This is a genomic window from Candidatus Hydrogenedentota bacterium (assembly GCA_019637335.1).
In the GTDB taxonomy this organism is placed as follows: domain Bacteria; phylum Hydrogenedentota; class Hydrogenedentia; order Hydrogenedentales; family JAEUWI01; genus JAEUWI01.
Window position 1 is genome coordinate 57,672 of sequence record JAHBVV010000019.1, and the last position, 57,671, is coordinate 115,342.

Genomic DNA, 57,671 nt, shown 5'->3' on the forward strand with positions numbered 1-57,671 from the left:
CCATGAGGGCCTCTATCGCGTCTCCGGGAGAAAGCCCCTCGAAAAGCACCTGGCCGACGGCCTCGGCGAGCGGCATGTCCACGTTCATCCGGGCCGCCAGGGCGCGGGCGGATCGCGCGGTGCGAACGCCCTCCGCGACCATCGGGCTGCTGGCCAGAATTTCTTCCAGGGAGCGCCCTTGCGCGATGGCTTCCCCGACGCCGCGGTTGCGCGAGTGGCGGCTCGTGCACGTCGTGATGAGGTCGCCCATGCCGCTGAGCCCGGCGAAGGTGAGCGGGTCCGCGCCGCATGCGACCCCCAGCCGCGCCATTTCCGCAAGCCCCCGGGTGATCAGCGCGGATTTGGCGTTGTCGCCGAGGCCAAGCCCGTCGCATACGCCCGCCGCGATCGCAACCACGTTCTTGAGCGATCCCCCGAGCTCGACTCCAACGATATCCGGGCTGGTGTAAACCCGGAACGCGCGGCTGAAGAACGCCGCCTGGACCGCGTTGCGCGCGGGCTCGTCCGAAGAGGCGGCGACGACGGATGCGGGCAGGCCGCGGCCGACCTCTTCGGCGTGGCTGGGTCCCGAAAGCGCGACGATGGGGCCTCCTGGGACAACGGCGCCGAGCACTTCGCTCATGCGCAACAGGGAGTCGTTCTCGATGCCCTTGGCCACACTGACGCGAATCGGATTGCCCTGAAAACGAAATTGGGGCGCCACGGCGCGCATGGCGTGGGAAGGGACGGCGTAGACCACCATCTCCGCCCCGGCATCGACATCCGGGGAAACCACGACGTTGTCCGGCAGGAGCACGCCCGGGAGATAGCGCTTGCTTTCGCGCGTCTCCCGAAGGGTATCGGGATCGTCATCCGGGCGGCACCAGAGGGTCACCGCCTGGCCGTTCAGCGCCAGCAGGCGGGTCAGGGCAAGCCCCCAGCTTCCACCGCCAATCACTTGTATCTGCATCCGTAAAGGGTATCCCGGTAGGTTGTGGTCGCGCCGCGCCGCGCCGCGCGTAACGTAGCAGAGGGGCGCGCCATGCCGCAAGGCGCCCCGCGGTGAATAAAAACGCCCGCCGAGGGGGGCACCTCGACGGGCTGCGGCAGGTAGGCTCTATTTGTTTGGCAGGGGGCTTGCCAAATGAGGGAGCTGAGACTCCGAAGAGTCATTCAACTGAGCGAGCCTACGCCCGTAGTATGCACCAATTGGGGGGGGGATGTAAAGAAAAAAATTCGCCCGCCCTGGAATTTTCCGGATGCAAACGCCGGACCATCGTGATATACTGCTCGACCGCGTTTCGGGGACAAAAAAGGAAGCGCCCGCCGAGGGGGGCACCTCGGCGGGCTGCGGCAGGTAGGCTCTTTTGTTTGGCAGGGGGCTTGCCAAAGTGAGGGAGCTGTGACTCCGAGGAGTCATTCAACTGATCGAGCCTACAATCAATACAGTAGCAAAAAATTATGAAGAAAGTATAACAAAAAGTGCTCGATTATATGAAGAATTCCAACTTTGATACAGTTTTTGGTGTATTTCCGACGGAAGCTGCGTCATAATTGTCGAAAAACGGGATGCAATGGCATCCCGGAGCCCCAACCACGATTGCCCTGTGACCCGCGCACAGGCAGGGAGAGCCGGGGATGGCAAGAATCCTGGTAATTGATGATCACTATGCGATGCGCCAGACGATTCGGGAGATTCTGGAAGTCGAAGGGCACGAGGTGATCGAGGCGCCCGAAGGGGATTCGGGCATTCAGATGCAGCAGCGCACGCCGGCTGATCTGGTGATCACGGACATCTTCATGCCGCACAAAGAAGGCATGACGACCATCCGGGAGCTGCGCGCGGCGAATCCCGCGCTTCCTATCATCGCCATGTCGGGCGGAACGCGGGATCTGCATGCGCCCGAGGGATTCATCGATCTTGCGCGCCGCTTCGGGGCGACCGGCACGCTGACCAAACCGTTTCAGATTGCGGAGTTGCTGCTGGCGGTGGGCCAGGCGCTGGGAGCCGAACAAAAATTCCCGGCCTTGGAAGCCGAAGAATCACGCCCCGCGCTGACTACGGAAAAAGAAAGCCCGGCGCCATCATAACGGCGCCGGGAAATATTCCGGTAACTGAACGGGTGATTAGAATCCGTCGAAGAACCCAGTCGCGATTCCAAAGATGAAGAAGAGCGCGGCGCCCAGGGTGAAGAGGAAGCCCTGCGCGATGGTGTCAAAAATCTGCGTGAAAATCGTCATGTAAGGTCTCCTGTCGAGGACAAGCCAGCGTTGGGTGTTACGATTGGATGCCACAAACTAGCACGCGCGGCCAGCGGAAAACAACCTGCACTGTCTTCGTATGCCCCAAACGTTGGCCGGGCGCCGGATTCGCCCCCACGGGCGCCGTGAGCGGGGGCAGATCGCGGCGCGCGGCATGTGTGTGCATTGGTATTCATTCGTGGTTTCAAAAACGCCCCCGTTCAACCGCCCCAATCCATCCACACACAAGAATCACCCAGTGCGCTCTCCGCGTTCTCCGCGTTAGGAGCCTCTTCTCCGTTTCACTTCGCGCCCTTCGTGGCGATCGCTCTTCACGCTTTGGTTGCGGCCAGCGGCGGCCCCGCAGCTTCTTCGGTGGGGCCGCCCAAGGGTTTTCCCCGTCCTCTACCGAATCCGGTAGGTGATGATGCCGCCATCCGAATGGCGCAGTATCACGCGTTTGCGCCGCGGGTCGTAATCCCAGCGTTCGCGCGGCACGGGCGCGCCGTTCTGTTCAATTCGGCCGGGGGCTTCGTCCAGTCGCACGTAGAGGCGCGTGGGGCTGCGGTGGCCAGCAACGGTAATCCCGATACCGTCATCGGCAACGGTGACGGTTGCGTTGGCGGGGTGCGCGTCTTCGGTGTCGTACCACGTGAATTGTCCGGACGCGCCGGGATAGATGTTCAGCGTGAGATCGCCCGCCCAGGAGCGATCGCCGATGCCGGTGTAGTGCCGCTCGACGCGCATCGGGAGAATGGCGCCTTCGCGGACATAGACCGGGTATTCATCGAGCGGAAAATCGCGCGTGATGGTCGTGGGGCCTTCGATTAGCGCGGCGTCGTCAAACCAGTAGCGCCAGCGGCCTTCGGGCACGTGCACGGTATGCTGGTTTCCGGGCTGGTGGATCGGCGCAATCAATAGATCATCGCCGAAGCGATAGTGGTAGGGGCCGGTTTCCAGCGGCTGCATCAGCCGGGCGCCGCCCTCGTGCGCGGTGACGGCGTAGCGGTACATGTAGGGAACGAGTTCGTCGTGCAGCCAGGCGAACTTCCGAACGATCTCCAATTCCGCCGGCGACCGCATCCACATGCGCCGTTCCCCGTGGCCGCCGTTTAGGAAGAGGCCGCAGAACGTGGAAAACTGGGCCCATCGGATGTAGAGCTCCGCATCGATGGGTTCGTCGCCGTGGTAACCGGCAACGTCGGATCCGATGATGTTGTAGCCCATTTCCGCGCTCTTGAGCGCCAGGCGGATGGCGCGTTCGAGCCCCCGCGTTTCCTCGTCCCAGGTGTGCAGGTTGTCGCCGAGCCAGTTCACGGGGGAGGCGTCAATGGGCGCGAACCCCTCCGGATGGATCCACGGCATCACCGAATCCAGGGAACGCGACAGCGTGATGAACTCGAGGTTGTGCGCGAGTCCCCCGGCGTACTCATCGCGGTAGTAGTGATCCATGTAGGTGCGCGTGCTGATTGTCCCGGCGTGGGCCCGATGGTAGGGCCAGGGGAGGATGCCTTTCATGTCGAGCGCCAGGGTGGCGGCGCCGTCGAGCTTCCACCCGTCAACGCCCCAATCGAGGAGCGTCTTCTGCATGCCGCGCCACCAGGCGAGCGCGGCGGGATTGGTGTAGTCGATAAAGCCGCCCTCGCCCTTCCACCATCGCCGCTGGAAGTCGCCGCCCAGCAGATACCCGTTGTCGGCGGCCTCCTGATGCCAGCCGGAGGCGTCTTCAATCGCGGTGTCCTTGTTGCGGCTGTTGACCATGCACGTCATCCAGAGCACGGCGCGAATCCCGCGCTCCTCGAGGCCCCGGAAAAAGGCTTCCGGATCCGGGAAGCGGTCTTCGTCGACCTGAAAATCGTTGTAGCGCGTGGACCAGGGGCTGTCGATTAGCACGGTGCGCACGGGGAAATCATGGCGTAAGTGGCCGTTTACGAGTTCGAGGGTGGATTCGGCGGTGTTGGTGTCATCCTCCCAGACCCACAGCCCAAGGGCCCAGGCCGGCGTGAGCGGCGGGGCCCCGTGGCGATCTGAGTTCAGCGGAAAACCCCAGAACGGGTAGAGGAAGAGGGACCAGGCCAGCACCAGGAGGAGGAGCGCGGCGGCGGCCGAAATCCGAAGCAGGAGCCCCCAGTAGTTTCGTTTTTTCATCGTGATTGCGACTTTCGCGCGCCGGTTGCGTTTGGCGGCATCCCGCTCGACAGGTTATTGGCGCTGTGACGAATTATGGGCGCTCACGGGCCGATTTGCAATGGGGCATACTATGCCTGGGGAGCCGGTTCCGCCTTGCCAGGGCGCCGTGTTCAAGCGACGCTTCGCGCGGCGATCGATTGCTCGATCATCTGGAACAGGTGCGCGACCTCGAATGGTTTGCGAAGAATCTGGCGGGGGCCGGCGCCGGCGGCGAGATCGGGCGGCGAGGCGGCGCCGAGCAACAAGACCGCGGGCAGGGTGGGTTTGCGCCGCTGGATTTCGTCCACGAGCGCTTGCGGCGCGTTTACGCCGGGGACACCGCCATCGAGGATGACGAGGTCCACGCGGTTGGCGATAACCTCCGCAAGCGCCTCCAGGCCGTCGGCGGCGGTCGTCACCTGGTAGCCGCGTCCCCGGAGCGCCTCGGCGAGCACGTCGCGAAGTTCGGTATCCTGATCGACCAGCAGCAGGCTGCCCCGCGATTCGGCGGCGAATCGTGACGGCGGCTGAGAGGCCTCATTTCGCGCGCGGATGGCGGCTTCGACTTCCGGCGCCATGGGCGCCATGGGCGCCGTCGCGGCGGGGCGCTCCGGAGCGGTTTCGGGGGCCGCCGGCGCGGTGGGCCGGGGCGCGGCGTACCTGTCCGGACGGGGTTGCTCCGCCCGATCGGCATGGCCGCCGGCGGCTTCCGAGGGGGCAGTGGCCCGATCCGCCGACACAGGGAGCGTCAGGGTGCAGGTCGTCCCGGAGCCTTCCTGGCTGTGCAGGGTGATGGTGCCCCGATGCGCCTCGACAATGCCATGGCAGACCGCGAGGCCCATTCCGGTTCCTTCATTGCCCGGGCGCGTGGTGAAAAACGGCTCGAAGACCTTGTCCATGACGTCCGCTGCGATGCCCTGGCCGGTATCGATGATCTGGATGATGATCGCGGTGCGATCCTGGTTGGGCCGGACGCGGAGCGTGAGTTTGTCGCCCTGCTTGGTCATGGACTGCTCGGCGTTCTCCAGGATATTGCGGAAGACCTGGTCCATTTGCACGCGGTCCACGTGGACCAGGGGCAAATCGGGCGCGTAGTCCTCGATGAGCTGGATGCCTTCGTCCTCGAGGCGCTGGCGCACGCGGTCGGCGGCGCCGCGCAAAACGGCGTTGATCCGGCTCGGCATCAATTGCGGGGGATTGGGCCGGGCGAACTGGAGCAGATCGCGTAGGATGCCACTTGCGCGCTGGCTGTGCTCGACGATGAGTTCGAGCGCCCTGCGGTCTTCCGCGCGCTCGGCATTCGCCAGCAGCAATTGCGCCTTTCCGGAGATTACGGCGAGGGGATTGTTGATTTCGTGGGCCGCGCCGGCCGCGATCTTGCCGACGCTGACCAACCGTTCGGTCCGGCGATCGTTGCGGTGGCTCAGCTCCTGCTTCCAAACCGCCGCCGCGAGCGACTCGGCCTCCTCGCTCGCGCCGCGAACGGCGCTGCAGCGGGCGAGGGCCAGGCCCGCGGATCGCATGAAGCGCATGAGCGAGTTCAGGAAATTCTCCGAAAGCGCCGGAGCGCCCTGGCCCGCCTGAAAGATCAACTGGCCGACGCTGCGGTGGTTGTCGAGAATGGGCAGGGCCATGAAACCATGCCGGTGGACCGCGGCGCCCGGCGCGCCCGATCCGGGTGCGTCTTTCAGGGCCGCGATGAGCTCGTCCAGGGAGGCGGACGCGCCGCCGCCCTTAAGCGGTACGGCTTCGGGTTCGCTGTCCAACTGGAACCAGCGGAGCACCTCGGCGACTTCGCCGCCGGGTCCGGTGAGGTAGCACAGGCCGCTCGCGATACCGAACGCGGTCCGGAGGCCGTTAATAAGGACCGCAAGCTGCGCGCTGGAGGAGAGGCCGGGCTGCATGCCTTCGTGCACGGCGCAGAGGGCCGCGTAATAGTCGCGGTCCTGGCGTGTGCGGGAGAGATCATCCGAGGCGCCCGCGGGCGCCAGTTCGGGCGCGGGCGCGGGGGCGACCGGTGAATCCTCGCCCCGGGTTCCGCCGCTCCGCTCGCGCAGCATCTCGATGACGTCGATCCGGTTCAGGCCCAGGCGCAGCCAGCGCTGTTCATCCATCGCGGCGACCCGTTCCTGCGGGGCGGTTTCGAGTTCGTCGCCGTGAGCCAGGAAATTCGCGAGAGAAACAATCTCGATCAGTTCCACAGGGTATGGCGTGTTGTCGAGCGTGCCCGGCGGATGGTGGTGAAGCCAGATCGCCGAGACCAGCGGCGCGGGCAGGCCCCAGCTTTCGGCAAGCCACTTGCCGGCTACCGTGTGGTCCGCGCCCAGCTCGCGGCGCTCCGCTTCAAGCGCGTAGAGCCCCTGCTGCCGAACCAGATCCAGCGCGCGGGAGTAGCCGCCGGGAATGGCGGCGTCGAGCGCGGGTTTGCCGATGTCATGCAGGAGGCCGGCGGGGTAGGCCAGCAGGGCGTACGGGCTCTGGATCTTCCCGGCGATGGTTCGCGCGTACCGCGCCACGGCCAGGCTGTGCTTCCAGTGGGCTTCCAGGTTGAGGCCCGGATTGCGGGGTGTGTCGAAGAGGCGGGGCGCGACGTTTTCGAGCACGATCTCCGCAACGCGCGCCAAACCCAGCTTGATCAATTGCGCTTCGAGCGGCGCGTTGGCGGGCAGGCGTGTTTCATGCGCGGCGACCGCGCGAAGCGCGCCGGCGGCGGCTTCGTCGTACGCGGCAAGCGCCGCCAATTCCTCCCACAGGACCGTGCCGGCGTCCAGCGCGAGGAGTATTTCTCGCGCCAGATGCGGCAACGCCGGTAACCCTTGCAAGGAGGTGATCCGGTGTTTGACGTCTGAGTTGGTCATTCCCAAGTAGCGACAAACGGTATCGCTATTCCTGCACTTCGCACACGATGGTTCCAGACGAGCGCTTCGCACGCTACGAATTGCTGCGTCGGAAACCTGAAGCTACTATATCATGTATAGGCGAGAAACGCCAACACAATATATGAGCCTGTCGCGGGCCGCAGCCCACCCTCCCATTGAGATCCCAAGTACCGCGATTCCGGTTGCCCGGAAACGACGGTAGCGCCATGATAGCAGCAAATGGCGACAAAGTGTCAAATTTTTGCCGTGCGGGTTTCCTGCCGCCGCCGGTGTGCGCGTGACGCCGGATTTACACCACGATCCGCCAATCACTTGTTCTCCCGGCTATATGGACCAACCTGTTCTCATCGCCGTCGGGGATCCACAATCAACCCAAGCGTTCAACGTGCGCCAACGTTGGCTCAGTCTTCGAGGCTGAGGCAGCGCGAGCGGTGGGTTCGATCAGCGCATCAAGGCCACGAGCCCAGCCCGGGAATCCCAAGACGAATCAGCGATTTTTCATTCGTGGTAACACTATGGCGGGATGATGCGCCGACCGCCTTTAATGGTCAGCCTCGGCCACGGCGATCCTGTTGCGCCTTTCGGCGCTGAACACAGCCGGGACGCCCGCCTCCGGCGCGTCATGGAGCTGTGCCACTTTCTTTTCGAGGTGGTCTTGGTGGGGGGCAGGGGATTTTTTTGGAGGCGGGCTCGCGTTGCCGCGGACACGAATTTCCGCGATCCTTTGCGCCTTTCGGCGCTTTGGACAGGCGGGACGCCTATCCTACATTTGCGCCTTTCGGCGCTTTGGACAGGCGGGACGCCTATCCTACATTTGCGCCTTTCGGCGCTTTGGACAGGCGGGACGCCTATCCTACACTTGCGCCTTTCGGCGCTTTGGACAGGCGGGACGCCCGCCTCCGGCGCGTCATGGAGCTGTGCCACTTTCTTTTCGAGGTGGTTTTGGTGGGGTCAGGAGAACTCGTAGAAGCGGGCTCCCTTTGCCGCGCTCCCTCGCATGTTAACCGACCGTTCGCGCTATAGCCGCGCGTCACTGCTTCAGACGGCTATACCGTTTCCATTCGCGCAAATTCGTGTCCATTCGCGGTTCAGGTGTCTCGGATTGCGGCCCGAGGCGCTCCTGCGCGCGTTTGCGATGGCATGTCCGCGGGCCATCTTACAGCGCGATGGCTGCGATGAGCCCGTGAAACAGGCGGTGGGTGACGAACACGCAGGGCTTCAACAGCAGGCTCGCGAAAGCCCAGCACATCAAAAAGCCAATGGCGCCTTCCATGCGCACCGGAAAGTGGTTTGCGATGAGGAGCAGCTTGATCATCAGCGACACGAGCAGGGCCAGGCCCATGAGAATGCCCGCGACGGGTCCGAACACCATGCCGAAATAGTTGCCGGCGAAGTTGACGAAAAGGTTGAGGATCGTGAACACAACGCCGAGCCAGGCGAGCGTGGGTAGATCGTCGCGGAATCGTTCGCCATCCAGCGCGCCAATGAGGTGGAGCGCCAGATATAGTGCGGCGGCGTGAGCGCATACGCTGATGCCGAAATTCATCGTCCGGATGACCCATATCCAGGCGCGGGGGAGATCGGCCGCGTTCTCGGGGGCCGCCGAAAAGAACATGGCCACCCAGGTTTCAACCGGCAATACATTCACGAGAAGCAGGGTGATGGCCGCGATACCCACGAAGACGAGAATCTCGCGCTTTTTTCGGGCGCGGCTCTCGTCGCTGTCACCGGGACGTGGTTCGGGCGCCCGCGGGCGGGGCGGATCGGGCCGGTAGAGCGTGCGCCGCTCGTTTTCCGAAGGCGGCGCATAGGCGCGATCCGCCTGGGTCGCGCAGATGTGGCACAGGTCCCCGCCGGGCCGTTGGTTGACGTCCCACGCGCCCCGGAAGGGCCGCTGGCAGCGGGCGCAACATCCTGCCGGGCCGGGGCGCGCCGCGTGTTCGCGGATCCCATCCTGCCAGGCGCGCGAAACCGCGGGGGATTCGGGTTCGCTTTCCACCGGCGCGCCCGGGCTCTCAAAGGAGCGGGATGGTTCCTCTGTTGGCGGCGGCGATTCGAATTCTCCCGTGGCCGGGGAGAAGGGATCCGCCGGATAGGCCGCCTCGGGGAACAGGCTGGAGGCGATCGCCGGATCGCCGCCGGTTTCCGATAGCCGGCGCCCGCAGGCGACGCAGTACCTTGGTTCCCCGTAGACATAGGCGTCGATCCGGTTCAATTGTCCGCAGCCGCACGTGATGTCGCGCCCCATGAAACTCCTCCCTCTTGAATTGGTCTTCCGGGTATGTGTCTACGCCGATCGCCCGCCTTGTGGCAAACGGCGAGGAGTGCGCATACTTAGTGTACGCCATGGGGCGGGCAATTATTCGGCCCGCAACAGGGATCCGTAACATGACAGGCACGCTGGAAGAGCTGGGATACACGGCGTCGCTGCGGGAGCACTATAATTCCGTCGCGGCGGAGGGACAATGCCCCGGGCGCGTTGTGGAAGCATTTCAGGAGTTGTACACGGTGAGCACCGGCGGCCGGGCGCTTCGGTGCACGCTGTCGGGCCGATTGCGCTCGCGGCTGGCCGATCGCGCGGCGTATCCCACGACGGGCGACTGGGTCATCCTGGCCCCGGCCGACGCGACTTCGGGGGTCATCCACGATCTGATGCCCCGGCGCGGCGTGTTGTTACGGCGAGCGGCGGGGGAACGTTCCGCCGCCCAGGCGATCGCCTCCCACATCGACGTCGCCGTGATCGTGCAGTCCGCCGACCGCGATTTCAGCGTGAACCGCATCGACCGGTACATTTCAATTGCGCGCGCCGCCGATATAAGGCCGATCGCGGTGATCAACAAGGCGGACCTGGTTTCTCCCGAGGCCATCGGGGAACTGTGCGCCGCGATTTCGTCCCGCCATCCCGGCCTGCATGTCGTGACGAGCAGCGTCGTGGAAACCGGTGGGCTGGAGGGCTTGCGCGCCGAACTGCTTCCGGGCGAGACGTGTTGTTTTCTGGGCTCGTCCGGGGTGGGTAAGTCCACGCTGATCAATGCGCTGATGGGACACGAATGCGCGGCGACCGGCGCGGTTTCCGAGGCGACGCAGCGCGGCCGCCACACGACGACCAGCCGGACGCTGTTCGCGTTGCCCGGCGGCGCGCTGGTGATCGATACGCCGGGGATGCGCGAACTGGGGCTTGCCGATTCCGGCGCCGGGGTGGAGGATAGTTTTGCCGAAATCCGCGACCTGGCGCGGGCGTGCCGCTTTTCCGATTGCAGCCATCAGGAAGAGCCGGGCTGTGCGGTGCGGGCGGCGATCGACGAGGGATCGTTGGCGCCCGCGGCGCTGGACAGCTACCTCCGGTTGCGCCGGGAAGCGCGACGATTTGAGCAGTCCGCGGCGGAGCTCCGGCGGACGGAGCGCAAGCACGGGAAGATGATCAAGCAGATTCTTCGGGAAAAGCGCGATCGCTGGTAGCGCGCGACTATTCGGATTCCCCGGATGGTTCCTCGAAGCCGTAGAGCGCGAGCAGCTCGGCGTGGCGTTTCAGGGCGGCCCGGGGGCCGCCGCCATCACGTCGACCGATACACTGCGCGACGGGGGCGCCCGCCCAGATTTCATTGGGGCCCACGTCCTTTTTCACCATGCTTCGCGGAAGGATAACCGCGCCGTCGCCGATGGTCACGCCAGGTAGGATATAGGTGTGCGGGCCGATGTAGCAGTTCTTGCCGATGATGATGGGCGCAGTCTGGTGCGGGGTCAGGCGCCAGTGCACATCCGTGCCGTGAAAGGTGTGGTTCATGTCCCGCAGCACGGCGTAGGGCTCGATGCGGGTTCCGGCGCCGATTTCCACGCGATCATTGCTCGCGATCATGACATGCACGCCCAGCTCCACCTCGTCGCCGACGAGGATCCGTCCCTGGCCGTGCGTCCGCAGGAGGACATTGTTTTCCACCACGCAGCGCGCCCCCAGCTCCACGTGACCCTTGATCTCCAGGTAATCGCAATCGAATCGGCAGCCAGGGCCAACCTTTTTGAATTTTTTCTGGAATCGGCGCGCGCGCCAGGCATCAAAGAAGCTCATTGGGTTTATCCTTCGGGCGGTATTGTACTTGCGGAGCCGCGGGCGCACAACCCGCGCGGGGTGCGCGTCGAATTTGTGCATGCTCCGGAGAGTGTAAGGGCGCGGAAGCTGACCACAATATGTAGTGCCACTGAACAAATCGCAGTTTTTTCCGGAATCGTGAATTGGAATTCTGTAGGTCGCTATTCGATTCAAATAGAAAGACTTAGCGTTTTCGTGATGTGTACGTTTTTCGGAAATTTTATTGTACAATTTTGTACTTGCACATATATTGTGTACGTGATACCATGGAGCCCGGCATCGAGGATTGGGAACGGATCCTGCCCTGTATCGATGATCCAGCTGGTGTGAAATGGCGCCAATGCGGGCCGGGGAAGGCGAGTAGGTTACATGGGAACCCGAATACACCTGTATGCCCTGCCGGGGCTGCCGATCCGTCTTGAGGATCTGACGCCCCAACCCCTGCTGGCCCGTTGCGCGGGGGCCTTATCGGCGCGGGGCCACGTCGCGCGCATCTACGACGCGGGGTCGCTGGCTTGCCTGGATCAACCGGAGACGCGTGCGCTCGCGCATATGATCGCGGAGAGCGGGGCGGGGCCCTGGCCGCGCCATTTTCCGGGGGGATTGGGCCGCATCGCCCGTGCGCTCCGCCAGCACCGTGCGGCTCGGGTGCGGCGCGTGGTGGCGGAGGAATGCGAACGCCCGTGCCCGGCCGTGATCGTGATTCAGATCGGGCGCCAGAAGGACGTTCCGGAGGCCCGGGCGCTTGCGGCGGCCTTGCGCGAGCGCCGTCCACAATCCGTGATCGTGGTGGTGGGCGCCTTCGTAAACGCCTTTGCGCGGCCATTGCTGGCCGCCGCGGGCGAATTCGACGCCGCTTGCACCGGGCCGGCGGAGTCGGTGCTGGCGGGCCTGGTCCGGTCGCGCCGGGATCGTTCCAGCTGGGACCGAATTCCGGGGCTCGTGTATCGGCGCGGTGCGTCGGTCGCCGCTGGATCGGCGCGCATGCGGCCGCTGGAGCCGGACTTCGCGCCAGCCGCCTACCATCCGCGGGTGTATCCCGCGCTCCTGCACGCGGGCAAGATCAAGCTGTTTACACTGCAGCACAGCACCGGCTTGCGCCATGCGGGCCACTATCGCGGCGAATGGGCGCGGCGGCCGGTGCACGTGCGCGAGGCGCGGCAGTTGCGCGCCGAGATGCTCTACCTCTTTGAACTGTACGGCGCGCGCGCCTTTCACATCGCCGGCCCCCATACACCGCGCGAGGCCGCCCTCGAACTGGCGCACGAGTGCGCCACGCTTCCCTTCGAACTCGTGTACGCCCGTGACGGCCACGTTCTGGAGACGGATGGCGAGCTGCTCCGCGCGCTCGTCCGCTCGGGGTGCCGTGTAATTCGATTCGGCTTGTTGACGGGAAGCCAGCGCCTTTTGTCGGATTACTACGGGGAGGACTGGACCGTCAGCGAGGTCGAGGCCTGCATGCGTATGTGCCGGGCGCACGGAATGCGCCGCCACGTCTCGTTTGTATACCCGTGCCCGGAAGACGACCGCCACACCGCCGCGGAGACGATCCGGATGATTCAACGCTGCCAGCCCGACAGCGCGTGCTTCTCGCTGCCCGAGCTCGCGCCCGGCAGCGTCTGGTTTCAGCATGCGCGGGCCTGCGGCTTCGGCATGCCCGGGGGGCGCCTGGCTCGTTGGGTGGGGGGGCATGGCGTTGCCGCGGAAGTGGCGGGCCGGCCGCCGGTTCGCCCCTTCACGATGCGGGGCCTCTGGGGACGCGCCCTGGCGCAGCAGATTCGGTCGTTGTCCTCGGAAATTGAACGCCGCGGAATCCCCATCGAATCGGGTGGCGCGTCGTGTCTGCTGTCGGAAGTCGACCCGGGCGCAAGCGGCCTGGGCGGCCTGCTCGCGCGGCTTGACCTGGACCCGCTCCATGCTACTATTGACTCCTACAACGGCCGGGCCACGGCCTCCATCGACACACTGGATCTTTCCCCGCCGGCACGGATGCGGGAAGCGGTAGGGAACTGAGCGCGCCATGGAAGTAAACGCAGTCGTTATCACGGGGATGGGGGTCCTGTCCTGCAATGGCATAGGCCGGGAAGCGTACTGGGATGCGATTGCGTCCGGACAATCGGGGATCCGGCGGATAAAGCGCTTTGACGCCTCGGACTTGCCCTGCCAGATCGCGGGGGAGCTGTGGGACTTCAATCCCGAAGATTTCATGAAAAAGAACGTGGTCCGCAACTGGAACCGGCACGTGCACCAGGCGATTGCCTCTTCGAGGCTGGCGGTACAGGACGCGAACCTCAAGGGCGCGGGCTACGATCCGGAACGGATCGCCGTGGCGATGGGGACGAGTATCGGGTCGCCCGACGAGGCGTACCGCGGGCACATGGAGGCGATGGAGAGCGCGGGGTACAAGAAGATCAACAAACTCGCCTCCTCGGCGTTTTCCGGACACTCGGCCACGGTGCACGTCTCCATTGATATTGGCGTCCGCGGCCCCGCGATTACCATTGCGAGCGGCTGCGCGACGGGGCTGGACGTGTTGAACTGGGGATACAACCAGATCCGGCTGGGCCAGGTGGACGCGGCGGTCGTGGGCGCGACGGAATCCCCCATTTTTCCGCTATCGCTGGCGTCCGCGTGCTCGCTGGGCATACTGTCGAAGCGCAACGATGATCCGGCGGGCGCCATGCGCCCCTTCGACCGGCACCGCGACGGGATCGTGTTGAGCGAGGGCGCCTGCACGCTGGTGCTCGAGCGCGCGGACCGGGCCCGGGCGCGCGGCGCGCACATTTTCGCGGAAGTTGCCGGCACGGGGTCGGCGGCGGAGGGCCAGAATCCGCTGATGCTGGAGGCCGAGGGGAAGACGCTGGCGCGGGCGATCGAGACCGCGATTTCCAGCGCGGGGATCAACCGCTACGACATAGGCTGCATACAGGCCCACGGGGTGTCGCTGGACATGTACGACCGCTGCGAGACCAACGCGTACAAGCGGGTCTTCGGCGAGCAGGCGTACCGGATACCCGTAAGCGCGGTGAAATCGATGATCGGCCAGTCCTATTCCACGGGCGGGCTGATGGGCGTGGGGGCGGCGCTCCTGACCCTGGAGCGCGGGATTCTCTCGCCGACGTTGAACCTCGAGGACCCCGATCCCCTGTGCGACCTGGACTTCGTCCCCAACCGCGCCCGCCTCAACGACATCGACACGGCGCTCGTGGTTTCCATCAGTTTCGGGGGCACGCACTGCGCCTCCGTCCTGCGTAAGGTTGCCTGAACGTGCCCGCGCATTCCTTCATCATAACCTCCTCCCTGCTGGTGCTGGCGGCGCTTTCGAGCTGCCTGATGGGGCTGGTGGTCTTGATGCGGAATCCCGAGCGCATAACGCACCGCGTCTTCGCGCTGCTCGCGTTCAACCTGAGCGTGTGGTCGATGGGCGTGTTCCTCATTGTCCACTCCCAGAGCGAAGAGACCGCGCGGCTGTGGATCATGGCGACGTTCGCGGTGGCCAGTTTTCTTCCCGCGACCTTTTACCATTTTATTGGCTATTTCCCGGACCAACGATTCCGCGGGATGGCGTGGTACCTCTACCTGCTCTACGGGATGGCCTTTGGCCTGACCGCGCTCGTCAACACGCGCTGGTACATTAAATCCCTCACCTTCGTTCCGGGAGATGTTCCCAAGGCGACCTACGGGATCGTATTTGAAGTGTACGGCGTCATGCTGGTGGCGACGATGGTGTTGATGTTCGCCAACCTGTTCCGGAAGCTCCGGAAATCCGAGGGCATACAGCGGCGGCAAATCGAACACGTCCTGGCGTCCATATTCGCGGGCGTGGGCCTCGCCTCGGCCACGAACGTCATCGCGCCCGCGGTCTTCGATATCGACAACACGCAACTCTACGGCCCGTGCTTCATGGTGCTGATGATGGCGGGGCTGGCCTACACCATGGTCCGCTACCACCTGCTGGATATCTGGCTTGTCATCTCGCGCACCACGGCCCACGTGGTGGTGACCTGCATCATCTTCCTGATGTATTTCTCCGTGGTGACGCTGACGCACGCCGCATTCATCCAGGCGGGCCCGGAGTACACCATTCTCAGCATCGCGCTGACGTCCATGCTGGTGGCGGTGGTCATCCAGCCGCTGCGCGAGCGGGCGCAACTCGTGCTCGATCGGGTGATCCGGCACCGCCGCTACGACGCGGAGGCGCTGACCCAGCGGATCGTCCGCGTATCGAATAAGTACGTCCAGCTCGACCAGATTATGGATCGCGTATCGGTCGATCTGCGCCAGACCATGGGCGTGACCGGGTTCCGGCTGCTCCTGGCGGACCGGGATCGCGGCCCGGAGTTGCACACGGCGTTCGTCTCCGGGGCGGTGAGCGGGGAAATCGAACAGCCCCTGGATTTCGTGCTGGAGTATGTCGGCGCGCATCACGAGCCCCTGCTCCTCGAAGAACTCGAGCACCGCGCGCCAAACCCGCATACCGTCCTGCTCGCGCGGCAGCTGCGGGAGCTTGGCGCCCTGGTGCTGATGCCGCTGGTGACGCAATCGGGCGTGCTCGGGATGGCCCTGCTTGCCGAGAAAGACACCAGAGAGCCCTATACCCTGGAGGACTGGCGGGTCTTCAACACGATCGCCGGGTCGCTCGCGGCGGCGGTGGAAAACGCGCGGCTGTATACCGAGCTCGAAGAGCTGAACGGCCACCTCGAGCTCATTCTCCGCAACATGCGCGGCAGCGTCATCGCGGTCGACAACAAGGGCGTGATCAACACGATCAACCAGGAAGGCCGGTCCATGCTGGGGCCGGTGGTCCCCGGGATGACCCTGGATGTGCTGGACACAAAGGTCGCCCGGCTGCTCCAGATGACGCTGGACAACAAGCGCGATATCCTCGACGTGGAGACGACGATTATCAATGGCGTGGGCGAGGAGATGCCCGTGGCCATGTCTACTTCCTGCCTGGAACTGCCGGGCCAAGGGATGAAGGGGGCGATGGTGCTGATCCACAACATGACGCAGATCAAGCGCCTGGAATCGAACGTGCAGCGCGCGGACCGGCTGACGTCGATCGGCACCATGGCGTCCGGGATGGCGCACGAGATCAAGAATCCGCTCCAGTCGATTAAGACGTTTACGCAGCTCCTGCTCGACCGCTTCGACGACGCGGACTTCCGGAAAACCTTTGCGGAGGTGGTCCCGCCGGAGGTGGACCGGATAGACAGTATTGTGACTCGGCTGCTTCATTTTGCGCGCCCCAAGCCCGTCTCCTTCCAGCTTCACGACCTGCGCGGCATTATCAAGAACGTATTTGCGCTGGTGCGGAATCAGCTCCGAAAGGAGGGCATTCACCCCGATCTGGATCTTCCAGAGGACAACGTGGATGTGATGGCGGACGACCAGCAATTGCATCAGGTGTTCCTGAACCTGGTGTTGAACGCGATCGAGGCGTTGTCCGACGCCCATAATCCGGTGATTGAGGTTCGCGTGTGGACGGGGCACGGGCGGCTGCAGCAGCGGGGTACGGGCCTGCGCCACGAAGTGCCCTGCGTGCGGGCCACAATCCGGGACAACGGGTGCGGGATTACGCGCGACCACATGAAACAGCTCTTTACTCCGTTCTTCACCACGAAAAGCGACGGAAGCGGACTCGGCCTTTCCGTCGTTCACGGCATAGTAACGGAGCATCAGGGCGTGATCGATGTCACCAGCACCCCGGGGGCGGGATCGTCCTTTACCGTCACGCTGCCGCTCGCCGGCAGCATGGAGACGATTGAAAGGGTTGGCTTATGAACGTGCTCCTGGTCATTGCGGAGGACCGGGGCGTCTGGGAAGCCTTGCGGGCATCCCTTCCGGAGGGCGACCTGGTGCTGCACGAGCTCGACGTGGCCACGGCGCGCCGCCGCATCGCATCCGTGAACGTTGACGCGATATTTCTGGACGACACCTCGCTCTCGGGGGAGAATCTGGTCGAGGCGGTGAAGGACATGGCGCCGGGCATCCCGCTGGCGGTGCTTTCGAACCGGGAGGACCTGCTGACGCAGGCGGCGCTGACCCGTTCCGGGGCGAACGCGGTGCTGACGAAACCGTTTTCCTGCGAATCGCTTCAGGAGGCGCTGGCCTCGCTGCTCCACACGACCTACATTGCGGCGGGCGCGTCGCAGCCGGTGGACGTGCCCGCGTTGCCCGGCGCGTCGCTCGGCCAGCACCAGATGGCGCTGCGCTGGATCAGCCGCCTCACGAACTGCAAGGCCGATTTGGAACGGCTGGCCCACCGGCTGATGGAGGGCGCGGTCGACATTTTTGACGCCACGCGCTGCTGCCTGCTGCTGGAGCGGGAAGGCCAGGTTGCGGTGGCGGCTTCGCACGGGCTCAGCGACCACATTACGGGCCAGTTGCGACTCTCGTTCAGCCAGGGCTTGATGCACTGGTTCGACAGCCACGCCTGCCTGTTCGACATCATGGCGATCCGGTCGGCCCCGGAGGCCATTAAGGAGTTGCAGGTGCTGAACGGGATTCTGGCCGCGCCACTTATGCGGGACGGCCAGGTCTTTGGCGCGCTGGTGCTGGGCGACAAGGCGTCCGGCCTTTCCTACGTGCAGGAAGAGCGCGAGCTGCTGTCACTTTTTGTCCGATCCGTTGAGATACTCTTTGAAGACGTCTACGGGCGAAACCGGCCCGGCTACCAGGGCCCTGCGCAGCTCATGGCGAGCGATCTGCCCGTGGGGATGGTGGAAATCTCTCCGGAGCGGAAGGTGGTGGCGATGAACCGGCGCGCGGAGGCGCTTCTACAGCTGCCCGCGACGAAGGTGGTAGGTTCGAGCGTCCAGCGGCTCGGCTCGGCCTTCGCCGACGTGGTGCTCCGCAGCATTGCGCGGAACGAGCCGCGTTACCACGAAGTCATCCGCGATCCGGTGACGAACGGCCAGCTGAGCATCAACGTGGCTCCGGGCGACGCGGGCGGGGCGATGGTGGCGTTTCTGCCGCAGACCGAGGAGCGCGTTTCTCAAGAGGAAATCGCCTACAGCCCGTTCTGGGAGTACCTCGCCACGCGCGTGGCGCAGGAAATTAAAAATCCGATGGTCGCGATCAACACCTTCGCGCAACTGCTGCCGCGGAAGTACGATTCCGAGGACTTTCGGGACGCCTTCAGCCGGGTGGTGCAGCAGGAGGTGGAGCGGATCAACCGGGTGGTGGAGACGCTCTTCGAGTTTGCCCGTAACCCGAGCCTGCGCCTGCAGCAGTGCGACGTGAACGACACGGTGCGATCGGTGCTCGCTTCGTTCGAGTCGGAGCTTGCGCGCCATGCGATCAAGTTGGATCAATCGTATGATCCCGAAGTCCTGCAGACGGAGCTGGATCCCGTTTTCATCAAGCAGGCGGTGCACAACGTCGTGCAGAACTCGATCGAGGCCATGCCCGCCGGGGGCACGATTCAGGTGCGCACGGCGCGCCGGGACAAATCGATCGAGATCCGGATATCGGATTCCGGCCCCGGCGTTTCCAAGGAAGATTCCGACCTGATCTTCCTGCCGTTCTACAGTACGAAAGAGCAGGGTATGGGCCTGGGACTGACCATCGCCAACCGCATCCTGCACCAGCACCAGGGCGCCATACGCTGGGTCACCGACGAGAAGGAGGGCAACTATTTTGCGCTCCAGATACCCACGACGGAGCTAAGCCATGCAAACGATCCTGGCCATTGACGACGAGCTGAGCATTCGCGAATCGTACCGGATGATCCTGGGCGACGACTACCGGGTTCATGTCGCGGAGGATGGCGAAGCCGCGCTGGAAGTGCTCTCGGAAAAGCATGTGGACCTGATTCTCCTGGATCTGACCATGCCGCGGATGAGCGGCATGGACTTTCTAGAGCGGCTGGAGGAGCGCGGCGAGACGGTTCCCGTGATTATCGTCACCGGGTCGAACACGGTGGATATCGCCGTGCGCGCAATCAAGAAGGGGGCGCGCGAGTTCGTGATCAAGCCCTTCGATCTGGACGACCTCCTCGCCCTGGTGGAGCGCACGCTGGAGGAATTGCGCGAAAAGCGCGAGCTCTCCACGCTCCGCGAGCAGGGCACGGCCGGCTTCGACAACATCATCGGGAACGCGCCCGCGCTCATGGAGGCCCTGGCCAAGGCGCGCCAGGCGATGGACGTCGATTCGACCGTGCTCATTACCGGCGAGACCGGAACCGGCAAGGACGTGCTCGCGCGGGCCATCCATTTCGGCGGCGGGCGCAAGGACAAGCCCTTTGTTCCCCTGTCGTGCTGCGCCATTCCCGCGAACCTGGTGGAGAGCGAGTTGTTCGGGCTTACCCGCGGCGCCTTCACCGGGGCCACCGAAAGCCGCATCGGCAAGATGCAGGTGGCCGACGGCGGTTCACTGTTTCTCGACGAGATCGGCGAGATGCCCGTGGAGGCCCAATCAAAGCTCCTGCGGGTGCTGCAGGAAGGCACCTTCTACGCCGTGGGCGGCAACCGCGAGATTGAAGTGGACGTGCGCTTCATCTGCGCCACGAACCGGCCCTTCGACCGCGCCATCGCCGAGGGCCTGTTCCGCCAGGACCTGTACTACCGTATCAACGTGCTGCCGATCACCATGCCGCCCCTGCGCAAGCGCCGCGAGGATATCCCCCAGCTCGTGGCGCACTTCGTGGCCAAGCACGGGCCGCGCGTAAACTCGCGGGTCCAGGATTTCGAGCCCCGCGCGCTGTCCCGCCTGGCGGCGTGCCAGTGGCCCGGGAACATCCGGGAGCTCGAGAACACGGTGGAGCGGATCCTCGTGTGCCACAGCAGCGAGCGGGTCATTCGCGCGGAGTTTCTGAACGGCATCGTTGCCGCGGAGGGAGGCGTCGAGGTCAGCGGCCTGGAGGACTTCGCGGGTCTGCCGTTGCAGGAGGCGACGCAGCGCCTGGAGCGGCACCTGATCAAGAAAGCCCTTGAACAGTGTAATTACGTGCAATCCCAGGCCGCCGACGCGCTCGGCACCACGCGCCGCATCCTGAAATACAAGATGGACCAGCTCGGCATCACCGACGATCACGACAAACATTCGATAGCGAGTTAGGGTTCGTGGCGCTTACGCCGGGGAGCGCGTGGTACTGAATCGAGCGCCACGAAGAACACATGGCAGCCTGTTGGCGCAACCGAATATGGGATCACCACGAATGGCATGGGGCAGCCGCTGGCCGCAACCAAGGAATTGATCACCACGAAGGGCACGAAGTCCACGAAGGAAAGAAGTTGGAGAAGGATTGATATTCACGCGACGGCGCAGAGGAGAAAAGGCGCAAAGGAGATGATCCAGGGCGCGATGCGCGGTTACGGTGGGCGGGGATTGGATTTGGAGCCACAAAGAGCACAGAGATCACAAAGAACACGGGGTGCCTCTGGCCGCAGCCAGGGAACTGATTACCACGAAGGGTACGAAGAGAAACAGAGAAGGGCTTTAACCGCAGAGAACGCAGAGAGCGCAGAGGATGGCTCTTGTACGCAGATGAAGTAGGTGGTTGAATGAGGGTGCGTTTTTGACCACGAATGGACACCAATGCAGACGAATGCGCCGGGAGCGGCGGCTGGCCACGATCAGGATTTGTGACCACGGATTACACGGATGACACGGATAGCAATTGGTTCCGGTCGTTGAGGCGTGCCGGCGGCTGCGTGCGTTTTTCGACGCAGCCTGTTCGGATTGTTCAGCATCGGAATTGTAGCGGGGTTGAACGGGTGGCGGGTTGTTCGGTCTCGTCTGGATCGCGCAAGTGGTTCAAGATGAACGTGCATGCGCTTAATTCAGCTTTTTTGAAAAGCAGAAGGTGATGCATAATGGCGCAAATGGAAACGTCTAGAACACGAAGACGCGTATTAATCGTGATCGCGGCGGTGGCTGTCCTCGGGGTCGCCTTTTACCTGCATTTCTTTCTCTTTCGCAGCATGGGGTCGGGCCCCGCGGGTCCGCCCGTGCCCCTGGCGCCCTTTGAATCGGTCTGGACCGATCGGCCGGTGCTCCTGCTGGGGCTGGGCGACAGCGTTACCGCGGGCTATGGCGCATCCGAAGGCAAGTCCTACGTGGCCCGGCTTGTGAAGAATCCGGAAGACGAGTTCGAGGACATGGCCGGGCGCAACCTGGCCCGTGTTTTCCCCAATCTGACGGTCCGCAACCCATCCGTGAGTGGCTCGACGTCGTTGGACCATGTGCGCGACCAAATCCCCGAGATCGAAGTCCAGCCCGAGGAGACCCTCGGCATTGTTGTCCTGACCACGGGCGGCAACGACCTCATCCACATGTACGGCAGGACGCCGTCCCGGGAAGGCGCCATGTACGGCGCCACCCTCGAAGAGGCCGAACCCTGGATTGCTAATTTCGCGGCGCGGCTCGATGGCATGATCGAAGACATCGCCGCGAAATTTCCCGGCGGCTGCCAGATTTTCCTGGCCAACATCTACGATCCGTCCGACGGCGTCGGCACCTTCGCGCCGGTTGGCCTGCCGGAATGGCCGGACGGCCTCGCCATCCACGCGAAGTACAACGACATCATCGCGCGTTGCGCCGAGCAATACGATTTCGTTCACCTTGTGGACATGCACCGTGAATTCCTCGGCCATGGGCTCTTTTGCCGCCAGTTTTGGCGTGAACACTACGACGCGGGCGATCCGCACTACTGGTACTTCACCAACCTCGAAGATCCGAATGATCGCGGCTACGACGCCATACGCCGCCTTATGCTGAACGCGATGGCGGGCGTTTTCGCGGGCGAAGCGGCGCCGACCCGGGCGGGCTAGCCGATTTTTCACGCCCCACCGGCTTTCGCCCGGGGCAGGGGATTGCACATGGAATACCGGAACCGAGACGATGTTATCCAACGTTTTGACGGGCTCGACATGGACGCAGAAGGCCGGGAGTACCTGGCCTTCAACGCGGCCCGATATGTGCGCCTCCTGGAGCGGGCCGTCCACTGCCGGCAATTGTTGGATGTGGAGGCCGCGCGCGTGCTTGACGTGGGGCCGTCGTTTTTCACGGCCCTCCTTCGCGACGCATTCCCCCGGGACGCCATTCTCGCGCTGGGAATCGATCACGCGGCCTCGCGGGGCGGGCACTGGCCCCCGGCGCTGGCGCTCGATGGCGTTACGTTTCACGGCTACGACCTTCGCTCCGCGGGCGACCCCGAATCGTGGCTCCGGATAGAGCCCGTGCATCTCATCGTGTTCTCGGAAGTCCTGGAGCACCTCCATCTCGCGCCGTCCCACGTGCTGTCATTCTTCCAGTCGCTCCTGGCGCCGGGCGGCTATCTCCTGCTCACCACGCCCAACGCAGCGACCCTGCCGAAACGCCTGCGCTTTGCGCTGCTGGGAAAGAATCCCATTCCCCTGTTCCGGGAAAACGCGGAAAACCCCGGGCATTTTCGCGAGTACAGCCGGGAAGAACTGCGCGCGGTCGGCGAGGGCTGCGGCCTCGAAGTGGTCGAGTCGCGGATCTACAACGACACCTACGCGCTCGAGCTCGACAAGTACCACACGCCCAAGGGGCGGCTGATACGCCTGCTCTCGGACATCGCACCCGAGAGCATGCGCGAAAACCACTACGTGCTATACCGTAATCCGGCGTAGCGGGCACGGTTCCCGCCCCTGCGCGGGCGCGGCCTTTTCTGCTATGATCCCGCCTTCCGCGCGGCCCTGGCGGCGCGGCGACTAGCGAAGCAACCCGCGGCCCGAAGCGCCGCGTACCTCCCGGGAAGGAATCTCATCGCATGCGCATTACCGTTGTTGGCTCCGTCGGACTGGATACCGTTGAAACCCCGTCGGGCCGCGTGGAAGACGCCCTCGGCGGCGCCGCCGTCTACTTTTCCCTGGCCGCGGCGAATTTCGTGCCGGTCAATCTGGTCGGCATTGTCGGGGACGATTTTCCCGATGCGCACATCAAGCTGCTGCAATCGAAGCCGATCAATCTGGACGGCCTGGAGCGCGCGCCGGGCAAGACCTTCCGCTGGACGGGAAAATACCACGACGATGTGAACGAGCGCGACACGCTGGACACCCAGCTCAACGTCTTCGAGACGTTTCACCCGAAACTGCCGGAAAGCACGCGCGACGCGCCGTATCTCTTCCTGGGGAACATTCACCCCGCGCTGCAACTGGAGGTGCTCGACCAGGCGAAGCCGAAGTTTATCGGCCTCGACACCATGAACCTCTGGATCGACATCACGCTGCCCGAGTTGAAGGCCGTACTCGCGCGCGTCGACTGCCTGATCATAAACGACGGCGAAGCGAAGCAGCTTACCGGCGAGCTGAACCTGCGCGACGCCGCGCGCGCGATCCAGGGCATGGGACCGTCCATCGTCGTGATTAAGAAGGGTGAGCACGGCTGCATGCTCTTCGGCGCGGGCGGCGAAATCTTCGCCATTCCGGCGCTGCCGCTGGAGGTTGTGATGGATCCGACCGGCGCGGGCGACAGCTTCGCGGGCGGCTTCATGGGCTACATTGCGCAATCGGACGCCACCGACTTCGACACGTTGAAGCAGGCGGTCGTGTATGGCAGCGCGCTGGCTTCCTGCACCTGCGAAGCCTTCGGGCCAAGCGCGCTGGCGGCGGCGGACGCGGCCCGGGTGGAGGCGCGCTACCGGGCGTTTCAGGCATTGACCGCGTTCTAGGCCGCGCCGGAAACCGGCATACGCCGCATTTGCATCGCGGCGGCGCCTGGTATATCCTGCTTTTCTACAAATAACACCTCGTAATGCGCGGTGTTCGCGGCTGCCAGGCAACTAGCGGCCCGGCGCGTTCACGGCCATACCCATATTCAGAAGGAGCCATCCCATGTCAGTTACCCCGTCCCGCCGGGACTTCCTCAAGACGGCCTCGCTGAGCGCCGCCGCCGTATCCATGAGCGCGGCAAGCTACGCCCGCGTCAAGGGGGCCAATGAACGCATCAACCTGGGCCTGATCGGCTGCGGGCGGCGCGGCGTGGGCGCGCACATGGCCGGCGTCCACAACCACGATAAGGATGAGAACGTGCAGTTCGTGGCCGTCTGCGACCCGTGGAAGGTGTCACGGGACAGCGCCGCCGAGCGCGTGAAGGAGTGGTACGGGATCGACGCGAAGCAGTTCGTGCACTATGAAGAGTTGCTCGCGCTGGACGATGTGGACGCCGTGATGATTGCGTCCTGCGACCACCAGCACACCATACACCTCGAGGCGACGGCGAAGGCGGGCAAGGATACCTATTGCGAGAAGCCGCTCGCGAATGACTTTGCGTCGCTGAAAACCGCGGTGGAGGCGGTGGAGAAAAGCGGCATCATCTGCCAGATCGGCACGCAGCTCCGGAGCTATCCGAGTTTCACCGGCGCCCGGGCCGTGGTGGAGTCGGGCGTCCTCGGGACGATCAGCCGCGTCGAGCAGGTGCGCAACAGCGCCGACCCGTACTGGTATGGCTACATTCGGGACGTGAAGCAGGAAGATGTGGCGTGGGACGTGTTCGACATGGGCACGTCGAGCCGGAGCTTCGATCCCGTGGCCTACTCCGCGTGGATGGGCTACATGGAGTATTCGCAGGGGCCGGTGCCGCAGTTGGGCGTGCATTTCCTTGACCTGGTGCACTACATCATGGGATCCGGCTGCCCGAGCAGCGCGGTCTGCCAGGGCGGGGCCTTCATCTGGAAGGACGAGCATGAATTCACCGCGCCGGATCAGGTGAACGCGCAGTACGTTTATCCCGAAGGCTTCATGGTTTCCTACACCTCCAACTTCGGAAACGGCAGCGGCAACCTCTTCAAGGTCTACGGCACGCGCGGCACGATGGACCTGACGGATTGGAACAACCCGAAGATAACCAAGGACGGCTGCAAGAAGGGCGAGACCCCGCTGGAGCCCGGCGATGGAAACGTCGCCCCGGTGGAGCGCCCGAACCACGTGTTGAACTGGTTGCGCTGCCTGCGCACCCGGGAGACGCCCCACGCGCCGATCCAGGCGGGCTACGATCACTCGATCGCCTCCATCATGGCTGTCGAATCCCTGGCGACGGGCCGCCGCCAGACCTACGATTTCGAAAAGAAAATGATAGTGGCCGGATAGTCCGGATTCGGGTTGGGCATGCAGCGGCTTCGGGCCGCGGGAGATTTCGTATGAACCGGCGTGATTTTCTATCCAATTCGGCGGCCGCCGCGGTTGCCGCGGGATTGGCGCCGCGCGCATCGCACGCGGTGGCGGCGGAACCGGCCGATGCCTGGAAGGTCGGTTGTTTTACCCGCCCCTGGGCCGATCACGAATACACGATCGCGCTCGACGCCATCGCCGAGGCGGGCTTCACGTGGTGCGGCTTCATGAACACCACCCGGAACGGCAAGGGCGGCCAGATGCTCAACTGGGACACCCCGCTGGAAGAGGCCGCGGCGATGGCCGAGGCCGCCAAGTTGCGCGGGCTGAAGGTGGCGGCGGGCTGGGGCGGACGCTTCCCCACGGAGCAGGGCCTCGACGCCGGCATCGCGGGCCTGAAGAAGCTCATTGACGTCAGCGAGGCCGCGACGGTGCCCGATATTCTGCTTGGCGGCGAGGGGCGCGCCGAGTTTCTGGAGGTCTACGAGTCGGCGATTAAGGCGTGCCTCGATTATGCGGCGGGCAAGGGCGTGCGCATCTGCATGAAGCCGCACGACACCTTCAATTTCACCGGCGAAGACTGCAAAAAGACGATGCAGCGGATCGGGCATCCGAATTTCGCGTTCTACTACGATCCGGGCAACATCCTGCACTACTCCAAGGGCCAGCGCGCGCCGGAAATGGACAGCGAAAGCATCGGCGATGTGGTGCACGGGATGTGCGTGAAGGACTACCGGGAAGGCCAGAGTGTGAACATCACGCCGGGGACGGGCCAGGTGGACTTTCCGAAGGTAATGGCCAACCTGCGCGCCGCCGGTTTCCAGGGCGGGCCGATGATCATCGAATGCCTGAACCCCGGAACGCTCGACGAACTCCTGGCGGAGGCGAAAAAGACCAAAGCCTTCGTAGAGCAACTTATCGCCGGGGTGTAGCCCGCTACCGTTGCGGGCGCGGCAGCCGGATCGTCAGATCGCGGTTCTGCTCGCGCCACCGGTATCGAAATACGGCCTCTTCTCGCGTGAAAGACACGAGTTCGCACCCGTTGTAGGCTTCGCCTATGGCCATCCACGCGTCCTCGGGCCCGTCTTTCAGGCCCACGCGCATTTTGTCGCTCCCGATTTGGCCCGGGCGCATCGCGAGCCCCTCCAGCATCTTTCGGAGATCCGGCGCATTCGGCGCGGGCGCTGGAGCGGCGGGCGCATCCGGGATCAGCGGGCCCCAGAGTTGGGGTTTGTCCAGGATGGGGTTCAGGACGGCCGCATAGTCCAGGTCGCCCCGGATGGTGGCGGGCGCGCGGTCGGGTACCCGCTCCAGCTCGCGCGCAAGATCCGCCCGGATCGCGTTCATGGGGCTGAAGACCAGGTCCCAGCCGATCTTCATCGCGATCAGCAGGACGACGGCGGCGGTTGCCCGATACAGCCTAGTATCCATCCGCCGCCTCCTGGCCCGGGTCATGGACCACGATCCGGGCCAGCCGAATTCGTGCGGCGACTTCCGATCGCGCGGGATCCCGCCGCAGGTCGATGTGGTCAATGCGCAGGGATTGCGGGCTGGACTGTATGCGCTCGAGGTAGGCCAGCAGGTCCGGGAGCGGCGCGGGCGGCAGGTCGAATTCGATCTGGTACTCGCGGAACCCTTCGCCGCCATCGATCAGGCGTCCGCCCCGCAGCTCCGGGATCGATACCAGCGCGTCGCCCTCGCTGTCGGTGCGCACCGGCACGCCGTTCTCGTCCAGCGGCGGGGGATAGCGGTAGGCGAGCCGGTAGATTTCCTGGCGGAGGCGATCGCGGATTTCCGATTCGGTCCAGGCGCTGGAATGCTGGGCGGCGGCGGCGGCGAATCGCGCTTCCACACTTTGCCGCCGGGCGATCTGGTAGGCCTGGTTGACGATGTCCGACTGGAGGCGGCTGATTTCGGCGTCGAGGCGATCGAGCGAATCCAGCGCGGCGCGCCCGCCGAGGACGGCCAGGAAGAGGGCGGCCAGGCCGGCGGTCGCGACCGCCAGCAGGCGTTCCCGGGGAGAGCGCGCGGCCCAGGCGTCAGCGAGGCGCGGCATTGCGCGTTCCTTCCTGCGGGACGGGAATGGTGACGTGGTAACTGAGCACCGCCTCGTTACGTTCCTGGATCGCGGTTTCGTACTGGCTGTGGGCGCGCGCGAGGAGCGCCATGCCGCCTTCTCCAAGCGCGCGGAGGCTGCCGAGGAATTCCCCGAGCACCAGGTCCTTCGAGCGCGCCCGCCCCCAGATGTCAAGCCCCTGATCGCGATTGTAATCTACCCGCGTAATGGTGAAATCGGATGGGGGGGCCGCCTGGGCAACGGCCGAGAGCAGTTCCAGAAAAGTGGCCTCGCCTTCCACCTGGCGCGCAATGACCTGAAGGCGTTCCAGCTTTACGGCGATATCCCCCGCTTCGGGGGCCTGCGATTCATACTGTTGCCGGAGTTCCCGCACCAGGAGGGCCCGCTGGATCCAAGCCTGGGCGAACCACGCGGCCAACACAACCAGGACGATGCCCGCGGCGCCCGCCAGGCGCAGGGCCCGCCGCTGCACGCCGCGCAGGGCGCGATCGCGCGTTACGGACGCGGGCAGCAGGCTCAGCGACACCGGCGCGCGGCCCGCCGCCATGCATGCGGCGCCCAGCGCGGCCAGCGGCAGGCGACCGGCCAGGTCCGCCGGGTTTTCGATCATGGACCCGATGTCCAATACCGGGGCGCAGGACTTTTCAAGGAGTTCGCCGAGGAAAGCCGCGATATCCTCCGCGCGTGCGATATCGCCGCTGGTGTAGACCTGATCCGCGCCCAGCCCGTCCTCGCACTCCCGGCGGCAGGCCGCGAGGGCGTCGCGCGTTTCGTAGGCGAGGAACTCGCGGCTTTCGGCGGTGTCCAGCGTCAGGGGCGTTGCGTGCGCGACGCCCCGGGTGAACCGGGGCAGACCGTTGTCCGTCACGAGCACTTCCAGGCTGCGCGCGCCGGCGTGCGCGAAGGCGGAACGTTCTGTGTGGTCTCCGGGGGATTGAGCGAGGGCCGCGTGGAGGCAGATTGTGCTCAGGTACACATCGCGCGGCTCCAGCCCCGCGCCGGCCAGCAGCGCGAGGTGGCGCTCGAGGGTCTCGCGCGGGATGGCGGCGACCAGCACGCGCGAATCGCCCGAGGGAAGATCCGACAGGCGCGCATGGCTGAAAAACTGCGATTCCGGCGCGGCGGGGGAGTATTCGCTCGCGGTGAGCGCGATCATCGAGGCGATCTCGCGGTCATCCCGCGCGGGGAGGGTTACAATGCGGGCGGTGGTTTCGTGGCGGGGAATTATGCTGTAGATTGCGTCGCGGCGCACGCCGCGGGTCTCCACGAAGCGCGCCAGCGCGGCGCTGGTGAGCGGCGACCCGAGATCTTCGGTGTCCAGCGCCTCTACGCGAAACCGTTGCCCCACCGGCGTCAGGGCCACGTGCGTGATGCAGTCATCCCCCAGTTGAAGAATGGAATATGCTGCGTCACTGCGAGCCAAGGGATTCCTCCGACCACGAAAGCAGGATGGGGGCGCCGGAACCGTTTGGCAGGCGCACCACGGCGCTACACGCGGCGCGGATGCGTCCACCGCGCCGTGTCGCCAGTCCGGTAATCTTAAAAAAGTCCGAATCGAACTTGCAATGGCGCTGGAGGGATTGCATCGCGTCGCCCGCGAGGCCCGTCGCGGACGCAAACTGCTCCCAACTCGTGTAGGGGCGATCATCTGCGGTTCCGGGCGCGCCATCGTCGCCTTCGCGCCACGCCACGATGGTTTCCGCGTCTTCCTCCGTGACGTTGGGAATGCGCACCAGCACGCCGGCGGGGGCGGTGTTCACATTGATCCGCCCGTCGCCGAAGGCCGCCAACAGATCGCGCAAGCCGGGTGTTTCGCCCGCGCCGCGCCAGGCCGCTTCGTCCACGTCGTCGAGGTCGCGAAGCTCGGCGATATCGTGGAAGCGTACCGGTCCCTCGCCCGGCGATGCGCCCGAGTCGCCGACGCCCGTGCGGCGCGCGTGGATTGCGCGCAGGGCCGATCGCGTGAGGCCGGGCAGGTTCTCCAGGATCTCCAGGGGCGCCGTGTTGATATCGATCCGGCGCTCCAGGTCTTCGATGCGCACGAGAGCGACGTCCTCGTCGAAGCCCTCGCCCGGATCCAGCAGGCCGCCGGCGGCGTACAGGTCCAGGGGCCGCGCCCAATCCTGCCCGAGGTAGTTGATCGGCGCCAGGGCCGCCTCGGGGATGGGGTCGAATTGCGCCTTCAGATCCATCAATTGCAGCTCGACCAGGCCGCGTTCCACCGCGCCGCGCGCCGCCAGCCGGCACTGGGTGGTGTCGAGGCTGTACCGCGCCGCCTGCACCTCCAATCGCGCCCGGTGGTGGTACGAAAGCGTCACCACGGTCAGCATGGCCACCACCCAGAGCACGCTGACCAGAACATAACCGCCGCGCGCCGGGCTCATGGTGCGCTCTCCAGCATGCGGGCGATCTCCCGGGCGTCGCGCTGCCGGTTGAGGGTGCGCGTGACCAAAACCGTCTCGAAGGAAAGGCGTTCCTCCGGACTCCGATCGTCCTCCAGGATTATGGAAACGGCGATGGCCTGCGGTAGGCCCCAGCCGGGCTGGTGGCGATCGGCGCGGCGTGGCTCGACCGGAACCGGCGGGCCGCGCCAGTACTCCGGGTCGGGCCGCGCGACCCAGAGGTAGCGCACCTGGAATTCCCGCACCCCCCGGGCCGCCACGAAACGGGCTTCGTTCCGCACGCGAATGCGCGTTTCATCCAGCGCCGTCGCGTCCCGGACGGCGCCGGGCAGCACGCCCTCGACGATGGCCTCCTCACGGACGAGGGTGGCGTTCGCGCGATCGTGGCGGTAGCGTATCCGCATGAGCCGACGCCCCTCGCCGGACGTTACATTGACTGGCTGCGCGACGGCGTACATGGTAAACCCGTCGTCCGCGCCTTCGAAAAGCTGGCTGCCTCCCGCGTGCAGGTTGCTGTATTCCTGTTCCAGGAGATCCAGCACGTGCCGGGCCTGGCGGTGGAGCCCGCTGTCGCCCTCGGCGGATCGCCAGGCGGCGATGGTGGTCTGAAACAGGGAATACACCGACGCCATTACGATGCTCAGGAGCACCGTCGCGACGAGCACCTCGGCCAGCGTGAAGCCACCCCGGCTCGCGCGGTTCGGATTCATTGGCCCACCCCGCCGGGATCGGTCCAGAGGCGTCCGGGCGCGATCAGGGTGGCGGCGGACACCGAAACCGGCTCTCCGGCGCGGGTCCAGCGTATCTCGAAGTGGACCCGGCCCATCGGGTGCTTCATGGCGGCTTCCAGTGTGGCGCGCCGCGCGGGATCGAGTCCCGGCGGGAGGTCGGGGGGCTCCAGCGGCGCCTGCTCGACGTACCACGCGTATTCGAAACGATCAAAGGGGGGCTCGAAGACGCCCGACTCGGTCGCGCCGTCCGCGAGGCGCGGGGCGAGGTCGACCTCCGCCGCAAGCTGATCCAGCAGGATACGCGCGACCGTGTAGTCCCGCGCCAGCCCGCGCGCCTGAATCGCGGTGTAGAGCGCCTGCTGGACCGCCGCGGCCGTGATGCTGAGCACCGCCATCGCCGTCACGGTTTCGACGAGAATATAGCCGCGGCGTCCCCTCACGGCGCGACCTCAACACCGCCCAGGATGCCCGTGGTGCTTATGGTGGCGCCCGGCTCGTCCCCGCGCGCCAGGCGGATCCGGACGCGGTCGCAGGCGCCGTTGGGCAGGCACGCCACGTAGGAGAGCCGGCGCGCGCGATCCGTCCGGGCGTCGAGGCGCGCGATGCGTAGGCCGGGAGGCAGCGTATGGAGGCCGCCCGCCGCCGGGTCCGCCAGCGGTTCGAAGCGCTTGTCATGGCCATCGCCGCCGGCCCAGCCCTCAAGCCAGTAGGTCTGCGCGCGCTCATCGAGATACAGCCGGATTTCCCGTCCCTCGCGGACCGCGAGTTCCTGCGCGTAGAGCAGGCGCGCCACCAGGTCGCCCTGGGCGCCGCGCCGTTGCAGGGCGGTGACCGCGCTGCCATACAACGGCACGATAACGGCGGTCAGGACCGCCAGGATACTGACGGTAACGATAAGCTCCAGCAGGGTGAAGCCGGGTCCCGATCGGATTCGGCGTGGCGCCAGGGCGGGCATGCCTATTCCATCACGGAATCGCGCGTGACGTCGTCCTCGGTGCCGGGGACGCCATCCGGTCCGGAGGACCAAATCTGGTAATCCGCCAGGCGCGCGCTGGAGGCCGGCTTGTAGTTGTAGGGGTTGCCCCAGGGATCGGGGCGCACGGATTCGACGTAATTGCGCTTGCCGTTCACCGCGGCGGTCAGCGCGTCCAGGGACGGGGGATAGGTGTCGTTGTGGTCGAGGGCGTAGAGCCCGATCGCTGTGGACAGGCTCGCGATGTCCCCCTTGGCCGCGCGGATTTGGGACTCCCGGACACGCCCTCCGAAGGTGACCACGACCATCCCAGCGAGGATGCCGATGATGACCGTAACCAGGATCAGTTCGATCAGGGTGAAACCGCCGTTGTTTCGCATTCCGTGGGTTCCCGTGCGTTTTGCCTGCGCGCTGGCGGCGCGTACGCCCGCTGCGCCGCGCTTTTCAGTATAGTACACGCGGCTTCGGCGCGCCAGTCAAAATCTCCTCGGCGAATCCTCAGAGCCGGAACCGCGCGCCGCGCCGTTTGAACGACAGCGGTGGGCCCGGGCTGTTCTCTGCCTCCAACGGCGTGGATTCCGCGAATGGCGTTGTTTCGCCCGACGGATCGGGTTCCTGGATTGGCGGCGCGGGCGCCTCGGGAAGCTCCGCGAGCGGCGCATACCCATCCTCTGGAATGCGCTGCGGGCCGCGCCGACGCCGCGCGGGGAGGGGCTGCGGAAAAACCGGATCGTGGTAGACGCGGACCGATGCGGCCGCGCCGGCGGGCACGAGGCTGTAACCGATGATATCGCCCAGGTCGATCAGGAAGGCCAGCGCCAGGAAGAAGATTTCCTTCCAGCCGACGCTCTCCGGATCGAAGAGGCGCTCGAACACGGCGAAAAGGGGGCTTTCCAGGGCGACCGGCTCGGGCATGGCGATTCCCGCGAGCGCGCCCGCGTTCTTGACCGCGACGCGGAGTTCGTCCTGCAGCGCTTCAACTTCGGCGATGTTCTCGGGCCGCCGCCCGGCCAGGATCGCGTCGGCGGCTTCCTGTTCGGCGATGGCCGCGTCAATCGCCGCAAGTTCCACGGCCACCTCGTGCCCCAGCACGGTCAGCCGGTGGTCTTCCGCGCGCGCGCGGTTTCCGTAGCCGGCGGGGGCTTCGCGCAGGCCCCGGATCTCGGCCTCCAGCTCGCCCGTCTGGCGGGCCAGTATTTTCTCGCCGTCCTGCTTCCGCGCCAGCAGGCCGGCGCGCACTTCCGCGAGGTAGGTGTCGTAGGCGCGCTTGACCTTGTCGGTGGCGTGCCGCAGATAAAACTCCCGGTCACCGACGCGGTACAGCACGTCCATGTTGAAGGTAATGGATACCGAGGCCACCACGGTCAGCCCGATAATGCCAACGAGATTCAAACGCTTTTGCCCGTCAATAATGGCGAGTTTCAACGCGAACAGCATCAAACCGATGGCGACCGACAGGCCCAGGGCGAAAATGGAACAGTTCCACGTGCCGAGCATTCCCAAAGGGATCGGGATGATCGGATCCGGCAGTACGGAATCTCGGAGACTCGCGTAGGTGGTCCACATCGAGACGATCGTCAGGAGGAGCATGGCGAAAAAGATGGCGAGTCGTGATATGACGCCCATGAAATGAGATCTCCCTGTTCGGTGGTGAGCAATAGGACCCGATGCAGCGTTGCGCCCAGTCTACTGATCCGCGGCGCGCGAGAAAAGGTTCCCTGGAGCGTTGGGACAGAGTGGACAGAGTGGACAGAGTGGACGCGGTGGATTCGCCGCGTCGAATGGACGGGGTGGACGTTTTGCCCGGACGCCCGCCATGTGACTATACTTGCGCTGCATTCCGCAGGGGGCGCGGGTCCAAGCTCCCCAAGTCATTCGAGGCGCCATGTTGTTCAAATCGAAGTCCCCCCGTAAGCACCGTTCGCTGTTTCGCCGCCTGGTGCGCGGCTTTCTTGTTGCGGGCCTCGCGCTGATGCTGCTGCTGAGCGCGATGGTGCTCTGGTTCGCGCGCGGCGCGCTCTACAACCGGTTCGTCTATTTCCCGAAGGAGGTAGCCGCGTGGGAGGCGATCCGGAACAACCGCCTGGAGGTGACGCTTGACGATGGCTGGGGGGCCTATCGGGGCAATTGCCACAGCCACTCGCACGTTTCGCACGACAGCGACGTGCCGTTCGAGGAGATTCTTGCCGCGCTGAAGTCCGCCGGCAACGACTTCATCTTCATGACCGATCACGTGGTCGATAACATCGCGGACTACTCGATCCAGTGGAAGGGCCTGTACGACGGCGTCCTGTTTGTCCGCGGCTACGAAATGGGCTACGGGTTCCTGCCCTGGGGCCTGCCGGACGACACTATCTTGAAGCGCGACGAGGAGATAGAGGTGCTGGCGCGCCAGATCCGGGAACGCGGCGGGATACTGTTCTTCGGGCACACGGAGGAAGAGCGCCAGTGGGACTTGCCCGAACTCAACGGCATGGAGATTTACAACCTCCACACGGACACGAAGGACGAGGATCTCTGGTTTCTGCCGGATTTGCTGGCGAATATCCTGATAAACAACGGAAAATACCCCGACCAGGTGATCCGGCTGTTTTTTGATCCCCAGACCGAGATTCTGGCGCGCTGGGATGAACTGAACAAGACCCGCCGCATCACGGGGATCCAGGGCACGGACGCGCACCAGAACCAGGGTTTCCGCGGCGTCTACACCGCCGAGAATACGTTCCAGATCTGGGACACCAGCCCGGAGATGTTGACGGAGTTCAACCTGAACTTCCTCACGCGGACGTTGTTGCGCGTCTTCTTCGGCGCGTTCGCTCCGGGCGACGAGTTGTTTCATTTCCAGCTCGATCCGTACGAGCGCGTGGTGCGCTACTCCTCAACGCACATTCTCGCCCATGAACTGACGGAAGCGGCGCTGTGCGAGAGCCTCGAAAAGGGACGGGCCTACGTGGCCTTCGACATGATCGCCGATGCGCGGGGCTTTGTCTATCTTGCCGAGGACGGCGGGCGCCAGGCGGTGATGGGCGAATACCTGCCTTTTTCCGAATCGGTTCGTCTCCGCGCCGCGGCGCCGAACGTCGGGCGCATCAAGGTGTTGCGCGATGGGGCGGTCGTCCACCAGGTCGATGGCGCTGCGTTGGACTGGCGGCCCGGCGCGCCGGGGAACTACCGGATCGAGGTGGAGTTGTACATCGTAGACCGCTGGGTCCCATGGATTTACAGCAACCCGATTACCCTGACGGAAGGGGGCGCGCCCACCTGATTCTCGGGCCGCCTGGTATGGAAAACCCGACCGCCGCGAATGCACCCGGTATGCGGGCGCTGTCGGTTTTGTAATGCGTGCTTGACAAGGCGCGCGTTTCCGCCGATGATACAATCGTGGTGCGTATGACGGCTAGCAGGCGAACACATAGTACTTTTGGCGGCTCGCGCCCGGCCCGGGTCCGGTGGTGGGGTGTGTTTGCGGGGCTGGCGCTCCTGGTTGGCTTTCTCGCGCCCCGGCCCGCGTTTGGCGTCTCCCCCTGGGATCCGGCGGCCCCGTATGCCGACGCCTACCGATCCGGGCGGTACGCCGAAGCCCTGGAAGAGCTTGATCGCGCCATTGCGGGCGAGTTGGGCCAGCCCCCCGCCTCGTGGCTCGCCGATCAGGCGGAATTGCTCTGGATCGTGGGACGCCACAGTAAAGCGATCACGGTGATGGGCGATGTGGTGCGCCGCGTGTATGAGCCCGCCTTCACGGTGCGGCTGGCCGCGATGTACCGGGAATTGGGCCAATCCCTCGACGCCCAGGTGGCCGTGGATCTGGCCGTCCAGCAGAGCCGGTCGCGCCAATCACCGTCGTATCTGCGCGAAAACCTGATCGCGATCGGCCAGATCGCGCTCTGGCAGGGCGAGAACCCGCGCACGATCCTTCAGTTCTACCAGCAGCGGGTCTTGCAGCGCTACCCCGATTTTGTGGCGGGCTACGTGGCCGCCGGTCAGCTCGCGCTCGACGGCTACGCCTACGATCTGGCCGAAAAGTATTTTCAGCAGGCGCTGGACCGCGATTCCATGCGGCAGCCCGCGCTCGCGGGCATGGCGGAGACCTATTACCGCGCCGGGGATCCCGCCTTTGAGGGCATCGCGGAACTCTTGCGCGCCATCAATCCGAACCATTCCCGGTTGCTCCAGCTGCTCGCCGAACGCGCGCTCATGGGCGGCAATCTGGATGAAGCGCGCGCGCTGCTCGATACCCTCCTCGGGTTCAATCCCGCGCATGGCGGCGGCCTTGCCCTGCGGGCGGCGGCGGCATTTCTCGCGGGAGACGGCGAAAAACAGCGCGAAGCGCTCGCGCGCCTGGCCGAGATCAATCCCGCCAGCGGAGAGGGATACCGCATCCTCGGCGATCTGGCCGCCCGCCACTACCGCTTCGAAGAAGCCGCCGCGTTTCTGCGGCAGGGCGTCGCAATAGACCCCGAGAATGTCCGCGCGCGCGCCTCACTGGGGCTGAATCTGCTGCGGCTGGGCGAGGACGCGGAGGGACGGACGATTCTGGAGGAGGTGTTCGAGGACGATCCCTACAACGTGCAGGTCTACAACATGCTCGAAGTGCTGGATTCGCTGGACGCCTTCGAGACCGTGCGCAACGCGAATTTCACGGTCACGCTGCCCAACCTGGAGGCGGCCGTCATGGGCCCGGACGCGGTCGGGTTGCTGGAGGAGGCGCTCGCGCGTTACGAGACCGAATACCAGGTCGGGGTGAAGCGCCCGGTCCACGTGCAGTTTTTCGACGATCACGACGAATTCATGGTCCGATCAATTGGTCTCCCGGGCAATCCCGGGCATCTGGGCATCTGCTTCGGCAACCTCGTTACGATGGACTCGCCGCGCGCTCGCGAGCCGCGATCCATGAACTGGCGATCGGTGCTCTGGCACGAGTTCGTGCACGTGATCACGCTCCAGAAAACCGCCAACCGGATCCCGCGCTGGCTGTCGGAGGGGATCTCGGTGTATGAGGAGGGGCAGCGCGATTCCTCCTGGGGGCAGCCGCTGGATCCGGATTTCCAGCCCCTGCTGGCACCGGGAGAGTGGCCGGACATGGCCGCGCTCGAGCGTTACTTCGTGGCGCCGGAGTCGCCGATCCACCTGATCTTCGGTTACTTCCTCGCGGGGGCTTTTGTCGAGTCCTACGTGGACGCCTATGGCAAGCCGGCGCTCGTCGCCGCGCTGGACGCCATCCGCGATGGCGCGCTGGCGAACGAGGCGCTTGTCGGGGCCGCGGGCGTGGACGGTGGCCAGGTGAACGAAGCGTTTGCGGCGCACCTGGCCCGCGTGTGCGCCCCGCTTCTGGCCGCGGCCGAGGAAGGCGATCGAAATGACCCTGCTCCGGAAGGTTTTTTTGGGGAGGAGCACGGGCCGGATATCGAGGCCGTGGAACTGGCGCTGCGCGGTCAGAAAGCGCTGGATTCGGGCGAGATCAATCAGGCCATCGAACACTTCGAGGCCGCCGCCGCGCAATTGCCGGCGCTTCCCGGGGACCTCAACCCGCTTCGCAACCTGGTTGAAATCCGGCGAGCATCCGGCGATCTCGAACAGTGGTACCAGGAAGTGCGCCGCCTGCAGCGCCACGTTCCGACCGCGTTTGACGAGACCAAGGCGCTCATGGAGGCGCTCGAAGCCGAGGGCGACTGGCCGCGCGTGCTGGACCTTGCGCGCTGGTGCGCCGGCATCGATCCCTTTGATGTGGAAGTCCACAGCGCGCAAATGCATGCCGAGCGCGCCCTGGGCGATCGGGAAGGCTTAATGGCGACGCTGGACCGCCTTGCCGCGCTCGACACGGCCCAGGCGGATACCTACCGTCTCGGGAAGGCGCGCGTGCTGTTTGAGTCGCGGCGATTGCCGGAAGCGCGCAACGAAGTGCTCGCGCTCCTCGAGCGCTATCCGGCCTACCGGGAAGCGCAGGAATTGCTGCTGGAGCTTCACGAGACAGACACGGAGGTTCACCGTGAAGCGGAGTAGGCTGTTCCCCGCGCTGATCCTTTCCGGCATGCTGCTATTGCCCGCTCCGCTGCTCTGGGGCCAGGGCCGGTGGGGCTGGGGCGGCGCTGAACAGAATCTGCAGGTTGGCGGGCATCCGTTTCCGGGCAACAGCTTCACGTTCTGCCGGATACAGTACGACAGCGACACGTCCGGGCGGCGCGGCTGGGGCAAGTGGCGGACGGACTACCCGGATTCCGACTACAACTTCATGTTGCGCTTGTCGCAGTTGACGAGCATTGCGGTGACGCGGCACCCCGACGGCGATTTCCGGCACGACATCGTCCGCCTGGACCAGCCGGAGTTGCGCAATTATCCCTTCATCTACATGATCGAGGTGGGGGACATCATGCTCTCGGAGGCGGAGCGCGAGGGGCTGCGCAATTATCTCCTGCGGGGCGGCTTCCTGATGGTGGACGATTTTTGGGGGGAGCGGGAATGGCGAAACTGGTGTTACGAGTTTGACCAGGTGCTCCCGCCGGACAAGTATCCGCGCTTCGAGATCCCGCTGGACCACCCGATTTACCACATTGTGTTTGACATCGACGAAGTGCCACAGGTGCCCTCGATCAACCGCTGGCTCTACACTGGCCTCACTTTTGAGACCAGCGATTCACGGACCCCGCACATCTGGGGGGTCAACGACGAGAACGGGCGGCTCATGGCGGTGATCTGTCACAACACCGATCTCGGCGATGGCTGGGAGCGCGAGGGGCACAATCACGAGTACTTCCAGGAGTTTTCGGTCAAGAAGGCCTACCCCATGGGCATCAACATTGTGGTGTATGCGCTGACCCACTGACGGGCCGGCCTGCGAACGGCCCCCGGGCCGCCTGAACGAAAGGATTCACGGATGAACGACAATCTGGAGACGGCGCAGGCCCCTTTCGAACCGGCCGCGCTGGACCGGTTGCGCGAAGGGCGCGCGCGGATGCTGGCGGAGTTGCGCAAGGTCATCGTGGGCCAGGACGCCGTGGTGGACTCCTTGATGCGCGTGCTGTTTTCGGGTTCGCACGGGCTGATCACCGGCCCGCCGGGGCTCGCGAAGACCTTGCTCATTCGGTCGGTCGCGCAGATTCTCGATCTGGATTTCAAGCGCATCCAGTTTACGCCCGACCTCATGCCGAGCGACATTACCGGGACCGAACTGATCGAGGAAGATCGTAACACCGGCCACCGCGACCTGCGTTTTGTGCCGGGGCCGGTCTTTACCAATGTTTTGCTCGCGGACGAAATTAACCGCACGCCCCCGAAGACGCAGGCCGCGCTGCTCGAAGCCATGGAGGAGAAGCAGGTCACCGTGGCGGGCCAGCTGCGCCCGTTGAACAAACCGTTTTTCGTGCTCGCGACCCAGAACCCCATCGAACTCGAGGGGACCTACCCGCTGCCCGAGGCGCAGCTCGACCGCTTCATGTGCAGCATCAACATCGGCTACCTGAGTGAGGACGAAGAGCTTCGCGTGGTCACGCAGACGACCGCGCCCGCCGGGGAGGCGCCGCAGCCCGTGTTTTCCGGCCAGGACATGCTGGATTTCGCGCGGCTGGTGCGGTTGGTGCCCGTAGCGGATCCCATCGCGCGCTACGCGGTGCGCCTGGTGCAGGCGAGCCGCCCGCTGGAAAAGGAGTCCCCGGACTTCGTGAAACAGTGGGTCGGCTGGGGCGCGGGCACGCGTGGCAGCCAGTACCTGGTGCTCGCGGCGAAGGCGCGTGCGCTGCTGGCGGGGCGTTTTCACGTCGCCTCGGAGGATATTCGCGCGGTCGCGCACGAAGTCCTGCGGCACCGTATCCTGACCAACTTCCGCGCGGAGGCGGATCAGGTGCGCGTGGACGATGTGATCGATCGCCTGCTGGAGCACGTCCCGGGCCCCGCGGCCGAGGGAGGTTGAGCGCATTCCCATGCCCGCCATCGTCCAACGCAACATAGCGCCCGAGGAACTGGCGCAGGTGAAGGACCTCTGGCTCCTGGCGCAGACGCTGGTGGCGGGGCAGCAGTTGGGCCTGCACCGCAGCCCGCATTCCGGATCGTCGGTCGAATTCGCGCAATACCGACCCTACACCCAGGGGGACGATCCGCGATTCGTGGACTGGCGGCGTTACGGGCGGACGGACCGCCTGCACATCCGGGAATTCCACGAAGAAACGAATATGCGCTGCACCCTGCTGCTGGATTGCAGCGCATCCATGGGCTACGGCACGACCGCGCTGACGAAGTTCCGGTATGCGCAGATTCTGGCGGCGTCCCTGGCGTGGCTTCTGACTCTGCAGCACGACGAGGTGGCGCTGGCCGCCTACCACGAGAGTATCTGCTGCCACATTCCGTTCCAGCGCCGGACGCATCAGGTGCGGCGCCTGATCGCGGCGATCGAGCAGCAAGCGCCCGCGGGTCACACCGAGACGGCGGAGGCGCTGGCGTGGGTGGGCAATGTCATGACGGCGCGGGGCATGGTGGTGCTCATCAGCGATCTGTTGCAGCCGCTGCCCGTGGTGGAGACGCAGCTGCGCGCGCTGCGGGCGCGCCGGCACGACGTGCTCGTGTTTCAGCTGGCCGACGTGGCCGAGGAGACCTTCCCTTTCGGGCCGGAGGTGACCTTGCGCGACGCCGAGGGGCACGAAGAGCGCCCGGCGAATCCGGACCGGGTGCGGGAAGCGTATCTTGCGAATCGCGCGGCGCATTTTGACCGCATTCGCGAGGTCTGCCTGGCCTACGAGATCGATTACGAGCCCCTGCGCACCGATCGCCCGTTGGACTCGGCGCTGCAGCAGTTCCTGCACCGCCGCGCCCACGCGCTCCTGACGACGAGCAAGCGCGCGCTTTCGACGGGGGGCGGCTGATGGGCTTGCTGATGCCGCTGCTGATGGGCGGGGCCGCGCTCGCCGTGCTGCCGTGGATCATCCACCGCATCCGGCGTCCCACGCACCAGCCGACGCCCTTCAGCAGCCTGATGTTCGTCCCGGAGACGCCGCCGCCCGTGCGCGAGCGCAAGCGGATCGAGCATCCCTGGCTCATGCTGCTGCGCATGCTGATCCTAATCGCGCTGGCGCTGGCCTATGCCCGCCCGTACCAACTGGTTCCCGCCGCCGCGGAGGGCGAGGGGCCCGCGGATCGGGAGCACGTCATCCTGGTGGATGCCTCCATGAGCGCGGGCGCGGATTTTGACGCCATCCGATCCGCCGCCCTGGCCGCCCTGGACGAGGTGAACGGCGCGGAGCGGGTGGCGGTGGTCGCGTTCGATACGGCGCCGCGCCTGATCGTCCCCCTCGCGGGACCCGGCGCCGCGCGGGGGGCGCTCGAATCGCTGGCGCCGTCCGAAGGGGCCACGCGTTTTGTTCCCGCGCTCCGGTTCGCGGAGCAATTGCTGGAACCCGAAGCCGCCGTCGCGGAGGAGGAAGCCGCGCAACGGATCATACACCTGGTGAGCGACTTGCAGCGGAGCGGCCTGCCCGAGGGCGAGGCCGGCTATACCCTGGCGCGCGGGGTCCAGTTACGCGCCGTTCCCGTGGCGGTTCCCGTGGGGAATCAGGCGGTGGAGGCGGTGGCGCTGGAGCCGCGCCCGCCGAATAGCCTGCATCTGCGCGCGCGCGTCCGCAACCACGGGCTGGAGCACGCCGATGGTATGCTGCAAGTATGGATCGGGGAGCAACTGGCGGCGGAAAATCCCGTGAGCATTCCGCCGGGCGGCGTGGCGGCCGTGGCCCTGGCCGCGGAGGCCGACCTGGCCATGTCCCACGAGGGCGAAGTGCGGTTGCGGGTGGCCGACGCGGTCGCCGCGGACAACGCGCACTACTTCGTGTTCCACCCGGAGCCCGCGCGGATCGTCGGCATGCTGGCGTCGGGTACGGACGCGCGATTTCTCGAGGCCGCCATCGCGGAAAGCCAGCCGGTTCCATGGCGGTTGTCCCCGCTTACGCCCGATGCGGTCTCGACTGAAGCCCAGACGGGCGCGCTGCCCGAAGTTATCATTGTCGCCGGGCTGGAGACCGCGCCGGACGGCCTGGCGGAGGCGCTGCAATCGTACGTGACTTCGGGCGGGCGGATCCTGCTCATTCCCGGGCCGGGCGGCCTTGCGGCTCCGCTTTCCGATGCGCTGCTGTCCCCCGCCGGCGTGGCGGCGGGCGCCCCGCGCTACGATCAGGCGGATCCGCGCCGCTTTTCGAGCATGAACTGGATCGATTTCGACCACCCCGTGTTTCAAGCGTTCAGGAGCGCCGCATACAGCGATTTTTCCATGGTGCGGTTCCACAATTACCACCGTCTGGACGCGCCCGCGGACCTGCGGGGGGCGGTGATCGCCCGCCTGGACGATGGCGTCGCCGGCGATGGCGATCCCGCGCTGGTCGCGTTCGAGGTGGGCGCGGGCCGGGCCGTGGTCTGGGCTTTTCCGCTGGATCCGGCCTGGACCAACCTCACGCGCACCCGGCGTTTCGTGCCGCTGATACACGAGTCCATCGCCTTGTTGCTGCCTGCCCTGCCCCCGCGCCGCGATCACCGGGCCGGCCTTCCGCTGACGCCTCCGCCCGAGCTTGCCGGCCAGGCGGATGCGCTCCGGATGCGGTGGCCCGGCGCGGCCGATCCCGTGGCGTGGGCGGCGGATACGGCGCGCGCGCCACGTGCGGGGTTTGTGCGCTGGTTGCCCGGAGATGACGCCGCCATTCCGGTGGTGGAGCCCGTGAACACGGATCCCGCCGAAAGCGATTTGCGCCCGTTTACGGTGGAAGAGTTTCTGCTGCGGGCCGGCGCGGTGACGGCCGATCTGGAGTCGGCCCCGGCGGAAGCCCCCGAAACCGTGGGGAATGTTGTACACTGGGAGTATGCCTATTCGGTACTCGTAATCCTGGCGGCGGCCCTCTTTCTCGAAACGGGCCTGGTCTTGTGGCATCGCCGCCGGGGCATCCGGGAGCAGCGCGTGACATGACAAACAGCAACCGCCCCTTGCCCCCCATGCTTGCGCAGCAGCTTGCCCGCGTGCTGCGGCGCTACCGCCGCGTTCGCTTCCTGCGCGCGAGTGCGCGTTTTCTCGCCTTCTCGGGCGCGGCGGCCGCGTTGCTTGCCCTGGCGGCGGCGGGCGGCGCGCCCGTTGCCGCCATAGCGGCCACCGCGGTCGCCGCCGTAGCGTTTCTGGCGGGCTACTGCTTCCTTCCGATCCTGCGGCGTCCGGCGACCCTCCAGGAAATCGCCGCGCATATCGACGCGCGCCATCCCGAACTTCAGGATCGGATCCTGAGCGCCGTTGCCCTGGCGGAGTCCGGCGGCGAGGCGCCATCGGCCTGGATGCTGGAAAACCTGCTGGCGGAAACCCAGCAGCGCGTGAAAGGGACGCCGCTGGACGATTTTATCAATCCGCTGGAGTACCGCGTGCTGGTGGCGGCGGTGTGCGCCGGCGGCGTCGTGATCGCGGCCGGGCTTATCGCGGCGGGCTGGCGCTGGAGCGCTATCCAGGACGCTTCGGACGAGGAAACGGCGGCGTTGGCCGCGGCCCCCTTCACCGTGGAGCCGGGCGATGCGACAGTTCAGCCGGGCGACAACCAGATCATCTGGGTGACCTCGCCCGATGTGAACGCAACCAAGTATATCCACTGGGAGCAGGGCGGCCGGGAGCAGCGGGCGGTGCTGGCCTCGAGTTCGACGCCCGAGGTTTCCTTCCACACCTTCGAGGCCCTGCGTGAGGGCCTGTTCTACCGGGTTCGCGTCGGGGAGCGGGAGTCGGAACGTTACGAAATCAAGGTGGCCCGGCCACCGTCCGTGGAATCGATCCAGATCACCTACACCTACCCGGCGTACCTCCGTTTGGAACCCCGGGTCGTACCCTTTGCCGGCGACATTGAGGCCGTGGAGGGCACGGAAGTCGCCCTTCGCGTGGAGGTGAACAAGCCCCTGCGCCAGGCGGTGCTGGCCCTCGACACCGGATCGCAGATTCCCCTCGCCGCCGCGGGCGAATTGGCGTGGGAGACCGTGTTCACCCTGGAGGAATCCGGCGATTACCGGGTGGCGCTGCTGGACGAGGCGGGCGATATGAACCCGATGCCCGCGCGCTACGCGATCACGGTGCTGCCCGACAACCCGCCCGCCATCAAGGTTCGCTATCCGCGCGGGGACACCGAGGTCCTCGCCCTGGAAGAGGTCCCCCTGGCGTTCACGGTGGAGGATGATTTTGGCGTTTCCGCCTACGGCATTGAGTACACGATCGCGGGACAGGAACCCGTACGGCTTGCGTTGAACGGCGATTCGCCACTCGCGCGAGAGATTGTGGGCGACCACCTGTTTGCCCTGGAGGAACTCGGATTGCAGGGTGGTGACCTCGTGACCTGGAGTGTGTGGGCCACCGACCTGAAACCCGATCGCGCCGATTTTGAAGTGGTGGGCGATCCGTTCTTCCTCGAAGTGCGCCCGTATGTGCGCCGCTACCGCGAAAGCATCACCAACGCGGGCGGCGGCGCGGCGGCGGGAGAGGCGGGCCAGGGCCGCGATCCGCTCGGCGACCAGCGCGGCGTGGTCATCGCGCTGCACAATCTCCGGAAGCGCGCGTCGGGCCTGGGCGAAGAAACCTACACCACCGATGCGGGCCGGATCGCCGAGGCGCAGGCGGAGATTCGCGGCACGCTGGAGGGCGCGCTGGGAATGGCGCCGCCGGATCGCGCGATCTTCGGGCGGCGCGCGCTGGAGTCGATGGTGGCCGTGGAGGACGACATAGCCCGCGCGGCGTGGCCGGAGCCCGAAGAGGCGCTCGGCGACGCGCTGGCTGCCGCCCAGGAGGCCATGCAGTGGCTCAAGAAGCTGGAGCCCGAATTGCGGGACGTGATGCGCGCGCAGGGCGGCGGTGGCGGTGGCGGCGGAGGCGGCGGGAGCGCGCAGGGAGAGATCGATCAGCTGGAACTGGCCCGGCGGACCGGCTTCCAGGAGGAAGCGCGGACCAGCCAGCAGGCGGCGGCGGAGCAGGAAGCGCTGCGGAAGGGACTCGAAGATCTGGCGCGACGCCAGGAAGTGCTGAACGAGGACCTTGGCGCGTTGCTTTCGGAAAATGAAGCGGCCCGGGACGAACGGGAGCGGGCGCGGCAACTGGAACGGCTTCGCGAAGAGCAGCAGCGGCAATTGGAGCGGCTGGACCAGCTCGCCAACGAATTGGCGCGCAGCCCGATGGATGCGGCGCAGCGCGAGGAGGCGCGCGAGGCGCTTCAGGAGGCGCGCCGCAATATGGAGACCAGCGCCGAGTCCGCGCGGCGAGGCGAATTGCAGCAGGCGCGATCGGCGGGGAGCCGCGCGGCGCGGGATCTCGAAAGCGTGGAGCGGAACCTGGATATGCTGACGCGCGAAGCTGCGGCGGACCGGCTCGCGGCGCTGGAGGAAGGCATGCGCGGCTTGCGGGAGCGCCAGGCGGGCGTGCGGGAGGAGGTGGACGCGCTACGGGAGATGGAGTCGCTCCCCGGCTTGGAGGGACAGGAGCGCCTGGCGGCGCGGTCCGAACAGCTTCGCGGCGAAAAGGAGTTGCTTGCGCGCGACACGGAGGCGTTGATCCGGGACGCGGGCGGACTTTCCGACCAGCTTCGCCAGAATCAGGAGTTGTTGTCGCGCAAACTGGGGGATTGGGCGCGGCGCACCAGCCGGGATGGCGTGGTTACCGATATGGAGTCCGGTCTGCGGTACGTGGAGTGGGGCGCCTGGGAGCCGCTGGCCGAAACCGAGCGCCAGGTGGACCGAAAGCTCGAACAGGCGGCGGGGGCGCTTGAAGGGTTGCGGCGCTATCTCCCGGGGGACGAGAAAGAGGATCTGGCGCGCGCGCTGGACATGCTCCAGGAACTGGGGGGCGTATCGGAAGAGGCCGGTGAGGCGTCCGAGGCGGGCGAAACCGGTGAGGCTGGCGCTGGAGGCGATTCACGCGCGGAGACCGACGCGGAGGCGGGGCGCGGGGAAGGCGCTTCCGAGCCCGGCGGCGATGGCGCGAGTTCTCAACCGGAAGCGGAGGCCCGGGAATCCCTCGCCCGGCGGCCTGACGCGCCTGGCGCGTCCGGCGATCCGGCGGGGCAGGGCGATCCGTCCGCCGAGGGCGAAGCGTCTGGCCCCGGCGTCGCGCCGCAAGATGGCCAACAGACCGAAGGCGGCCAGGAATCCGGGGAAGGCGCCGGAGAGACGGGCGCGCCGGGCGAAACGGCCTCCGCACAATCGGGCGGCGCGAACGGCGATACGCCGGGAGAGGGTGCGGCGCCGGGCGAAGGTGGCGAAGCGCCCGGCGGAGAAGGCGGCGAGTCCGGGCGCGAGGGCGCGCGCGCGGATGGCGCCCGCGGTGACGGCGCGAGCGGCATCCAGACCTCGGAGACCTTCCGCGGCGGCGGCGCGGACTCGCGCGACGGCTTTTTCGATCAGGACATCTGGGAGTGGCGGCCGACCATCCGCGACGCGGCCTCGCTGCTGCCCCGGGAGTCGTCCGTGCGCGGCGCGCTGGAGCAGGTCGAAATGGATTTGGGCCGCCTCCAGCGCGAGTACAACAACGGCAAGCAGCTTCCCGATGCCGGGGAATTCGAGCAGGTAGTGCGCCGCCCGCTCCGGGACGCGATCGCGGCGCTGGAAGACGAGGTGCGCGCGCGTCTGGATAGCGAGCGGCAGTGGATTGAGGACGAGGGCGCGATCCCGCCGCAATACGCGGATCGCGTTTCGGAGTATTTCCGAACCCTCGCCGATACCCCGGCGGCGCCGTAGAATGGGGGTGTTGTGCGCGATCAGGAAGTAATCCCGAATTCGGCCTGGCTCGAATGGGGCGGCGTGTTCGGCGCGGGCGGCGGCGCGCTGCTGCTCGCCCTGCTCGCGCTGGCCGCGGCGATCTTCTGGTGGCGCCGGCTGCGCGGGCTGCCCGCCCGGCGGCGCGCCACGCTCGTCGCTTTGCGCGCGCTCGGCCTGTCGTTGCTGGTGTTTCTGTTGCTCCGGCCGGCGCTTGTGCGCGGGGCCTACGAAAAGTCCACCGATGTGGTCGCGGTGGTCTACGACGACTCGGGCAGCATGAAGGTGGAAGACGGGCGCGGCATGTCGCGCGCCGACCGCCTCCGCGCGGCTCTCGAACGCCACACGGAGGCCTTCGATCTCGCATTGAACAGCCGCTTTCACGTATTGAACTACCGCGCGGGCGCCGGGGCCGGCCCGCTCGCGGATCGCGCGCACCTGCGCTTCGACGCCCCGGAGACGCGCCTCGTGGACGCCGCCGCGCACGCCGCGCGCGACCTGGCATCGCTGTCCGCCGCCGCCATCGTGCTGATTTCCGACGGCGGCCAGCAGCCCGCGGCGGCGGAAGAGGCGTGGGCGGAATTGGAGGCGTCGGGCGTGCCGGTCTACACCGTGGGCGTAGGGGAAGACGGGTGGCGCGATCTGGTGATCGGCGAGGTGGGGTTGATCCGCGCGTTCTTCGACGAGGCCCCCGCGCGAATCACCGCACGCTTTTCCGCCCACGGGCTCTCCGGGCGGGATGTGCTGGTCGAGGTGCTGCGCAACGGCGCCGTCGAGGCTTCCGAAACGCGCCGGATCGAGCGGGATTTCGTGGAGCAACAGGTGCAGCTTGAAGTGGCGCCGCGCGATCGCGGCTGGCTGGACTACGCGGTGCGCGTGCGTCTGAAGAATCCCGGGCGCGGGGGCGAGTTTGTCGCCCAAAACAACCAGGCCCGGGTCTTGCTCGATCACCGGGAAAAGGAATACCGCATTCTGTATTTCAGCGGGCGTCCGAACTGGCAGAACAAATTCGTGCGCCAGGCGCTGGCGGGCGATCCGGAGTTGCGCCTTTCGAGCCTGATCCGGATTTCGGGCGCGGAAAAATCGTTTGTGTACCAAGGCGAACGGACCTCGCTGGGCAATCCCCTCTTCGAGGGCTTCGAAGACGAATCCACGCTGCCGCGCTACGATGAGGCGGTGTTCACGCGGATGGGCCTGGCGAAGGACGAGCTCGCCGACGGCTACCCGGTGGATGGGGCGGCGCTGTACCCGTTTCACCTGATTATCTGGGGCGATATCGAGGCCGATTTCTTCGCCCCGGCCCACTTCCGCGTAACGCGCGACGCGGTTTCCGAGCGCGGCGCTTCCTTCCTCATGCTCGGCGGGCCGCGATCCCTCGCGGGCGGCGGCTACGCGGGCTCCATGATCGAATCGATGCTGCCGGTGATGCCCGGCGGCGTGGACCCCTTCGATGGCGTACCGGGGGACGTGCGGTCGAGTCCGGAGGGATTTCTGACCGGCGTATGGGCACTGAACGCGGATGCGGAGGCCAATGAGATCGCGTGGCGCGAGCTCCCGCCGCTGCCGGAGGTGGACAACATCAATGCCACGCGAATCGGCGCCTCCGTGCTGGCCGAAGCCGATCGCGCCGGCGGGGCGTCGCCGTTTCTCGTGTGGCGCCGCTTCGGGGAAGGCCGGGCCGCGCTGCTGGCGACCGGCGAGACCTGGCCGTGGCACATGCAGACCGAAGCCGGGAACGATGCGCACGCGCGGATTTGGCGGCAGCTCGTGCGATCGCTTGCCAGCACCGCGCCGGAACCGGTGTTCATGGAGGCCGATCCCGGCGTGTTCGTCGCCGGTTTGGCGGGAAACCTGACGTGGACCGTGCGGGACGCGCTCTTTGCGCCGGTGGCGGGGGCCACGTTGCGCGCCCGCGTGATCGAGCCCGGGGGCGCCTCGGTGAACACGCCGCTGGTCGAGCGCCTGGACTTCCCGGGCAAATACGAAGCGCCCTTTACGCCCGCCGCGCCGGGACGCCACCTGGTCATTCTGGAGGGACACGACGCCGACGGCGCACCGCTGGATCCGGTGGAGTCCGCAATTACCGTGGAGGAGGATATCCGGGAACTCGCGGATGCCCGGTTTGACGATGCCCTCTTGAAGGCGCTGGCGGCGCGAACGGGCGGCCAGTATTTCACGCTGGAGGAACTGGATCGCGTGGCGTCGGCTATCCGCCCGGTGTCGCGCGAGCGGGCGCGAATTGAGCGGACGCCCATCTGGCATCATCCAGGATTCTATGTGGCGCTGGTCCTGCTGTTTTCGGCGGAATGGACCCTGCGCCGCCGGTGGGGGCTCGCATGATCGCGCGCCTCTTGTTCACCTGCATCGCGCTGGCGCTTCCCGGCATCGCCGCCGCCGAGCTGCACGCCGTGATCCTGCGCGGCCTCGCCGGCGATCCCGAACTGGAGCAACGCTTCCAGGGCTGGAGCGCGCGGCTGGCCGAATCCCTGGAGGAGAGGTGCCTGGTCGCGCCCGAGCGGATCCACGTGCGGCCGGCCCCGGATGCGAAGGACGCGGACGCGCCGCTCACACGCGACGGCGCCCGCGCGCTCTTCGAGGCGATCGGCCCGGGCTTAGGCGCGGAAGACTCGCTGCTCGTGGTGCTTATCGGGCACGGCAGCCTCCACCAGGAACCCAAGTTTATGGTGTCGGGGCCGGATATCGCCGCGGCGGACCTGCTCGGCTGGCTCGATCCCCTGCCCGCGGGGCGGCAGATTGTGGTCAACGCGGCGTCCTCCAGCGCGGCGTTTATCAACACCCTGAGCGGCCCATCGCGAATTATCGTCACGAGCACGCACACCGGCACGGAAAAGAATGCGCCGGAATTCATGGAGCACGCTGTTCGCGTGCTGGAGCAGGGCGGCGGGGACGCCAATCGGGATGGCGCGCTCAGCTTCCTGGAGTGGATGCGGGCGGCGGCGGCCTCGACGCGCGACTGGTTCGAGCGCGAGGGCTTCATTGTGACGGAACACGCGCTCCTGGACGACGACGGCGACGGGCGAGGTACGCGCCTCGCGCCCGATCCGGACGCGCCGGACGCGGGAACAAACGACGGCGCCGCCGCGGCCGGGGTGATCATTCGGCCGGATCCCGCGTGGGCCGACGCGGACCCGGCCCAGTACGCGCGCTACAGCGAGGCGCTCGCCGCCGTGGAGGCGTGGAAAGTCAAGAAGGCGAATGTGAGCAGCGAAGAGTACTGGTCGAAGCTGGAGGCGCTGCTGCTGGAGGCCGCGCGGTCTTACCCGGCGACCGGCGATGCGGCAGAGACGGCAGAGACGGCAGAGACGGCAGAGACGGCAGAGACGGCGGAGACGGCGGAGACGGGGGAGACGGGGGAGACGGGGGAGACGGGGGAGACGGCGGGGACGGCGGAGACGGCGGAGTCGGCGGAGACGGCAGAGACGGCAGAGACGGCAGAGACGGCAGAGACGGCAGAGACGGCAGAGACGGCAGAGACGGCAGAGACGGCAGAGACGCCAGAGACGGCAGAGACGGCAGAGACGCCAGAGACGCCAGAGACGCCAGAGACGGCGGAGACGCCAGAGACGCCAGAGACGGCAGAGATGGCAGAGACGCCAGAGACGGCGGAGACGACCGAGTCGCCGTGATGGATTATCGCCGCGCGCCCGCCTATAATGGGCGGCTATGAAGCGAGGCATTACACGGATAGCGGTTCTGGCCTGGGCCGCGATCGGGGGGCTGTCCGTTTGGGCCGCGGGGGCGGACGCGGTTTCTCCCCTGATGGCGTTTGCGTGGGAACTCCAGGACCGCACGCCGGCCGGCCAGGACCCGGAGCGCGGCAACCACGTGGCGGTCGTCGACCACGGTCGGGACGCGCTCTTGTTGCGGGTCCACCTGATCCGGCACGCCCAATTCAGTATCGATATCCAGACCTTCATTCTGGCGAACGACGAGAGCGGGCGCTACCTGGCGTATGAGCTCATTCAGGCGGCGCGCCGCGGGGTGAAGGTGCGGCTGCTCGCGGACCACTTCATGTCCGCCCGCGATGTGGAGTGGGCGGCCTTTCTGGCGTCGGTTCACCCGAACCTCGAACTCCGCTACTACCGCCCGCCCACCGGCCAGATGAACCCCTCCAAGGCCGAATTGCTGCTGCACGGTCTGCTCTTCTTCCAGCAGGCCAACCAGCGGATGCACAACAAGGTGATCCTTATCGACGGGGCCATCGCGGTCACCGGCGGGCGCAACATCGACAACCACTACTTCAACCAGAGCTTGACCTACAATTTCTACGACCTGGACGCATTGGTCTCGGGCCCGGTGCTGCCGCGAATGGCCGCGTCGTTCGAGGAATTCTGGACGTGGCGCCGATCCATACCCGCGGAGCAGCTGGGCGACGTCCAATCGCGCATCCGGCGGGGCGCCGTCCGTGAGCGGTCATCCCGGGCGGATTTTGAGATTACGGGATACTTCGACGATATCGAAGCGCAGGCGGATGATCTCTCGCTGATCGCCCGGCGCTTCGTGGCGCCCCTGGAAGAGGCGGACCGCGTGCGCTTCCTGGCGGACCATCCGGGGAAGAACCGCCTGATCGGGTTCTGGGGCGGCGGCAAGGGATCCCGCGCCATCCGCAAGACTATCCGAAGCGCGGAAGACGAGCTGCTGCTCCAAAGCCCCTACCTTATCCTCAACTGGAAGGCGCGCTACCAGTTCCGGCAGATGCGGCGGGACAACCCCGACATGGACATCATCGTGTCCACGAACAGCCTCGCCGCGACCGACAACACCCTCGCCTACTCCGCCAACTACAAGCTGCGCACGGCTTACATCCAGACTATCGGCATGGAAATTCACGAATACATGCCCCACCCCGAAGAACTCTACGAGCACCTGCCCAACTTCGACACCCTCAAGGAGCGGTCCGAAGCCGCCGGCATCTACGGCGATCCCTTCCTCTGCATCCACGCCAAGGCCTTTGTGGTGGACAACAAGATCGCCTATATCGGCTCCTACAACATGGACCCGCGATCCGACAACCTCAACACCGAAATCGGCCTCCTCATTGAAGACCCCGCCATCGTCGCCCGCGTCCGCGAATGCATCCTCGGACGGGCGCGCCCCGAAAACGCCTGGGTCATCGCCCGCCGCGAATTCCCCCTGGCCGACGTGAACTACCTCGTCGAGGGCATTTTCGGCTGGAGCCCGGTCGACGTCTGGCCCATACGCAACACCACCAGCTTCGAACTCATCCCCGGCAGGGAACCCGTCCCCCCGGGCCACCCCGACTTCTACACAAACTACCGGGACGTAGGCAGCTTCCCCGGCGCGCCCGTGGGTTCGGTGAAACAGTTGCAGACCAGCCTCTTCAAGATGTTTAACACGCTGGCGATACCGATGCTGTAGGCCGCCTGACTCAATGCAGGCCGGTTGGACGCGCCGCGGAATATATCGCGGACGCCCGCTTGAAATTGGACACGGGCGCTGCTATTGTGCGAATTGAGTACGGTTGGGCAACCAGTTTTGTCCCGCGCGTATTGTGTGTGTGCGAAGTTCTATCTGGATCAGGGGTGCTGGCCCCGGCTCAGCCGCGTGATGCGGCGACGCTCGGGGGGAGGATTGGACATGAACTTCGCCGAGTTGCCTGGAATTCGACCCTCGTCTATATCAATGGCGCTATGCTGGCTGTTGATCGTCTGCGGGGCGGGCGCTCCCAACGCGGCCGCGCAACTCTATGACCCGGTGCAGACTGTTGAAAATGGGGTTGATGGCGTAACCGGACTGGAAGGCCCCAACCGTATCGCCTTGTCGCCGGATGGCGCGTTCGCCTACGTCGCCTGCTCGTTCTCAAACGCCGTGGCCGCGTTCTCGCGCAATCCCACCACGGGAGAGCTTTCTTTCCTGGAGGTACACGTGGATGGCGAGAATGGCGTGGATGGGCTCGAAGGGGCCGAAAGCGTCACCATTTCACCCGACGGGATGCACCTTTACGTCGCGTCAAGGACAGACGATGCCGTAGCGCTTTTTGCCCGCGATGCGGAGACGGGGCAGTTGACGTTTGTCGAAGCGTACTTCGATGATCAGGATGGTGTCGCCGGACTCAATTTCGTCTTTGCGGTGGTTGTGTCGCCGGACGGCGCCCATGTCTATACGGCGGCGCTGCTCGACCGCTCTATTGCTGTCTTCTCGCGGAACGCAAGTACCGGCGCGCTGTCCTTCATTGAGGCGCATGTGGACGGCCAGAATGGCGTTGACGGCCTGGACAGCGTCCTGTCAGTCGCCGTATCGCCGGACGGCGCCCATGTCTACAGCGCGGCCCAGGGGGACAATGCGTTGGCGGTCTTCTCGCGCGACGGCGTCTCCGGCCAATTAAGTTTCGTCGAGGTCCATGTTGACGGGGAAGACGGCGTAGAGGGGCTGGAGGGCGCGCGATCCGTCGCGGTCTCGCCCGATGGGGCGCATGTGTATGCTACGGGTCCAAAGGAGACGGGCGTTGCCGTGTTTTCCCGGGATGCCTCCAGCGGCGCGCTGGCCTTTATCGAGGCGGCCTTCAATGGCGGCGCCACTGAAGTTACGGGCCTCCTGAACCCGCACAGCGTGACGGTATCGCCCGATGGCGCGATTGTGTTTGCGGCTTCCGGTGTTTCGCAAAGCACGTTCGCACGCGATATCGAAACCGGTACGCTGGTGTATCTCGGTGGCATTACGGAAGCTCCGGACAGCCAGTTCACGCTTCTCGGGGCCTTTGAAGCGACCGTCTCCTCCGATAGCCGATTCCTCTACCTCGGCGCCTCCCAGGCCGAGGCGGTGCAGGTGTTCCGAGTAGATGCCGACCGTCCGTCCGTAACGATCAGCCGGGCTCCCACCCAGGCGGACCCGACCAATACCGCGCCGCTGGAATTCGACATTGTTTTCTCCGAGCCGGTTACGGGCTTCGTAGCCAGTGACCTGCTCATCGAAGGCGCCGGCTCGGTCTCGGATTTGAGTCTGATTGACGTGGATGGTGAAGTCTTTGCGCTCACGATCGCGTCCCTGGACGGCGACGGAGCGATCGCGGTGTCGGCGCCCGCGGGCGTGGCGCTCGACGCCGCGGGCAATCCAAACCTTGCCTCCGTGGGGCTTGATAACACCATAACAATAGATACGACGCCGCCGGTGATCAGTGTGACCAGCCCGGAATTGACCACCGTCGTACAAGGCGAAACGTTCACGGATCCTGGTGCGACGGCCGTGGATGCTCTTGATGGCGCCGTAATCGTTACGGTGGGCGGAGATACGGTGGACGCAAGCGCCTCGGTCGGAACGGAGTTCGTCATAACCTACGATGCCGTGGACAGCCTCGGCAACAGCTCGCAGGCCACGCGTATCATTACCGTTGTGGGGGTCGGCGCCGAGGGAGAAGGCGAGGGAGAAGGAGAAGGAGAAGGAGAAGGCGAAGGCGAGGGCGAGGGCGAAGGTGAAGGAGAAGGAGAAGGAGAAGGAGAAGGAGAAGGAGAAGGAGAAGGAGAAGGAGAAGGAGAAGGAGAAGGCGAAGGCGAAGGAGAAGGCGAAGGCGAAGGTGAAGGCGAAGGTGAAGGTGAAGGCGAAGGTGAAGGTGAAGGTGAAGGTGAAGGCGAGGGCGAGGGCGAGGGCGAGGGTGAAGGCGAGGGCGAAGGCGAAGGAGAAGGTGAAGGTGAAGGTGAAGAGGACTTGGCAACCATTGCCCAGACGTTGCTTGATGGCTTTGGAGCGGGCGATGCCGACAGTGACGGTCAACTGACACTCGACGAGGCGCGCGACATTTTCTCGCCGCTGACGGACAGCCAGTTTTCAGCTTTGGACAGCAATAACGACGGCGCATTGAGCGCTGCCGAGCTGCAAGCGGCCATTGGTGGTCCGACTGGCTGCGCTTGCCCGCAGGCCGGCGCCAAGGGCCTGCGCGATTCCCTGGGTGACCTGTTCCTGCTGGGTATTGGCCTGTTGGCGTTGCTGGTCTTGCGTGGCGATACGGCCATAGAATAGGTGATCCAACGGTGTTGAACCCGCGGGCGGCGCGCTTGCCGCCCGCGGGTCTTGCATGATCTCGTATTTTTGCGGTACGGTTCCCGGGAGCAACAGCCGGGTGCGATTGTGGGTGCGCCCGGAGATTCGAAAGGGCGCGATCGCATGAACCGAAGAACTTTTCTCCAGTCCACGGCCCTGGCCGGCCTCACCGCGGCGGGGTTCGGCGCGAAGGCCGACGCCGGGACGTCCCGGCCCAACATCCTCTGGATCATGATGGACGACTGCCGTCCCGACGCGCTGAGCTGCTACGGCCAGCCGTGGGCGCGGACGCCGAATATGGACCGTATCGCGGAGCGGGGCGTGCGCTTTGAGGCGGCGGTGACCCAGTGCCCGATCTGCATTCCGTCGCGGTCGTCGATGAAGACCTCGCACTACTGCCACGAGTTCGGTCTGATGTCGATGGGCGATCCGCCCGTGAACCCGCCGTACACGTACCGGAAGGAAGCCCATTTCCCGGACCTGCTGCGCAGTTGGACCGGCGTGGGCATGCAGCCAACCTGCATGGGGAAGGTGCACGCGTTTCGTCCCGACTGGGATGTGGAGGACCGGCCGCGCTTCCGGACGTCGGACCGGCGCTCGGAAGGGGGGCAGTATCCGCCGGTCAACCTGACCACGCACGGCTGGCAGATTGGCGGGACGGTGGAGGCGCACGCGGGAGACACGCGCACGGCGCTCATTGGCGATGGCGCCCTGGAGAAGCTGGACGCCTTCGCGGCGGCGGGGAAGCCGTTCTTCCTCCGGGTTTCGTTTCACGCGCCGCACGTGCCTATCGAGGTTCCGCCGGAATTCATGATCGATCCGGAATCGGTGAAGCTGCCCCTGCCGTCACAGGAGGAACTCGACAGCAAGCCGCGTTTCGAGCGGGAGCAGCTCCGCGTCTACTCCGGCACGCTCGATCTCACGCCCGAGGCGATTCAGATCGCACGCGGGACCTACTACGGCATGGTGTGGCAGGTGGACCATGAAGTGGGCCGGATCCTGGCCAAACTCGACGAGCTCGGCCTGCGCGAGAACACCATCATCGCCATCTGCTCCGATCACGGCCTCCAGCTCGGCGAGCACGGCGTCCACAAGAAGCGCAGCTTCTACGAGCAGACGATCCTGACTCCGCTGGTCATTGCGGCGCCCGGCAAGCTGAAGCCTGGCACAGTCGTCTCCGACCAGGTGGAAATGATCGACTTCATCCCCACGCTGATGGACCTCAGCGGCCTGGAGATTCCCGGAGATATTCGCGGGCGCAGCCTTGTGCCGCTGATGAACGGCGGAGACGGCGGCCGCGCGGTGACGTTTTCGGAGATCGACCAGAGCGGCTCGATGTACGACGAATTGCGAAAGGATTCCGGGCGCCAGGTGATGGCGCGCACGCGCGACTGGAAGCTGATCGAGTTCCGCGACCCGCGCGTGCTGGATCCGGATGGCGCGCTCCATGACCTGAAGAACGACCCCGGCGAGACGCGGAATCTGTTTCACGATCCCGCCCACCAGGACACCGTGGCCCACCTGCGGCGGCTGCTGGCCGCGTGGGAGGCCGACACCGGCTACGGTGCGGCCCCCGCGCCGGAAGGAGCATGAACCCGATGCGAGGTTATTGGCATTTCGCGCCGGCCCTGGCGCTTCTCGCGCTTTCCACCCTCCTGAACGCGGCCTGCGCGCCCGGGAAGGGCGACGAGCCGGCGTTGGACCTGGCTTCGGCGGAGGCCGGCTTGCGCGAGGAAGGCAGCGGCGATGCGCAGCCGGAGGAAATGGCGCGGGTGCTGGGGCTGGATCCGGCGGCCGCGTCGGCCCTGCGCGACGCCTTCGCGCGGCGCGACGCCGAGGTGGAGGCGTGGATCGCCGGCGAGCGCGGCCAGCGCCTGATCCGGCTTGAGGCGGAGATGTTCGCGGCGGTGGAGGCGCGCAAGCTCGACGACGTGAAGCGAGCCACCGCCGAAGCCACCCCGCTCCGCGACGAATTGCGCCAACTCATCGCGGACCACGAGACGTCCATCCTCGATTCGCTCGGCCCGGAGCGCCGCGTGCAGTGGGAGGGCTACGAGGTGGCGAAGAAGATGCTGGACCTGATGCAGCCGCTGGAACTCAATTTTCAACAGGCCCAGGCGATCGAGCAGGGCGGGCCCGCCGCCCTGGCCCAGGCGATGCGGGCCGGGGAACCCAACCCCCAGGCCGCCGCCTTTCTCGAACTGGAAAAATGGGTCGAGGAGAGCGTCCTGACGCCCGACCAGCGCGCCGCCTACCAGGACATCAAAGCGTCCAACAAGCTCCGGAGCCTGAGCATCTGACCCGCGGTCAGTGCTTGAAATGGTGGTGATACCGTTCCGGGTGCTCGTTCATATTCCGGAACTCGTGGCGGATGGCCCCCGCCAGCCCCAGGCTCAACAGCGCGATAAGCAGCATAAACACATACGGCAGCATGGCAAAACCTCCATGTGTCCCGCCCGCGGGCGCGACACGGTTCGCCCTCGACTCCGGCAGCCCCCGCCGTGTCTCTATTCGTTCTTCATTATAGGCCGATTCGGAGAAAGGCGCCAGGAATATTCGCGCAAGCGGGCCAGGATCGCCCCAAATCGGAGCGGATGGGAGGGATGAAGGAAGCGATTGGGAGCGTGGGGCGCAGATTCGACCGCGCTCCCATTTGTCGCGCTCTTGTTGATGGTGTCCGGGCATTGCCGTGAGAACAATAAAAAAACGGCCGCCTCCAATTTCGAAGGCGGCCGTGGCGTTGCGATGTGTGATTACGCCAGCACGAATTCCAGCGTCACAATCTTCTTGTGGGGGACGTCGAGCTCGATGCGCTGGCCGGCGGCCTTCAGTTCTTCCCGGCGCTCTTCGTTGAGGTTCGTCAGCCACGCCGCCTTGATGGGGCGGGCGACTTTCAGCGCGCCTTTCACGGCGTGCGCCGTCGGGTTGAATAGGCGGACCACATAGCTGCCGGGGCGGTCTTCGTGCTGCTTGAACGCCGTCAGTTGCAGGTTGTCCCCTTCCAGGGTCAGGAAGCTCATCGACTTCGGCAGCGCGCCCGCGTGGGGACCGGCCTGGGCAGGTTCGAGGGGCAGGTTGTGGTCTTCCGCCTGCGCGTATACTCCGTTTTCCCAATCGCCCGCGTGCGGGTAGATGGCGTAGCTGTATTCGTGCGCGCCGAGGCAGTGCGACCGCTCCATCTCGGGGTGCGTCTCGTAGCGGCCGAAGATCGGGCAGTTGCGGTAGGTGAAGGCGCGGATGAACGTAATCGCCACGGGGCGATCGGCGCTGTCCATCGCCTCGTATTCCCGAAGGCCCGAGTTGTTGAGGATCGCG

General features: G+C 65.8%; 40 protein-coding genes (2 of these 40 cut by a window edge). 25 read left to right on the forward strand and 15 right to left on the reverse strand.

Annotated elements, in window-relative coordinates:
* Positions 1–949 carry the 5' portion of an NAD(P)-dependent glycerol-3-phosphate dehydrogenase gene (locus tag KF886_18240; GenBank protein MBX3179299.1) on the reverse strand. Its footprint begins 23 nt before the window's first position, so the window shows 949 of its 972 coding nt (coding positions 1–949); the start codon lies at positions 947–949; its stop codon lies off the left edge, out of view.
* A gap of 668 nt (positions 950–1,617) precedes the next feature.
* Here KF886_18240 and KF886_18245 point away from each other — a divergent pair.
* Positions 1,618–2,070, forward strand: coding sequence for a response regulator (locus KF886_18245; GenBank protein MBX3179300.1), 453 nt, complete (start codon positions 1,618–1,620; stop codon positions 2,068–2,070).
* A 555-nt stretch (positions 2,071–2,625) separates the two neighbouring features.
* Here the strand turns inward: KF886_18245 and KF886_18250 are convergent.
* From KF886_18250 to KF886_18260, 3 genes are all read right to left on the reverse strand, one after another.
* A complete protein-coding gene (locus KF886_18250; protein ID MBX3179301.1) occupies positions 2,626–4,368 on the reverse strand; it encodes a glycoside hydrolase family 31 protein in 1,743 nt (580 codons plus the stop codon).
* Between the two features lie 152 nt (positions 4,369–4,520).
* On the reverse strand, positions 4,521–7,211 hold the full coding sequence (locus KF886_18255) for an HDOD domain-containing protein (GenBank protein MBX3179302.1): 2,691 nt from the start codon (positions 7,209–7,211) through the stop codon (positions 4,521–4,523).
* 1,213 nt (positions 7,212–8,424) lie between these two features.
* On the reverse strand, positions 8,425–9,516 hold the full coding sequence (locus KF886_18260; GenBank protein ID MBX3179303.1) for a hypothetical protein: 1,092 nt from the start codon (positions 9,514–9,516) through the stop codon (positions 8,425–8,427).
* 140 nt (positions 9,517–9,656) lie between these two features.
* Here KF886_18260 and rsgA point away from each other — a divergent pair, with 140 nt between their 5' ends.
* On the forward strand, positions 9,657–10,727 hold the full coding sequence (gene rsgA / locus KF886_18265; GenBank protein MBX3179304.1) for a ribosome small subunit-dependent GTPase A: 1,071 nt from the start codon (positions 9,657–9,659) through the stop codon (positions 10,725–10,727).
* A 7-nt stretch (positions 10,728–10,734) separates the two neighbouring features.
* Here rsgA and KF886_18270 read toward each other — a convergent pair whose 3' ends face one another.
* On the reverse strand, positions 10,735–11,334 hold the full coding sequence (locus tag KF886_18270; GenBank protein ID MBX3179305.1) for an acyltransferase: 600 nt from the start codon (positions 11,332–11,334) through the stop codon (positions 10,735–10,737).
* 390 nt (positions 11,335–11,724) lie between these two features.
* On the opposite strand from KF886_18270, the gene KF886_18275 reads away from it, so the two are divergent.
* The 10 genes from KF886_18275 (at position 11,725) to KF886_18320 (ending at position 26,365) form a co-directional block, all read left to right on the forward strand.
* A complete protein-coding gene (locus tag KF886_18275) occupies positions 11,725–13,368 on the forward strand; it encodes a hypothetical protein (protein MBX3179306.1) in 1,644 nt (547 codons plus the stop codon).
* Positions 13,369–13,375: 7 nt separating this feature from the next.
* Positions 13,376–14,620: a beta-ketoacyl-[acyl-carrier-protein] synthase family protein gene (locus tag KF886_18280; GenBank protein ID MBX3179307.1), complete on the forward strand. Its 1,245-nt coding sequence runs from the start codon at positions 13,376–13,378 to the stop codon at positions 14,618–14,620.
* A 2-nt stretch (positions 14,621–14,622) separates the two neighbouring features.
* A complete protein-coding gene (locus KF886_18285; protein MBX3179308.1) occupies positions 14,623–17,139 on the forward strand; it encodes a hypothetical protein in 2,517 nt (838 codons plus the stop codon).
* Positions 17,136–19,052: a GAF domain-containing protein gene (locus KF886_18290; GenBank protein MBX3179309.1), complete on the forward strand. Its 1,917-nt coding sequence runs from the start codon at positions 17,136–17,138 to the stop codon at positions 19,050–19,052. The genes KF886_18285 and KF886_18290 overlap by 4 nt, the downstream gene beginning before the upstream one ends.
* A complete protein-coding gene (locus tag KF886_18295; protein ID MBX3179310.1) occupies positions 19,030–20,415 on the forward strand; it encodes a sigma-54-dependent Fis family transcriptional regulator in 1,386 nt (461 codons plus the stop codon). Before KF886_18290 ends, KF886_18295 begins: the two co-directional genes overlap by 23 nt.
* A gap of 767 nt (positions 20,416–21,182) precedes the next feature.
* On the forward strand, positions 21,183–22,130 hold the full coding sequence (locus KF886_18300; GenBank protein ID MBX3179311.1) for an SGNH/GDSL hydrolase family protein: 948 nt from the start codon (positions 21,183–21,185) through the stop codon (positions 22,128–22,130).
* 48 nt (positions 22,131–22,178) lie between these two features.
* The gene (locus KF886_18305; protein MBX3179312.1) at positions 22,179–22,955 is read left to right on the forward strand and encodes a methyltransferase domain-containing protein; all 777 of its coding nucleotides are present in this window, start codon (positions 22,179–22,181) and stop codon (positions 22,953–22,955) included.
* 140 nt (positions 22,956–23,095) lie between these two features.
* Complete coding sequence (locus KF886_18310) at positions 23,096–23,995, forward strand: sugar kinase (GenBank protein MBX3179313.1); 900 nt, start codon at positions 23,096–23,098, stop codon at positions 23,993–23,995.
* Positions 23,996–24,158: 163 nt separating this feature from the next.
* A complete protein-coding gene (locus KF886_18315; protein ID MBX3179314.1) occupies positions 24,159–25,412 on the forward strand; it encodes a Gfo/Idh/MocA family oxidoreductase in 1,254 nt (417 codons plus the stop codon).
* Positions 25,413–25,462: 50 nt separating this feature from the next.
* Positions 25,463–26,365 carry a sugar phosphate isomerase/epimerase gene (locus KF886_18320; protein MBX3179315.1) on the forward strand — a complete coding sequence of 301 codons (903 nt, stop codon included), beginning with the start codon at positions 25,463–25,465 and terminating at the stop codon, positions 26,363–26,365.
* Between the two features lie 4 nt (positions 26,366–26,369).
* Here the strand turns inward: KF886_18320 and KF886_18325 are convergent, their stop codons facing one another.
* From KF886_18325 to KF886_18365, 9 genes are all read right to left on the reverse strand, one after another.
* The gene (locus KF886_18325) at positions 26,370–26,864 is read right to left on the reverse strand and encodes a hypothetical protein (protein ID MBX3179316.1); all 495 of its coding nucleotides are present in this window, start codon (positions 26,862–26,864) and stop codon (positions 26,370–26,372) included.
* Positions 26,854–27,489: a hypothetical protein gene (locus KF886_18330; protein ID MBX3179317.1), complete on the reverse strand. Its 636-nt coding sequence runs from the start codon at positions 27,487–27,489 to the stop codon at positions 26,854–26,856. Before KF886_18330 ends, KF886_18325 begins: the two co-directional genes overlap by 11 nt.
* Complete coding sequence (locus KF886_18335; protein ID MBX3179318.1) at positions 27,473–28,933, reverse strand: hypothetical protein; 1,461 nt, start codon at positions 28,931–28,933, stop codon at positions 27,473–27,475. The genes KF886_18330 and KF886_18335 overlap by 17 nt, the downstream gene beginning before the upstream one ends.
* Complete coding sequence (locus KF886_18340; GenBank protein ID MBX3179319.1) at positions 28,920–29,894, reverse strand: general secretion pathway protein GspK; 975 nt, start codon at positions 29,892–29,894, stop codon at positions 28,920–28,922. Before KF886_18340 ends, KF886_18335 begins: the two co-directional genes overlap by 14 nt.
* Positions 29,891–30,622, reverse strand: a complete 732-nt coding sequence (locus KF886_18345) for a prepilin-type N-terminal cleavage/methylation domain-containing protein (protein ID MBX3179320.1) — start codon at positions 30,620–30,622, stop codon at positions 29,891–29,893. Before KF886_18345 ends, KF886_18340 begins: the two co-directional genes overlap by 4 nt.
* Positions 30,619–31,083: a type II secretion system protein gene (locus tag KF886_18350; GenBank protein MBX3179321.1), complete on the reverse strand. Its 465-nt coding sequence runs from the start codon at positions 31,081–31,083 to the stop codon at positions 30,619–30,621. Before KF886_18350 ends, KF886_18345 begins: the two co-directional genes overlap by 4 nt.
* Positions 31,080–31,598, reverse strand: a complete 519-nt coding sequence (locus KF886_18355) for a prepilin-type N-terminal cleavage/methylation domain-containing protein (protein ID MBX3179322.1) — start codon at positions 31,596–31,598, stop codon at positions 31,080–31,082. Before KF886_18355 ends, KF886_18350 begins: the two co-directional genes overlap by 4 nt.
* Positions 31,599–31,600: 2 nt before the next feature.
* Complete coding sequence (locus KF886_18360) at positions 31,601–31,996, reverse strand: type II secretion system protein GspG (GenBank protein ID MBX3179323.1); 396 nt, start codon at positions 31,994–31,996, stop codon at positions 31,601–31,603.
* Between the two features lie 118 nt (positions 31,997–32,114).
* The gene (locus KF886_18365) at positions 32,115–33,242 is read right to left on the reverse strand and encodes a hypothetical protein (GenBank protein ID MBX3179324.1); all 1,128 of its coding nucleotides are present in this window, start codon (positions 33,240–33,242) and stop codon (positions 32,115–32,117) included.
* Positions 33,243–33,501: 259 nt separating this feature from the next.
* Here KF886_18365 and KF886_18370 point away from each other — a divergent pair, with 259 nt between their 5' ends.
* The 13 genes from KF886_18370 to KF886_18430 all read left to right on the forward strand — a co-directional run bounded on the left by KF886_18370 (position 33,502) and on the right by KF886_18430 (position 56,656).
* Positions 33,502–34,881 carry a hypothetical protein gene (locus tag KF886_18370; GenBank protein ID MBX3179325.1) on the forward strand — a complete coding sequence of 460 codons (1,380 nt, stop codon included), beginning with the start codon at positions 33,502–33,504 and terminating at the stop codon, positions 34,879–34,881.
* A 194-nt stretch (positions 34,882–35,075) separates the two neighbouring features.
* Entirely contained in the window at positions 35,076–37,616 is a 2,541-nt protein-coding gene (locus KF886_18375; GenBank protein ID MBX3179326.1) for a tetratricopeptide repeat protein, read from the forward strand.
* A gap of 28 nt (positions 37,617–37,644) precedes the next feature.
* Positions 37,645–38,436, forward strand: coding sequence for a DUF4159 domain-containing protein (locus KF886_18380; protein ID MBX3179327.1), 792 nt, complete (start codon positions 37,645–37,647; stop codon positions 38,434–38,436).
* 51 nt (positions 38,437–38,487) lie between these two features.
* Complete coding sequence (locus KF886_18385; protein ID MBX3179328.1) at positions 38,488–39,519, forward strand: AAA family ATPase; 1,032 nt, start codon at positions 38,488–38,490, stop codon at positions 39,517–39,519.
* A 10-nt stretch (positions 39,520–39,529) separates the two neighbouring features.
* Positions 39,530–40,465 carry a DUF58 domain-containing protein gene (locus KF886_18390; protein ID MBX3179329.1) on the forward strand — a complete coding sequence of 312 codons (936 nt, stop codon included), beginning with the start codon at positions 39,530–39,532 and terminating at the stop codon, positions 40,463–40,465.
* The gene (locus tag KF886_18395; protein MBX3179330.1) at positions 40,465–42,546 is read left to right on the forward strand and encodes a BatA and WFA domain-containing protein; all 2,082 of its coding nucleotides are present in this window, start codon (positions 40,465–40,467) and stop codon (positions 42,544–42,546) included. Before KF886_18390 ends, KF886_18395 begins: the two co-directional genes overlap by 1 nt.
* A complete protein-coding gene (locus tag KF886_18400) occupies positions 42,543–46,322 on the forward strand; it encodes a hypothetical protein (GenBank protein ID MBX3179331.1) in 3,780 nt (1,259 codons plus the stop codon). Before KF886_18395 ends, KF886_18400 begins: the two co-directional genes overlap by 4 nt.
* A 12-nt stretch (positions 46,323–46,334) precedes the next feature.
* A complete protein-coding gene (locus KF886_18405) occupies positions 46,335–48,680 on the forward strand; it encodes a hypothetical protein (protein ID MBX3179332.1) in 2,346 nt (781 codons plus the stop codon).
* Complete coding sequence (locus KF886_18410; GenBank protein ID MBX3179333.1) at positions 48,677–49,987, forward strand: hypothetical protein; 1,311 nt, start codon at positions 48,677–48,679, stop codon at positions 49,985–49,987. The genes KF886_18405 and KF886_18410 overlap by 4 nt, the downstream gene beginning before the upstream one ends.
* 37 nt (positions 49,988–50,024) lie before the next feature.
* The gene (locus KF886_18415; GenBank protein MBX3179334.1) at positions 50,025–51,740 is read left to right on the forward strand and encodes a phospholipase D family protein; all 1,716 of its coding nucleotides are present in this window, start codon (positions 50,025–50,027) and stop codon (positions 51,738–51,740) included.
* Between the two features lie 219 nt (positions 51,741–51,959).
* A complete protein-coding gene (locus KF886_18420) occupies positions 51,960–54,335 on the forward strand; it encodes a beta-propeller fold lactonase family protein (GenBank protein MBX3179335.1) in 2,376 nt (791 codons plus the stop codon).
* Positions 54,336–54,479: 144 nt separating this feature from the next.
* A complete protein-coding gene (locus KF886_18425; protein MBX3179336.1) occupies positions 54,480–55,949 on the forward strand; it encodes a sulfatase-like hydrolase/transferase in 1,470 nt (489 codons plus the stop codon).
* Positions 55,950–55,954: 5 nt separating this feature from the next.
* On the forward strand, positions 55,955–56,656 hold the full coding sequence (locus KF886_18430) for a hypothetical protein (GenBank protein MBX3179337.1): 702 nt from the start codon (positions 55,955–55,957) through the stop codon (positions 56,654–56,656).
* A gap of 453 nt (positions 56,657–57,109) precedes the next feature.
* On the opposite strand, the gene KF886_18435 is transcribed toward KF886_18430, so the two are convergent.
* Positions 57,110–57,671: the final stretch of a hypothetical protein gene (locus tag KF886_18435; protein MBX3179338.1), read on the reverse strand. It continues 2,231 nt past the right edge of the window; only the last 562 of its 2,793 coding nucleotides appear in the window; its start codon lies off the right edge, out of view — the gene reads right to left on this strand; the stop codon is at positions 57,110–57,112.

Excerpts from the sequence above, each read along its gene's own strand:
- KF886_18245 (MBX3179300.1), top strand. The coding sequence starts at position 1,618 with ATGGCAAGAATCCTGGTAATTGATGATCACTATGCGATGCGCCAGACG.
- KF886_18250 (MBX3179301.1), bottom strand. The coding sequence starts at position 4,368 with ATGAAAAAACGAAACTACTGGGGGCTCCTGCTTCGGATTTCGGCCGCC.
- KF886_18260 (MBX3179303.1), bottom strand. The coding sequence starts at position 9,516 with ATGGGGCGCGACATCACGTGCGGCTGCGGACAATTGAACCGGATCGAC.
- rsgA (MBX3179304.1), top strand. The coding sequence starts at position 9,657 with ATGACAGGCACGCTGGAAGAGCTGGGATACACGGCGTCGCTGCGGGAG.
- KF886_18270 (MBX3179305.1), bottom strand. The coding sequence starts at position 11,334 with ATGAGCTTCTTTGATGCCTGGCGCGCGCGCCGATTCCAGAAAAAATTC.
- KF886_18275 (MBX3179306.1), top strand. The coding sequence starts at position 11,725 with ATGGGAACCCGAATACACCTGTATGCCCTGCCGGGGCTGCCGATCCGT.
- KF886_18280 (MBX3179307.1), top strand. The coding sequence starts at position 13,376 with ATGGAAGTAAACGCAGTCGTTATCACGGGGATGGGGGTCCTGTCCTGC.
- KF886_18290 (MBX3179309.1), top strand. The coding sequence starts at position 17,136 with ATGAACGTGCTCCTGGTCATTGCGGAGGACCGGGGCGTCTGGGAAGCC.
- KF886_18295 (MBX3179310.1), top strand. The coding sequence starts at position 19,030 with ATGCAAACGATCCTGGCCATTGACGACGAGCTGAGCATTCGCGAATCG.
- KF886_18300 (MBX3179311.1), top strand. The coding sequence starts at position 21,183 with ATGGAAACGTCTAGAACACGAAGACGCGTATTAATCGTGATCGCGGCG.
- KF886_18305 (MBX3179312.1), top strand. The coding sequence starts at position 22,179 with ATGGAATACCGGAACCGAGACGATGTTATCCAACGTTTTGACGGGCTC.
- KF886_18310 (MBX3179313.1), top strand. The coding sequence starts at position 23,096 with ATGCGCATTACCGTTGTTGGCTCCGTCGGACTGGATACCGTTGAAACC.
- KF886_18315 (MBX3179314.1), top strand. The coding sequence starts at position 24,159 with ATGTCAGTTACCCCGTCCCGCCGGGACTTCCTCAAGACGGCCTCGCTG.
- KF886_18320 (MBX3179315.1), top strand. The coding sequence starts at position 25,463 with ATGAACCGGCGTGATTTTCTATCCAATTCGGCGGCCGCCGCGGTTGCC.
- KF886_18325 (MBX3179316.1), bottom strand. The coding sequence starts at position 26,864 with ATGGATACTAGGCTGTATCGGGCAACCGCCGCCGTCGTCCTGCTGATC.
- KF886_18330 (MBX3179317.1), bottom strand. The coding sequence starts at position 27,489 with ATGCCGCGCCTCGCTGACGCCTGGGCCGCGCGCTCTCCCCGGGAACGC.
- KF886_18340 (MBX3179319.1), bottom strand. The coding sequence starts at position 29,894 with ATGAGCCCGGCGCGCGGCGGTTATGTTCTGGTCAGCGTGCTCTGGGTG.
- KF886_18345 (MBX3179320.1), bottom strand. The coding sequence starts at position 30,622 with ATGAATCCGAACCGCGCGAGCCGGGGTGGCTTCACGCTGGCCGAGGTG.
- KF886_18355 (MBX3179322.1), bottom strand. The coding sequence starts at position 31,598 with ATGCCCGCCCTGGCGCCACGCCGAATCCGATCGGGACCCGGCTTCACC.
- KF886_18360 (MBX3179323.1), bottom strand. The coding sequence starts at position 31,996 with ATGCGAAACAACGGCGGTTTCACCCTGATCGAACTGATCCTGGTTACG.
- KF886_18365 (MBX3179324.1), bottom strand. The coding sequence starts at position 33,242 with ATGGGCGTCATATCACGACTCGCCATCTTTTTCGCCATGCTCCTCCTG.
- KF886_18370 (MBX3179325.1), top strand. The coding sequence starts at position 33,502 with ATGTTGTTCAAATCGAAGTCCCCCCGTAAGCACCGTTCGCTGTTTCGC.
- KF886_18380 (MBX3179327.1), top strand. The coding sequence starts at position 37,645 with ATGCTGCTATTGCCCGCTCCGCTGCTCTGGGGCCAGGGCCGGTGGGGC.
- KF886_18385 (MBX3179328.1), top strand. The coding sequence starts at position 38,488 with ATGAACGACAATCTGGAGACGGCGCAGGCCCCTTTCGAACCGGCCGCG.
- KF886_18390 (MBX3179329.1), top strand. The coding sequence starts at position 39,530 with ATGCCCGCCATCGTCCAACGCAACATAGCGCCCGAGGAACTGGCGCAG.
- KF886_18395 (MBX3179330.1), top strand. The coding sequence starts at position 40,465 with ATGGGCTTGCTGATGCCGCTGCTGATGGGCGGGGCCGCGCTCGCCGTG.
- KF886_18400 (MBX3179331.1), top strand. The coding sequence starts at position 42,543 with ATGACAAACAGCAACCGCCCCTTGCCCCCCATGCTTGCGCAGCAGCTT.
- KF886_18410 (MBX3179333.1), top strand. The coding sequence starts at position 48,677 with ATGATCGCGCGCCTCTTGTTCACCTGCATCGCGCTGGCGCTTCCCGGC.
- KF886_18415 (MBX3179334.1), top strand. The coding sequence starts at position 50,025 with ATGAAGCGAGGCATTACACGGATAGCGGTTCTGGCCTGGGCCGCGATC.
- KF886_18420 (MBX3179335.1), top strand. The coding sequence starts at position 51,960 with ATGAACTTCGCCGAGTTGCCTGGAATTCGACCCTCGTCTATATCAATG.
- KF886_18425 (MBX3179336.1), top strand. The coding sequence starts at position 54,480 with ATGAACCGAAGAACTTTTCTCCAGTCCACGGCCCTGGCCGGCCTCACC.
- KF886_18430 (MBX3179337.1), top strand. The coding sequence starts at position 55,955 with ATGCGAGGTTATTGGCATTTCGCGCCGGCCCTGGCGCTTCTCGCGCTT.